A 57,671-nucleotide genomic window follows, 5' to 3' on the forward strand; every position below is an offset into this window, starting at 1 on the left:
TCACAGTTACAGGTAAAAATCCATGCAGAATCGCCTTTGGCGATGGGATTTTTGCTTGACCGTGGTACGCTTTCTTACGGTCAGCGCAGTGAATGCGCAGACCTACTGAATAGTTACAAAAAGCAATCATATTATTTTAACAGCTTTGCGCCCGGTATTTTCCGGGCGTTTTTTTTCGCTGCGATCCCACTGTAAAAAGAATATTGACAGACCCATTGAATTCTGCTAATCTAAGAACATATTCAAAAGCGTTCTGCTTTTTATATCTGCGCAGTTTCTGCGGTATTCCACATTTTAAGATCTATAACAGGAAGTTGGTGAGGCTTTTGTAAAGTGTTTTTATATTGTAATTCCCATTCTATAACGATATAATAAGAGGAGAAACACATGAGTGATATTGCATATCAAAACAAAGATATTACACTGAAATATTTTGCAGACACACTGATAGACAAAAGCCTTGCTGTGTATGGACTGCCGCATATACGGATCAAGGACTGCAGACCCACAAACCTCCCTGCTATAGAAGCCAATGAATTAAGGCTGGATAATCTATTTATCCTTGAGGATGGATCCCTTGCACTTATAGATTATGAGAGTACGTTTACCATTAAGGATGTGGTAAAATATGTGAACTACATAGCCAGGATCTTAAAGCGTTTCATCAGACAGGAAAGGATCCGGAATACAGATGAGCACAGGGCAAAACTGCCTATCCTTCACCTGATCATTATCTTTTCGGCAGATATCGGAGAGGTAGATCCTGATATTATGGATGTGGGATGTATGCAGCTTAAAATAGAGCCTGCATATCTTCTGGGGATTGAAACAGAAGAGGTGTTCCGAAAAATACAGGACAAAATAAAAAACAAGGAAGCCCTTGGCGATGATGAATTACTGGAGCTGATCATCCTGCCGCTGACCGTTAAAGGAAGAGAAGAAAAACAGGCCTTAGCTGAGAAAACAGTGGAGCTGGCAGGGGGGATACAGAACGAAGAACAGCGTATACAGGCGCTGTCCGGAATTTTGACCTTTGCGGATAAGATCATAGATAAAGAGTACGCAAAAAGGATCAAGGAGGCGATTGGAATGAATAAGGTGGCACAATTATTTTATGATGAGGGTATTGAGATGGGATTGGCCAAAGGCAAAGCGGATCTGATACGCTGCATAAGAAAAAAAATAAAAAAAGGTTACGCGGCAATAGAAATTGCAGAGGTACTGGAAATAGATGTCTTACATGTTAAGCAGATCGCGGTTCTTATGCAGAACTATCCTGAGGACACTGATGTGGAGATTGCAGCCAGACTTTTAAGGAGAGAAAAACAGGAGCAGGCTGTACGGTAAATGGATCATCCCGCACAAAAAGTAAAGATATGGTATAGGAAAGCCGAAGAAGGAAGATATTAAAAGCAGATATCTTTCTATCTTCGGTTTTTTTCTTTATCCATGATGACAGGAGAATACGCGTGACTGAATGTGATTGAATAAGGATGAAAATGTTTTATAAAGCATTAAAACGTTCAAAACTGTGCATATTGCACCAAAATAAACCGTGATTTTCGTGAATTAATTTGATTGAATTTGAACGATTATGGTTGTATAATACAGATAGTTAATAAAACAGAGATAACCGGAACAACCGGACAGGAGGGAAGCCATATGATTTATACGGTCACATTTAATCCGTCACTGGATTATATCGTTTCCGTTGAGGATTTTCAGCTTGGCATGACTAACAGGACAGATTCCGAATTGCTGCTGCCGGGCGGCAAAGGGATCAATGTATCCACAGTGCTGAAGAATCTGGGGATTGAAAACACCGCCCTGGGATTTATCGCTGGATTTACAGGCGATGAGATCCGCAGGAAAGTGGAGGAGATAGGGGTGAAGGCGGACTTCATCCAGATCCGGGAAGGGGTCTCCAGAATCAACCTGAAGCTGAAATCCATTGACGGTACAGAGATCAACGGACAGGGGCCGGACATAGGAAAAGAAAAAGTAGAGGAACTGCTGAGCAGACTAGACGGACTGCGTGAGGGGGATGTGCTGGTCCTGGCAGGCAGTATACCAGCATCCATGCCGGATGACATTTATAAGAACATCATGAAACGTCTTACAGGAAAAGGGATCATGATCGCGGTGGATGCCACCAGGGATTTGCTGGTCAATGTACTGGAATACCATCCGTTCCTGATAAAGCCCAATAATCATGAACTTGGAGAAATATTTGATACAGAGATCAGGACCAGGGAGGAAGTCATTCCCTATGCCAGAAAGCTGCAGGAGATGGGGGCATGTAATGTGCTGGTATCCATGGCAGGGGAAGGCGCGGTGCTGGCGGCCTCAGACGGAAGCTGTCATATAGCCCCGGCCCCCAAGGGAGATCTTGTGAACGCTGTGGGGGCGGGTGACTCCATGGTAGCCGGATTTCTGGCCGGGTGGATGGAGAAAAAGGATTATGTCCATGCATTTCATATGGGAATCGCAGCGGGAAGTGCCAGTGCATTTTCAGAATATCTGGCAAAACGTGAGGAAATAGAAGCGGTCTATCAAACCATATAAAGGAAGGAAACAAGTATGAGAATAACGGATTTACTGGACAAGAGAAGTATTTCCCTGAACGGTGCGCCTAAAAACAAAGAGGAGGCACTTGACCAGGTAGTTGCTCTGATGGCAAAGAGCGGTAAGATCAACGATGAGGAAGCCTACAGAAAGCAGGTTTACGCAAGGGAGGAGGAGAGCACTACAGGTATCGGTGAGGGAATTGCCATTCCCCACGGAAAATGTGATGCGGTTGACAGGCCGGGCCTTGCGGCCATGGTGGTAAAGGACGGCGTTGACTTTGATGCCCTGGACGGCGAGCCGGTGACCCTTATTTTTCTGATCGCTGCACCCAACACAAAAGACAATGTACATCTGGATGTACTCAGTAAGCTGTCGGTTCTAATGATGGATGAGGCATTTTCCGATTCCCTGAGAAACGCCCGGTCTGTGGATGAATTTCTGGAGATCATAGATAAAGCAGATGATGAAAAACCGGATATTGATGAGCGCCTGACAGAGCCGTCCACAGAGCAGAAAGGACAGGCAAAGATTCTGGCTGTCACCTCTTGCCCAACGGGTATTGCCCATACCTATATGGCGGCAGAAGGGATCGAGAAAGCGGCTAAGGCGAAGGGATGTTTCGTGAAAGTGGAGACCAGAGGTTCAGGCGGCGCCAAGAATGTGCTGACAGACCAAGAGATCCGGGAAGCAGATTGTATTATTGTGGCCGCGGACGCCCAGGTCCCCATGGACCGCTTTGACGGCAAAAAAGTGATCGAGTGCCAGGTTTCAGACGGAATCAGCAAGGCTGACGCTCTGCTTGAGAGAGCCATAAACGGAGATGCCCCGGTATATCACGCTTCCGGCGCAGTGCAGAAGAGTTCCCAGGCAAAGAGCAGCGGCAGCGTAGGCCACCAGATTTATACCCAGCTCATGAACGGTGTATCCCACATGCTCCCCTTTGTGGTGGGCGGCGGTATCCTGATCGCCATAGCGTTTCTGATCGACGGTTTCAGTGTGGATATGAATTCCCTTCCCATTGATCAGAGAGCGGATTTCGGTACCATTACCCCGGTGGCGGCTCTGTTTAAGAGTATCGGCGGTACAGCATTTGCATTTATGCTTCCGGTCCTGGCGGGATTCATTGCCATGGCAATCGGCGACAGGCCAGCCCTGGCGGTTGGTTTTGTGGGCGGTATGATCGCTTCCCAGGGCCAGTCCGGTTTCCTGGGAGCCTTGGCAGCAGGTTTTGCGGCGGGATATCTTATCAGACTGCTGCGCAAATTGTGCGATAAGCTTCCGCAGGCCATCGAGAAGATCGCTCCGGTCCTGATCTATCCGGTGGTGGGAATTCTGCTCATGGGGCTTCTCATGACCTTTGTGGTGGAGCCCATCATGGGCGGCATCAACACTGCGCTGAACAATGGTTTGACAAGCATGAGCGGGTCCAGTAAGATTATTTTAGGACTGATCCTGGGCGCTATGATGGCTATAGACATGGGAGGTCCGTTTAACAAGGCGGCATATGTGTTCGGAACAGCGTCCATTGCTGCCGGAAACTACGATATTATGGCAGCGGTCATGATCGGGGGTATGACACCGCCCTGTGCCATTGCCCTGGCAACCCTGTTGTTTAAGAATAAATTCACAAAAGAACAGAGGGAAGCAGGCCCTACCAACTTTATTATGGGCCTGGCCTTCATCACAGAGGGCGCGATCCCCTTTGCAGCATCCGACCCGCTTCATGTGATCCCGGCATGCATGATCGGCTCCGGTGTGGCCGGTGCGCTGAGTATGCTCTTTAACTGTACACTGATGGCTCCTCACGGCGGGATTTTCGTCTTCCCTGTGGTGGGCAATGCGGTCATGTACCTGGTGGCGCTGGTAGCAGGAACGGTTGTATCCGCAGGTCTGCTGGGAGCTTTTAAAAAGAAAGTAACGGAATAAAAAATCATATAAAAGGAGAGAAATGCCATGAAAGAATTTAATTACACCATCACAGACCCGGAAGGGATCCATGCACGTCCGGCAGGAGAATTAGTGAAAGTGGCAAAAGGATTTGCCAGCAGCATCAAGCTGGTGAAGGACCAAAAAGAGGGAGACTGCAAGCGGATTTTCGGTATCATGGGCCTTGGAGTGAAACAGGGACAGGAAGTGACCCTGACCTTTGAAGGGGAAGATGAAGAGGCTGCTTATGAGGCAGTGAGCAAATTTATGCAGGAAAATCTGTAATCAGGACAAAACACATTCAAGTAGGCAAAGAGCTGCTGCAGAGAATAGCTGCAGCAGCTCTTTTCAGGCTGAAGCGCGTTTAAAAATCTGTTTCAAACGCGCTTACGGGGAAAGGAGCACAGAGATGGAAGAATATAGAGGAAAGAGTGTATTTGGCGGTATTGCCATTGGAAAAATATGTGTTTACCGGAAAGGGGAGCAGCAGGTAAAACGTGTAAAGACAGAGGATACAGAGGGAGAAATGCAGCGCTACACACAGGCAAAAGAGGAAGCGGTGAGACAGTTAAAAACCCTGTATGAGAAGGCTGTAAAAGAGGTGGGCGAAGCAAACGCTGCTATTTTTGAGATCCATCAGATGATGCTGGAGGATGATGACTACAATGAATCTGTTGAGAACATTATCAGAACCCAGAAAGTGAATGCAGAGTATGCGGTTGCCGCAACCAGTGATAATTTCTCTCAGATGTTCGCCTCCATGGAGGATGATTACATGAGGGAGCGTGCTGCTGATGTAAAAGATATTTCCGAGCGTATCCTGGCGGTCCTGGGCGGCGGTGCAAAAAGTACGGTGAACACAGAGGAACCGGTCATTATTCTGGCAGATGACCTGGCACCCTCCGAGACCGTACAGCTTGATAAGGACAAAGTGCTCTCCTTTGTCACAGTACACGGCTCTGTAAACTCCCATACAGCCATTCTGGCCCGTACTATGGGAATCCCCGCCCTTATCGGTACACAGATCCCCCTGGATGCACAGGTGGACGGAAAGCTTGCCGTGGTGGACGGGTCGAGCGGTGCGGTTTATGTAGACCCGGACCCGGAGATCCTCTCTGAAATGCAGAGACGCCGGCAGGAGGAAGAGGAGAAAAAAGAACTTCTCCAGCAGTTAAAGGGAAAAGAAAATATAACGCTTGACGGTAAAAAAGTCATGCTATATGCTAATATTGGAAATATAAAAGACCTGGCTACTGTGATACAGAACGATGCCGGCGGAATCGGCCTTTTCAGAAGTGAATTTATCTATCTGGAGAAGGAGGAGTATCCCACGGAGGAGGAACAGTTTAAGATCTATAAGACAGTTGCAGAGACTATGGCCGGAAAACGTGTCATTATCCGTACCCTGGATATCGGCGCTGATAAAAAGTGCAGCTATTTTGAGATGGATGAGGAGGAAAACCCCGCTCTGGGCTACCGTGCCATCCGCATCTGCCTGACCCGTCCCGAGATATTCAAGACACAGCTTAGGGCTTTGTTCCGTGCTGCCGTATACGGAAATCTGGCAGTTATGTACCCCATGATAACAAGCCTGTGGGAAATAAAGCGGATAAAGGAAATTGCGGAGGAAGTCAAGGCAGAGCTTAAGGAGCAGAATATGGAATTTCGGGTGCCGGAACAGGGCATTATGATAGAGACGCCGGCAGCGGTCATGGTGAGCGCTGACCTTGCCAAAGAGGTGGACTTTTTCAGTATCGGAACCAATGACCTGACCCAGTATACCCTGGCCGTTGACCGTCAGAATCCCAAACTGGATGAGTTTTATGACCCCCATCACCCTGCTGTCCTTTCTATGATCCGTATGACTGTGGAGAATGCCCACAGGGCAGGCATCTGGGCTGGCATCTGCGGGGAGCTGGGAGCGGATCTGAGCCTTACCAAAGAGTTTCTGGCTATGGGAGTGGATGAACTCTCTGTTTCACCGGGGCGTATCCTCCCAATCCGCAAGATCGTTCTGGAGACAGATGTAGAAGAATACAAGAGGAAAAAAAATGCTGACTGAGAAACGTTTTGAAGAAATACTGAAACTTCTGGATGAAAAGAAGAGTATTACAGTCACGGAGATAAAGGAAATGCTGAACACCTCAGAGTCCACCATCCGCCGTGACCTGACTGCCCTGGACCGGGCGGGAAAGCTGGTGAAGGTTTTCGGCGGTGCGGTGGCAGTGGACGCGGCGTTCACGGCTGCTGAGCCTTCCGTTGCCCAGAAAGTGGGGGTAAATAAGGAGGAGAAGCAGGCCATTGCCCGCTATGCCGCCTCCCTGATCGTTCCGGATGATTTTATATATCTGGATGCCGGAACCACCACAGGATACATGATCGACTATGTCACAGAGAGATCCGTAACTTTTGTGACAAATGCCGTATCCCATGCACAACGCCTGGCAGCTCTTAATTTCCGTGTCCTTTTGATCGGCGGAGAGCTGAAAGGGACCACAGAGGCCGTGGTGGGCAACCAGGCAATCCTAAGCCTCCAGAGCTTTCATTTCACAAAAGGTTTCTTCGGCGCAAACGGCGTCAGCAGAAAATCAGGCTATACAACACCGGACTACAATGAGGCCCTGGTAAAAAAGACAGCCCTGGAACAGTCGGGAAGGCGGTATATCCTGGCGGACGCGGCAAAGTTCGGTAACATCAGCTCCGTCACCTTTGCGTCTTTTGATGCTGCGGAGGTTCTGACAGACCAGGCACCTCCCGAATCCTTCGGAGGATGCAGGAATATCCTTGTCATCAGATGAAAACCATAAAAGCACCGAGGAACAGAGTGCAGCGTGCCCTGTTCTGCGGTGCTTTTTCTGCGTATGGAATACGCCGTCATATTTTATTTACAAACCGTTTGACCAGGAACCATATCCATAAGGCCGACGTGGCCATCATGGGAAGTATATACAGCAATTCCCCGTGATAGGCCAGTTTTCCCATCCAGAAGGAGGGCAGCCAAGAGAAAACGTACTGCACATTTTTATGAAAAAAATACGGAACAGCCGCCCCCATAACAGTGAGGGACGAGAGCTTTGTCACAGCCATCCCTTCCAGCTTATTGGCAGACAGTGCTGCGATCAGCAGAGCAAGGATAAGACCCTGTAGGGCGCCGCCTGCCGCCAGGCATACAATAGATGAAATACCGGATTCATGCAGCCTGAAGAAAGGAAGAAGGATCACGGTAAACACAAATGCCGCTGCGGCAGGGATCCCCAGTCTTGCCAAAAGATATCCCTCTTTCCCCAGAACCGTCACAAACAGATACCCCGCAATATGGTCATCCACCTCCTCCAGTATGACCATTGCGGCAGCGTAGCAGAACATTATGGATGCCAGCATAGAAAAAAGCACATCAATAAGCCCATAATAAGGCCTCAAGATCAGAGTACCGGAAAACCATCCTGCCATTTTCCTGTCCAGTACGGGGACCAAGAAACGGAAAGCCGCACCGGCAAGCAGCGGAGCGAAACAGGCGGCAGACAGCATCCTATCCTTTTTGATAAACAGCAGCATTTGCAGAAAACACATTCGCACGGCTCTCATAAACTTACACCTCCCGCATGTTTCCACATAGCGCTCACACTCTTCCCGGAAAGGAAAAACAATACGCCCATGGTCAAACATAATATGAGTATTCCGCCCGGTTCCGGCCGGTTCCCGGCAATCATATCCAGGCACAGATTTACAGGGTAATATTGAAACCCTTTGGGCAGCACTCCAAACAAATACAGCACTGCCGGAGCAAATGCCGCGGCTTCAACGGGCACAGTCCAGAGAATAAACTGATTCAGGCTGTGGATCTTCGCCGCTGTGATAATGCCAATCAGCGTAAACATAACAGAGCAGAACGCCGTACCGGCTGCCACAAGCCCGAGATGCTCCATGCCCGCTGCAGCAGCCAGCACAAATGCCACAATAAGAGTTATAAAACAAAGGGAAGCTGCTTTGGCAGTAATATATTCCGCAGCCAAAACCGGTGAGACAGCAAAAGCGTAAGGTATCCTCTGACTTTTTTCCAGCAGTACAATAGCCCCCATAAAAAACAATCCCATAGCTCCCGGGTCTGACAAGATCAATAGAACAGCAGCCGGCTGCCGCCAGGACGCGGGCATGACATACAGTATCCCCAGATAAAGCACAGTCAAGACCCCATAGAGAAAATAAAACCCATATTTCATCTGTGAACGCACATCCCACAATATCATTGCCTTTAATCTCAAACCAGTGTCCTCCCTGTCACATCCATAAAAATATCATTCAGTGTCGGTTCACTGCTGTGGATGGACAGCAGCCTGTTCTCCAGGATCAACTGTCTCAGTTGTTCATCCTGGGATATGAGATGCAGCGGACAATCAGCCGTCTGTTCCTGCTCCTCCATCCAGGAGTAGGAAACCCGGGCCGCCCCTTTGGACATGATCAGATTATGAGGGCTGTCCAAAGCCATGATCCTGCCATTTACAATAAAAGCAACCCTGTCACAGAGCTCTGACGCGTCCTGCATATTATGCGTAGTGAGCAAAACGGTTTTCCCCCGCTCCCGTTCCTTCAGGATCAAATCCTTCATAACCCTGCTGTTGGCAGGGTCGAGTCCGCTGGTAGGTTCATCGAGACAAAGCAGATCCGGATCATGCAGCAAAGCCTTTATAAAATTAAGCCTGGCCTTCATCCCCTTGGAGTAGGCGGACACCTTTTTACTCCCATCCTTCTCCAGCCCCACCGATTCCAGCAGTTCCCCAATATCCCGCCCCTTTTTCTTGTACAGCGAAGCAAAAAAGCGGAGATTCTCTTCTGCCGTCATCTTCTCATACATAGTGGAAAACTCAAAATCAACACCGATCTGTTCATAAAATCCATTGTTATGTTCCCTGCATTCCACCCCATTCACCTTGACAGACCCCTGATAATCCCTGAGCAATCCAATCAAAATCTTCTGCAAGGTACTCTTCCCCGCCCCCGAAGGTCCCAAAAATCCGAAGATCTCCCCCTTCCCAACCGAAAAATCCATACCCTCTATAAACGCCTTCTTGGTATAACTAAAAGCCAGTTCCTTAACTTCGATCATATTCACTCCTCCATACTATATGACTATAACTAAATAAACAGTCAAAATAATAACAATATACAGTCCGGCAAACATTTCTGCCGGACCAACTCACAAGATCTGCATTACCAACCCGCGGACCAGATATCTAAGTGCCAGATCAGACTGTGCACTTCCAATCTCATCCTTATGTAAAGTAGCAAAATAAACAGCCCGAAACGCCGCAGTCAGCGCCTCTGTATCCATCCCCTTATCTGCCGCGATTCCATGCAGGATCCTTTCAGTCATGGACATATCTTCCGTCAAATGCTTCTCCAGCACATCCCCGGGCAGTTTCCGTGCCAGCATTTCAACCTCCTCCGAGGTTATCCCCTTCAACACAGGCATTTCATCCATCATCCTATAAAACCCCATCATAACATCTGTCACACCCTCAACATCCAATTCCCTCCCCTTCAAACTCTCAAACCCCCGAACCACTTCCCTCTCAACGATCTCATGTTGTTCCAGGATCACCTCAAACAACAGCATCTCCTTAGACTGATAAAAAAGATAAAACGTCCCCTTAGGAATCTTCACCCTCCTCACGATCTCATCCACCGTAGTTTTCCGAATCCCATACTGTGCCATACACTTAGCCGCCTCTTCCTTAAGCCGACTCACAATATAAGCCCTTTCCTCCTCAGAAAACCTCTTAGGCACCCATATCCCTCCTCTTTGACTAAAATTCTCAATATAGTCATAATACCCTCATCCTCTCCATATGTCAACCCCTTCTATTCATGCATACATTTCCCGTCAACATCTGATCAAGCGTCCATATATCCTACCATTACCATCTAACCAGACATTCACGCATCCTACCATTACCATCTAACCAAACATTCACGCATCCTACCATTACCATCTAACCAGACATTCACGCATCCTACCATTACCATCTAACCAGACATTCACGCATCCTACCATTACCATCTAACCAGGCATTCACGCATCCTATCATTAACATCTAATCACGCGTCCGCCGCAGGCGCAGCCCGTATGCCTTTCGCTTAGCCAGCCAGCAGGGAAGGGAGGGAGGGGAGGGGGGGAAGATTCAGTAGGTTTAGTGGAGCGGCGGGCAGATCCACCTGCGGCAGTCACTTAATGAGGAGGCCATTGCCGACGAATTTAGTGAATGCCAGCAGGTTAGCTGCCCACCAGCGGAACGTCGGATGAATCTTCCCCCACCTCCCCTCCCTCCGTTCCCTGCGCAACATCCTTTGATTATCAAAAATTTTGATTGTGTTATATAAATAAATCATATATAATAGAATCAACCAAACCAAAAGGAGTGATAAAGTGGAACCTTATGAAGTCTTCCATGACGTACTGGTCAATCTCTTCCAGGAGATCATGGACATAGAAGAGAAGGCCCTTATTACTTCTGAATTCAAAGATATTTCCGTAAACGACATGCACATTTTAGAAGCAATCGGAGTTAAAAGCGCCCGAAACATGTCATCCGTGGCAAAGACCCTGTCCGTGACCGTGGGAACCCTGACGATTGCCATAAACAGCCTGGTGAAAAAAGGATATGTAAACCGAGTCAGAAGTGAGGAGGACCGCCGGGTAGTGCTCATATCCCTGACGAAAAAGGGAGAAAAAGCAAACACCCACCATATGAAATTCCATGACGGAATGATTCAGGCTTTGATGAAGGACCTGGACGAAGAACAGCAGAAAATACTGGTAAAGTCATTGCTTAATCTAAGAAAGTTCTTTGATTCCTACAAGGATAAAAAAGAATAGAAATGCAAAAGCGCCGTAAGAACAAGCCTGTAAATATACAGCCTGTTTTTACGGTGCTTTTTAAATCCTTTATTTATATTCCATCAGCAGATATTTTTCCAAAACAGGAAACTGTGCCGGACCCAGTTCCAGGATATACTGGTGAAATTCCTTTAACTGGAAAGACTTGCCTGCAGCCTCCTGGGCTTCTTTTTTCAGATCAATAAAATTCAGATATCCAAGATAATACTTCAGATAATTACTTGGATTTTCCACAATATACTGGTAGATTTCCCCGCAGGTATCCTGAGAGGCAATGCCAAAAGAATTCAGCGTTTTTGTGACAGTTCCCAGATCCCATCCGTGGTCGTGGATGCCGATATCCAGCAGTGAATAGAGACACAGGCTCACAGAACGGTTCAGCCACAGAAGTTCCATGAGGGAGTCATCCAGCTTCAGATATTTTGCACCGTATCCATAGGACAGGGATTCCACATAAGTGGCCCAGCCCTCCACGTAACCTCCAAAGCTTAAAATATGACGTATATCATCCGGCTCTGTTTTGCTGAAATACAATGTCTGATACAAATGTCCCGGAAATCCCTCATGCGCCAGTGTGGTAAAAAGTTCCGCCTCCGTTACCTGGCTGCCTTTGTTGATATATATAACATTGGGGCTGAGTGTATCTGCAGGCGGTGTGAGGTAGAAGGCCGGACTGGAAAAGTCCTCCATGGATTCATGCACATATTTCACCTTATAGGAGGGTTTACCGCTGTCAGGAAAATCCTTGCTTATGGCCTTGTTCAGATAATCCAGCATCTGTGCCGGGGTACTGCTGCAAGTCTCCGGCAGGGAGGAAGCGTCTGTGAGCAGTTTTGGATCAGCCACGATCAGGCTCTGCATTTTTTTGTAATCAGTGAGAAGCTGTGTGTAGAGCCGCTCCTCGATCTCTTTGATAGTCCGGTAGTCCCCGGTCCCGCTGCGGATCAGGTAACGATAGTAGGCAGTCCCGCCGGGGAGATTTGACAATCCTCCGGAATTTGTTCCGTTTCCTTTTAAGTCCGCCAGGCCTTTAGCAAGGGATCGGTAAGCCGGGAAGACCCGTTTTTCCATGATCTTTTCATGCATTTTTATGTAAGAGTCTGCCTGCTTTTTAGTCATGGCTTTTCGGGAGACAAATTTGTTCATTTTATCTTTAAACATAGTGGAAAGGTAATTGGTGGATAGATCCTCTGTAAACGCATTGCACTGTTCTATGATCCGGTCCACACTGGTGTCACTCATGAACAGGCCTTCCTCTGCCTTTTTCTTCTCAAATTCCAGGATCTCATCAAAATAACCGGTCATGGAGGAGAGCAGGGTAAAATAATCCTTGATATCATCAGCGGTCCGAAAGGTGTATTCTGCCAGCAGTACAGGAAGCTGGGACTGAATGCCCAGATTGGGACTCAGGGGTTCCTGCAGCATATAATTATCTTTTATGGACAACTGGGTAGCAAAGTCCAGGTTTAGGATGTCGTAAGTAAGCCGGTTGTCTTTGGACAGCTCTTTGTATGTGAACTTTTCCAGTTTTTCCTTATACTTTTCAACAGAATCATAGCCTTCCTTCAGTTTATCCGGGTCCATACATCCCAGTTTGATGGAATAATCTTTGATCCCGTATTTTTCGGGATAAGCCAGGGTATAATGCAGGTTTAGGGTATTGGATTTCACCTCCTCGGTAAAAATCTGTTGTGTAAATTTCTCAAAACGGGCATCTTCTGTAAGAAAGCGGTCTTTTTGGGTAAAAATAAGAAGGAAGAGGAAAACAGCCAGGACAATAAATCCCGGTACCAGAAATTTCCTCCTGGAAGATAAGAATTTTTTCAAAAGATGCTCCTTGGATAATACTTGAAAACTCTTTAACAGTTTATGAAAAAATCAGGCATGTATGCGTATTTTCATTGTAAAAAGGCACGCGGATGTGATAAACTTTTGATAGTGGGAGTTAAGTTAAGGGAGGTGGCTTGTTTGAATAAGAAGATATGTATGGTATGCCTGTTGGCAGCCCTTTTGACTGCAGGATGCACACCGCAGGATTCTATGCCTGACGAGGAGGACGTGGTAAACCTGCCGGATGAAGAACAGCAGGAGGAAGAGACAGAGGATGTACAAAAAGAATACGATGTAGAGCTTTCCGATAAACTTTCGGATTTCCAGTTTTCCGTCAACGAGACCGTATACACCCTTCCTGCAAGGCTTCAGGCTTGGAAAAATGCAGGATGGACCTATGAGAAGGACAACGGCAAAAAAGCCCTGGACCCGGAATCTTTCCTGGAGGGAGAGATATTGGAGAGTGAGGGCGGTTCCCTTGCCGTGGATATTGTCAATCTGGATGGGGAGAAGAAACTGCTTGGGGAATGTTATGTGGGCGGTGTACAGCTGGAGAGCACCGAGGATGACAGCCGTGTGTACCAGCTTCCCGGAAAGATCAGAATGGGAACCTCCACTTTGGATGAAGTTACCGAAGCATACGGTATGCCTACAGACCAGTATGAAGAAAAAGACAATATCTACCTGACCTATGAATACGGAATATACAAGCAGGCAGATTTGGTATTTGACGTACAGGATGAAATACTATATAAAGCTGTGCTGAAAAACTACAGAGAACCGGAAGACGGCAGTGAGGAAGTGAGCAAGGAAACGCCGGCGGAGGTGGAGAACTATCAGGCGCCGGGGGCATTTCCGGATGACATTATGGCGTTTGTGGTGCGGTACGGAGGAGATTTCTATAAGCTTCCGGCACCGGTCTGTGAATTTACAAAAAACGGATGGAAAATATTAGAGGATGGTTCCGACAGCATTGTAAAGAGCGGACGTCACGGCTATGTGACACTTGAGCGTGACGGACAGACCCTCTATGCGGTGGTAAACAATTACGCCGATATGGCAGTGCCCATGGAAAACAGTTTTATCATCAGTGTGCACGGTGACTTTGATGTCACGAAAGTATCAGTGGAAATGTACAGAGGAATCACCCTGGGAATGAGTGAGGAGACCATGAAAGCCCTGCTTGGAGACAACGCATATGAGACCGAGGAGACGGACAGAGGTGTTTCCTATTTCATATATGCGGATGAGGAAAAGCAAAACTATACCAGGATATTTGTGGATAAAGATTTGAAGCTGGTCAGGGAAATAGAACTGTCCAACAGCCCGGATACACTTTCTGCCGCGTCAATGGGAACACCGCAGGAAGAACCGGACAGTGTGGAGGCCGCGGCAATGTACGGAGATGACGAATTTCCCGGTGAGGAAAAGGAAGAATAGAAGGTAACAAATGAATTATTTCATTGCTAAAGGCGGTTTCCCATAGATTTTTGGTTGCGGCCTGGAGTGTATGAGACAGTTACGAATAAAAAGACAGAGGTAAAACAAAATGGAGCAGAAAATATATGACATTATCATCATCGGTTCCGGACCGGCAGGTCTCTGTGCGGCGATCTATGCCAAACGGGCCCAGCTTGAAATGCTGGTCATTGAGAAAGATTTCTCCAGCGGAGGACAGATGGTGAAGACCTACGAGGTGGACAACTATCCGGGACTACCGGGAATGAGCGGTTATGATATGGCTGAGGCCTTCCGAAAACATGCGGACAAACTGGGTGCAGCATTTGTCAGGGAGAATGTGAAAGAGGTGCAGACAGAAGGGGACCTGAAAAAGATCACAACAAATAAAAACCAGTATCTTACAAGAACACTTGTCATTGCGGCCGGGGCCAGACACCGGACACTGGGCATCCCCGGTGAGGAGGCATTTTCCGGAATGGGCGTTTCTTACTGTGCCACCTGTGACGGTGCGTTTTTCAAAGGCGGGGTCACAGCGGTGATCGGCGGCGGTGATGTGGCGGTTGAGGATGCCATTTTCCTGTCCAGAATATGTAAAAAGGTATATCTGATACACCGCAGGGATGAACTGCGGGCGGCAGGTATTTTGCAGGAAAGTGTAAAGGCTATTGAAAACGTGGAGATTGTGTGGGATACTATTCCGAGGGAAATCAGGGGAGCAGAACAAGTGCAGAGTCTTGCGGTAGAAAATGTCAAGACAGGAGAAACAAAAGAGCTTGCCGTCGACGGTGTGTTTGTGGCAGTGGGCATTCTTCCGAATACAGAGGAATTCGGCAGTCTTGTAAAGCTGAATGAATCCGGTTATATAGAGGCAGGGGAAGACTGCGCGTCCAGTATTTCGGGTATCTTTGCAGCCGGTGACATACGGACAAAACAACTGCGCCAGATTGTGACAGCAGCGGCAGACGGGGCCAACGCGGTGGATTCTGCCCAGAAATACCTGATGGAACATGCATAACCCCAAGAGGAGAAGAACCAGCAGAATAAAAATCCATGCGCAACAGAAGGATAAAGGAGGAATTACAAATGAAAAACATGAAGGTTCTGGCAGAGGAGATCCGCCAGGGAAGACACGACGAGATCCTGAAAGATATTTATGTGGATGAAAGCGTTCTGGATTACCAGAGAAAGCGTTATATAAAGGCAATTGAAGAATTTGAAAATATTTTCGGTGAAAGTGACGTGGAGATTTACAGCGCGCCCGGCCGATGCGAGGTGGGGGGAAACCACACAGACCACCAGCACGGTATGGTACTTGCCACATCCATCAACCAGGATGCCCTGGCGGTAGTGGGCAGATCCGAGGACGGCATGATCCACGTGCTCTCAGACGGATATGATATGGTGGATGTGGATGTCAATGATCTGGAAGAGCGTTATGACGAGGAAGGCACAACAGCGGCTCTTGTACGCGGTGTGGCGGCTGAGCTGAAATCCAGGGGCTATGAGGTGCAGGGATACAATGCCTATATTGTCAGCGATGTTCTGATCGGTGCGGGCCTGTCATCCTCCGCCGCGTTTGAAGTAATCCTGGGAACCATTATCTCCGGTCTTTTTAATGAAGGCAGCATTGACCCTGTGGTGATCGCACAGACGGGGCAGTATGCGGAGAACGTGTATTTCGGAAAGCCCTGCGGTCTCATGGACCAGGTGGCATGTTCTGTGGGCGGTATGATCCACATTGACTTCAAGGAACCGGGCTGCCCTGTTGTGGAGAAGGTTCCCTCAGATTTTGAAGCTTACCAGTACAGCATGTGTATTGTGGACACAAAAGCATCCCATGCTGATATGGGAGATGACTATGCATCCATCCCGGAAGAGATGAAAAAGGTGGCAAAATTCTTCGGAAAAGCTTATCTGCGTGAAGTGGAAGAGGATGATTTCTACAAACAGATTTCGGGACTCAGAAGCGTGCTGGGTGACCGTCCTATCCTGCGTGCCCTTCATTTCTTTGAGGAGGAGAGAAGGGTTGAGGGGGAAGTGAAAGCCCTGAGAGATGGTGATTTCAAGGAGTTCCTGGAGCTTGTAAAGGATTCAGGCAATTCTTCCTTTAAGTATCTCCAGAATATCTACAACAGCACCAATGTACAGAAACAGGCCATGTCTATTGCCCTTGCTGTCAGCGATAAGATTCTGAGAAAGCATGGAGTGTCCCGTGTACACGGCGGCGGTTTTGCAGGTACGATTGAAATTTTTGTGGAGAACAGTTTTGTGGATGAGTACAAGACCAGAATGGACAGAGTCTTTGGAAAAGGTTCCTGCCAGATTCTGAAGGTACGTCAGTCCGGCGGAAGAAAAGTTTTATAAGAGGATGAAGGCTGCATCGGATAATCCCTTTTGGGATGTCCGGTGCAGTTTTTTTGAGGGGTTCATGTGACGGTTCAAGTAGGAGAACTTGAAGGTTGGTTTACACTGATTTACATAATTTCCCGAACAGGTTACATAACAGAATTTGGGACAAGGGGATGCCGTCGAAGAGGGAAAATTGGAGAAAACAGTAAGTTTTTTTGGGCTTAATTTTCAGAATATTCTTAATTGTAGAATATGCACAATGCTTGTCGAAAAAACCAACATTTACCACATTCCATCCTCAAAGTTATCCACATATGAAAATCCACAAAACCCCGTAAAAATAAAGTTATCCTCAAAGTTATCCACATTCTCCACAAAAATGTGTGTGGATTAATGTGATTTACATAATAATAGAAAGAACAAAGGTTTTGTACACTTGTGATAAAAAGAAGAATTTTGGGGAAAAGTGGGGAAAAGGGATTGACATTTTTGAAATCTATTTTTTGACGGGGTGCGACATAATATGCTAAAATCCGGGGAAAATTGATATTGTTTTCTGATAATTGTTGGTTTCCATAATGTTGTGGGGGAGTGAGATGGGGGGAGTTATGGGACGGTGACTCACGGACGGTGGCTCACGGACGGTGCGCAGGAGGTATCCGTGTGTGGGAAAAGTCAGGGGAGACAGGAGTTTCTAACAGGCAGCGGGCCGGAAAATGGGGGCACCGCATGGAACCGCAGCCGAATCTGATGATTCGGCTGCTCAGCCATGCTGAGAATTTGCTTTGGAGAGCAAATTCTCTCCCCCATTTTCCGGCCCGCTCCCTGTAAGAAACTCCTGCCTCCCCTTCCGATTTTCCCACACACGGATACCTCCTGCACACCTGGTTGTGGCAACGGAATGCTTCTTTTCCTGAACTGTATGTGCCGTTTTCATAGTTCTGCTGGCAGGGGAAATGCTATTTCATAATATAGAAAGAGCGTACTTGCCATTTTATAGATAGGTAGATAGATAAATAGATAGATAGATAGGACAAGATTATATTTTGTAATTGACAAGAACGGTGTCTTGCAATACAATATAGGTGACTATATTGTATTGCAAGATAGGGAGGTGGAGCGGTGATTTCTTCGCAGATGCTGAAAGGGACTTTAGAGGGGTGTGTGCTGGCTATTATTGGGAAGAAGGAGACGTATGGATATGAGATATCGGAACAGTTGAAGGGATATGGATTTGGGAAGGTAGCGGAGGGGACTATTTATCCGCTTTTGCTCAGGCTGGAGAAGAATGGGTTTATTGAGGCGGTCTTTCGGGAGTCTGAGGTCGGACCCCGGAGGAAGTATTATTTTATAACCCCGGAGGGGGAAGAAGAATTTGTAAGATTTACGGAGAGTTACCTGGAATTGACAGGTGCGGTTTCCAGGCTGTTAGATGACATGAAAGGGGATATGATCAATGAGCAGACAGACGAAGCAGCTAATGAAGGAAAATAATGATTTAGCTCTACAGCTTCATGAAGGTGATAACCGTATTCTGACGGATATAGTGGTTTATATCCGCGGTGCAGATATAAGCGCTTACCGGCAGGAACTGGTCAGGCGTGATATTACACAGATGATCTTAGACGGAGAGCAGCGTGGGGATACTGCTGAGGATATAATAGGCGGTGATTACAAAACCTTCTGCGATAATGTCTTAAAGGAAGTGCCACGTCTCACCTCCGCAGAAAAATCTATTTCTTTCCTGGGAACCATATGCGCCGCTTCCGCAGTCCTGCTGACAGTGCGGCTGCTATTCGCTCTCACGGATACACTCAAAGAAAACAACACCTGGCCTGATATTCCCATAACAACAGGAAATATCATAAGCACATTCTTAATTCTGTGTGCAGCTATCTTAATTTATAACTTCATTACAAAGAACTCCTTTAACTCAAGATTCCTAGGAAGCAAAAAAATTCCCGTACTATGCATCTTAATTTTAGTTATTTGCATATGTACAGACCTCTTCCTCAATACAGTGATCCTAACCATCCACGCAGTACCCCTCCTCCTCACAATCGTTGCCCTATACATACTATACAAAATAACAGACATTATAAACTAGTGTAATGTCCGGTTGATATTTATGGTAATATATGGTATACTCAAAAGAAACAGGAGCAATACCATGGCCAGACCTAAAAAGTACTTGATTGATCTTAATCAATCTGACATCAACAAGTTACAATCGCTAATCCATAATAAGAAAACATCAAAGTCAATCATTCGACGATGCCAAATTCTTTTGGAGTTAGCTGTCAATAATCCGAACCACCTAACACAGCAGCAGATCAGTAAAACTTTTGGTGTCAGTAAAGCAACTGTTTCCAATATCGTAAAAGATTATATGCAGCATGGTTTAGATTATACCATCACTTATCACAGAAATCCGAACTCCAATGCAAAGCGTAAGGTGGATGGGCGTTCAGAGGCTCATATTGTCGAGTTAGCATGTTCGGCCCCTCCAGAAGGTTTTTCACGCTGGACCGTGAGACTTTTGTCGGATCATGCACGTGTTGTATTAGATACACCGGTTAGTAAATCGACGATTCAGGAGGTTTAAAAAAAACACAGCTTAGACCTCACCTAAATGAATACTGGTGTATTCCACCAAAAGAAAACGCTGCTTTTGTTGCTTGTATGGAAGATGTCCTGGATATCTATGAAATGCCCTATAATCCGGATCTTCCGGTTATATGCATGGACGAAAAACCATATCAGTTACTTGATGATGCGCGGGAACCATTATCGATACATCCGGGCGACATCCTCAAAATAGACTCTGAGTACATCCGCAAAGGAACCAGTAGCATATTTGTCTTTACAGAGGTTCTGGCTGGCTGGCGCCATGTAAGCGCCAGAGAACATCGCACAGCGATTGACTGGGCTGAGGAGATGTGCTATCTTCTGGAAGAATGTTATCCTGACAAAGAAAAGATCATTCTTGTCATGGATAACTTGAATACACATGCGCTCAGTTCCTTATATAAAAGATACGCTCCTCAAAAAGCAAGAGCTCTGGCAAAGCGTTTGGAGATTCATTACACACCAAAACACGGAAGCTGGCTTAATATAGCAGAGATCGAATTAAACGCAATGACTCGGCAATGTCTGGCTCGGCGGATTGATACGCTTGAACACCTGCAACAACAATTAAGTATATGGGAGCACCAGCGCAACGAGAATCAAAGAACCGTAACTTGGCAATTTACAGCAGCTGATGCTAGAGTAAAATTAATTTCACTATATCCCCAGCTTGAATAGTCGGGATAATTATGCCTCAATATTACCATAGTTATCATTCGGACAATACACTAGTACTACAGCTTGTCGAAAGTAATTGCATAACCGCTCCGGCGCTCACCCGCCCGGAAATCAAACTGGCAGCATCGCCTATTTCTCCATCTGCCGTGCTGCTGCACACGATATTGGGCTTTTCGCCCTACAACTAAACACATTCACTCAGTCACCGGAGGAACCACACAGCTACATTTCCTACGCCTTTGTTTATGTGCGATAAAGAAATAAAAGAAGTGTAAAAAATTTTGCCGTTCCTATTCGGCTTTAGCTATTGCACCGGATAGGGCGGGCTTTATGTGTCGGGCAGTTCTACCTTGCAATATAAGTTAGAAGTTATAGCTTAAATTTATGATAGCAAAAAAGGCTATACTCTTTAACCGATATTTCCTTGTTATGTAAAACTCCAATTATAACAAATAAAACTTCTGCAACGGTAAGATAACAATCCTTTAAGTCGAAAATGAACAAGTCTAGTATCTGTATAAAATCCAAACTTCCGCCCCAAAGCAACTTATCTATCAGACTACATAAACAACCGGCCAATCCACAAACCATAATTACTTTTACTGAAAGTTTGGTCTGCTCTCTTTTGGCTTTATATAGCAAATATCCTGTCAGAAAAATAAAAATGGCGATAACATTTAGCAAAACTGTTACCAACGGGCTTGAAAAAATATCAATATAATTTCCAGCCCATGATAGTTCAGTATTTAGTTTTGGGTTAAACGTTATAAAATTCTTTATTATATCAAAATCATATTGCATAAATGCAAATGAAATAATAGTTTTAGTAATCTGGTCTATTAACAACAAACATAAGACAGGGATAATAAAAATATTAAACTTTTGCATAAAAACCTCCTGTTCAAATCACGATTTGTTATTTGGTTTCTGATTTTATTTTATCATATCTATATTAACCTTTCTTAGATTATGGGAAAGGGCGGCAGCACTTATTACATAGACAAGTGCAACAAACGATAAACCTTTAGATTTAATGCTGCTTCGGGTATTTCTTCAAAGAAGTGAAACTCTACGCAGTTCCATTTATCAGGATTGTAAATAAGCAATTTGCTTGTATCATTTTCAAAATTAGATAAAAACTTTAATGCTTTCATTTGCTTTGTTTCAGGAATATCATTTTCAATTTCTACAACAAATTTTGATGTGATAAAATTCTTTTTTAAGTCGTTTATCATGGTAATTCCAATATTTATATTCTGCCATCCAAATGAATTTAGAATATTGTCAAAAAATCCTCCAAAGATGAACTCATTCATTCCCTGTTCATCTTGCCATACATACAATGGCGCATATTCATTTTTACTGTTGCCAAATTCCCCCTTTTCAGAAATTAGATATGCTTTGAAAAGTAAGCCTTGGAAACCGTCTGTCTTATTTCCGTTATTTTTCACTCTTTCCCGGATAATTCCCATGTCATAACTATCTGGCAATAAAATTTTATACTGCATTGCTATCATGGATAGTGTCCTCCTTTAGCTGTAACAGTTCAGACAAGCGGAACCGTTACGCATCCAGCCATTAAAAATCGCTTCGCGATGGGCTGGATGCCTGCCGGCACTACTTTTTCATACGGTCAGCGCAGTAAATGCGCAGACCTGTCTGAACTGTTACCTTTAGCTATCTGCTACAGATCCTTCTTTATGATTTTTATTATACATTTTCACTGACCTGATGTATAATAGTTATTACTGATATTTGATATCATTTCAAATGATAGGTGGTGTTCCTATGGAAAGTTTAGAACTTAGGATTTTTAGAGAAGTTGCAATAGCAGGTTCTCTTTCCAAAGCTGCTGAAAATATGTGCTATGTACAGTCAAACATTACAGCCCATATTCAAAAACTAGAAAAAGAATTAGGTACTGTTCTATTTGTACGGCACAATAAAGGAATTACATTAACCCGTAATGGGGAAAAATTGCTATCCTATGCAAATTCAATATTGGATTTAATTGATAAAGCAAAATATGAATTTCAACAAGATACCCATGGCTTACATATTGGGGCTACACAGACTTTGGCAGCCTACAAACTTCCTTTATGGCTGTCCCATTATCAAAAGGACTTTCCAGATGTAAATGTATCTGTCCTTACAGAAAATCAAGAGCAGCTTGTAGAACTTGTGTCTCATCAAGTCGTTGATTGCGCTTTCGTAGAGAAAAAATATGTGTCTGAGCAGATACAATCTATTTTCTCATTTGATGAAGAATTATGCCTGATTGCACCTGTTCAAAGTGATGAAAAATTGTTAAGAAATAGTCCTATTATCACAAATAAAATACCTACTTGTCCTTATCGCAGAATTTTATTGGAGTGGGCTGCTTCGCAATCCTCTGAAATGCCGAAAATAATAGAGTTTGATACTATTGAAGCGATTGTTCACTCCGTTTCACTTGGAATGGGAATATCGCTGCTCCCATATTCGACTATCACAAACAGAGAAGAAATAGCTGTTTTTAAGCCACACAATATGAAAAGTCTAAATATCAATATGGTTATACAAAATGGTCGGCGAACTGAAAATGTTTATAATTTTCTAAAAATAATCTCTGACTATAACACTTCGGAATAATGAAAGCTGTTAATCAATTATAATGTTCCTTTACCATACATGAGCATTAAACCAACAGATACAGAGAAGCGGAACCTCAGGCGGAATATTGGAGGGACGTGAATAGAGTTTCTTAATGAAAAACGGCCTCCGGGTGCGTGATGAAATTTGATTTCCGAATCAAATTTCAAGGATAGTTGAGCAGACTAATCATCAGATTAGTTTGCGGTTCTATCCGGTTCACGTACCCGGAGGCCGTTTTTCATTTAGAAACTCTTCACGTTCCGACTATTCCGTCTGAGGTTCCGCTTCTCTGTATCGTCCGCATAAGCCAGTATTACCGTCAACATTCCAGCATCGTCCGCATAAGCCAGAAAATACTGTCAGCATTCCAACATCATTCGCATAAGCCAGTATTACCGTCAACATTCCAGTTACTTTATGCTCCCATTCTTCCCCCAAATAAGCCGAAACGTACTCCCCTCACCAACTACACTATCCAGTTCCACCTGCGCCCCCAAATAAGCCGCCCCATGCTTCACGATGGACAGTCCAAGCCCGGTTCCGCCGATTTCTTTAGAATGGCTCTTATCCACTCTGTAAAACCGTTCAAACACCCTGGCCTGATCTGCGATGGGGATTCCGATTCCGGTGTCTGCTACAGATATGCTGACCGTGTTTTTTCCGTTCAGCACAGTGATCGTCACTTTTCCGTCCGGATGGTTATACTTAATGGCATTGTCGCACAGATTGTACAACACTTCCTCCAAGATCGGCCTCGTTGTGGCGAGTGATGCATGTTCCCCTTCCAGAAAGAGGGAAACCTGCCTGCGTTTTGCCGGCTCCCGCAGACGTTCCAGGGTCTCTTTAGCCAGCGTATAAAAGTCTGTTTCCTCCTTTTGATACGGAAGACAGCCCTCATCGAGCTGGGAGATCTTGATGACATCTCCAACTAAAGCGATCAGCCTCTGGGCCTCATCGAAAATTTTTCCTGCAAATTTATTGATGTCCTCAGGCTTCACAAATCCGTCCTGAATGATTTCCGCAAAACCGGAGATGGAAGTAAGAGGTGTCTTTAATTCGTGTGACACATTGGCAGTAAATTCACGCCTTAGGTTTTCGCGCTGAATTTTCTCAGTTATGTCAACCAATAAGAGCACTGCGCCTGTGACTTCCTTGTCTCGCAGCACCGGGTTGGCGATGACCTGGCAGAAATTATCACCGATCTGCAGGTTGGATGAAGTGTGTTTTCCGGACAGGACCGCGTCCACGGTCTGCTGGAAGGGTTCGCTTCTGTTAAGTGCCAGAACACTGGCATGGGCCTGTGCTTCCGTGGCATCCAGCAGATGCAGGGCACTGGAATTGTAGGAGAGAAGGTCTGTCTGGGCGTCAATGACTAAGAGGCCCTCACTCATATTTTCAGTGATAATGGAAAACTCCTGCTGCTGTCTCCTGGCATCTGAGAGCTGTCTGCGGATGGTGCGCTGCTGTTTATTGATCTTGGTGAGCAGCGGGGAAATCTCATCATAGGCCTCTGTGCGCTCAGGTTCGTCCAGATCAAGGCTGTTGATAGGTGAGACGATTTTTTTGGAAATCCTGGCAGCAAAGAGAGCGGAGAGGACCACCATCATGAGCAGTACATACAGCATAGGTTGGACCAGCTCTCCGATCAGAGCCGCAACCGTATACTGGGTGCTGGAAACACGGAGGATTTGTCCGTTTTCCAGTTGTTTGGCATAATAGATAGTTTTTTCCGCAAGGGTGTCGGATTGGCGGGTGGCCTTTCCGGTTCCTTTTAATTTCGCTGCGATCACTTCCTGGCGGTCAGCGTGGTTTTCCATACCGGAGGCCTCTGCCTTGTTGTCAAAGAGAACGGTACCGTCCTCAGCGATCAAAGTGACTCTGGCGGATTCCGCGGGAAGTTTTTCCAGAGCAGAGAGGCCCATGTTTTCCACAGAGATAGCCAGATACGCAGTCTCAGACTTCAGTTCTTTTTCAATCTGGCTGCCGAAATAGTGATATAGGATGCCCATAATAAAACCCAGCCCAATGACCAGTACCAGGGCGGATACAAGCATTATGGAGCGGAAGATTCGTTTTGTCATGCGGTTTTTCCTCCAATTTTATAGCCTACGCCCCTTACGGTTTTGATACAGTCACCGGCGATCCCCAGTTTTTGGCGCAAGGTTCGGACGTGGACGTCAATAGTCCGGCTCTCCCCGTCAAATTCGTATCCCCAGATACGGTCCAGAAGCTGAGCTCTGGTAAATACGGTTTCCTGTTCGGACAGAAGCAGGCAGAGCAGTTCAAATTCTTTTAAAGTCAGGATGATCTCCTCACCATCCACCCGCACAATGTGGCGTGAGGGGCAGACGTAGAGGGAGCCGAGGCGGTATTCCGGAATCTTTTCCTGTTCCTGGCTGCGGCGCAGCAGGGCACGGATGCGGGAAATCAGTTCCATCATCCGGAAAGGTTTTGGAATATAGTCATCGGCTCCGTTGTCCAGGCCCAGCACCGTGTCATATTCGCTTCCTTTGGCAGTCAGCATGATGACAGGAAGCTTTTTGGTATCTCTGGATGTGCGGAGCTTTTTCAAAATGCTCAGTCCATCTTCCTCCGGAAGCATAATATCCAGAAGGACCAGAGAGGGGACAGCCATGGATATGGCATCCCAAAAATCAGAAGGCCGTGCAAATCCCTCAGCCTCCAATCCCTGGCTGTTCAGGGTGTAAGTGACCAATTCCCGGATATTTTCATCGTCCTCTACAAGATAGATCAATTTATTCACCTCATTCTTTTTCGGCATCCAGATGATGTTCGTCGCTCTGGTGAATGCCTGTTATGGAATACTGTACCCACTCTGCCACATTGACTGCGTGGTCACCAATGCGTTCAAAGTATTTGGCAGCCATGAGGATATCCAGGGCAGCTCTGGGGTCAGCATTGTTTTTTTGGATCAGATCCAGAAGCTCCCCTTTTATTTTGTTGAAGAGATCGTCCACAATATCATCGGAGATGACCACGGATTCTGCCAGCTCTAAATCATTTTTCACGAAGGCATCCACACTTAAGGTTACCATACGGATGGTTGCTGCTGCCATATCGTGGATCTGTACTTTGCTGCTGATGCTGCTTTTGACAATATAGGGGGCCAGGTCCGAGATGTCCGCTGCCTGGTCACCGATACGTTCCAGGTCTGATATCATTTTAAGGGCAGCCGATATGATCCTCAGATCACGGGCTACAGGCTGCTGCTGGAGAAGAAGGCGCATACAGATGTTTTCAATCTCCCGTTCTTTTTCGTCGATCTCTCCCTCCATGACAGCCACTTTCCTGACCACGTCCGGCTCCGGTTCATCCAGTGCCTGGGCGGCCAGGGTAATGGCCTGCTCACATAGGCTTCCCATTTTGATCAGTTCCACATGAAGCTGTTCCAGCTGTTTGTCAAATCTTGTGCGCATATTAACCAAACCTCCCTGTAATATAGTCCTCAGTCCGTTTATCCTGAGGCATTGAGAATATCTGTTCCGTTTCCCCGTACTCCACAATTTCTCCCAGCAGGAAAAATGCAGTTTTATCGGAAATACGGGCTGCCTGCTGCATGTTATGGGTCACCATGACAATGGTGTAATCCTTCTTCAGTTCCACTGCCAGGTCTTCAATCTTGGAAGTGGAAATGGGGTCAAGTGCGGATGTGGGTTCATCCATGAGAAGGACTTCCGGCTGTACTGCCAGTGCCCGGGCAATGCAGAGCCGCTGCTGCTGTCCTCCGGACATACCCAGGGCGTTCTGTTTCAGACGGTCTTTTGTTTCATCCCAGATGGCTGCATCCCGCAGGGATTTTTCCACAATATCATCCAGCTTTGCTTTGGAATGGACACCGTGGGTGCGGGGGCCGAAAGCAATGTTGTCGTAAATGCTCATAGGGAAGGGGTTGGGTTTCTGGAACACCATACCCACTCTTTTTCTGAGCAGGTTTACATCCATCTTACCGTAAATGTCTTCACCGTCCAGAAGGATACTGCCGTCAATGCGGCAGCCCTCAACCAGGTCATTCATGCGATTCAGGGATTTGAGAAGGGTAGATTTGCCGCAGCCTGAGGGGCCGATGAATGCGGTTATTTTATTTTCAGGTACTTTTAAGTTTATGTTTTTCAGGGCCTTAAAATCTGTATAGTATAAGTCAAGGCTGCTGATGGATATCTTTTCCGTATTATTCATTTTATATTTGATAACTGTTCAGTCCGGTAAATGTACAGATCGGATGAATAGTTATTATACTCCTTTCGTCAGTTTTTTTGCCAATGTACCGGATATCCAGTTGATGACCAGTACAAGCAGAAGCAGTATGACAGATACCGCGTAGGCCTGATCCATATACAGACCCTCCCTGGAGAGATTGTACATATGGACAGCCAGTGTGGAGCCTGATGACATGACGCCTGACGGCACCTCAGCCACAGCACCGGCTGTATAGATCAGTGCAGCGGTTTCCCCCACAATTCTGCCTATGGACAGAATAACGCCTGCCAGAATACCCGGGATGGCACTTGGCAGCACGATCTTAAATACTGTTCTTAACTTTCCGGCTCCAAGGCCGAAACTTCCCTCACGGAAAGAGTCAGGGACTGATTTCAGAGCCTCCTCCGTGGTACGCATGATCAGGGGGAGAATCATGATGGACAGGGTCAGAGCGCCGGCCAGCAGGGAATATCCCCACTTCAGGGTAGTCACAAAGAAAAGAGCGCCAAACAGTCCGTATACAATAGAAGGGATACCGGACAGGGTCTCGGTAGTAAGTCGGATGATCTCCACAAATTTGTTGCCGCGTTTGGCGTATTCCACCAGATATATGGCAGAGAAGATCCCAAGGGGGACGGCGATCAGGAGCGATAAAAATGTGATGATCAGGGTGTTGATAATGGAAGGCATCATGGATGCGTTTTCCGATGTATAGGTCCAGGAAAAAAGTCCGGGATTCAGATTGGGAACCCCGTTTATTAAAATATAGGCAATTAGGAAAAATAGGACAGCAAAGGTAATGGCAGTGCAGAGCATGACCAGCAGCATAAGGAGAAAGGAGCCGGGTGTGCGCTTGTATTCTTTTAGTTTCTGCCGCAGATTTTTTTTATTATGCATGGCGGTTCCTCCGATTGAGCAGGGCAACGCAGAAGTTGATCAGCAGGATAAAGACAAAGAGCACAACACCTGTGGCAATGAGAGCTTCCCTGTGCAGGTCTGCTGCATAGCCCATTTCCAGTACAATATTGGCAGTCATGGTCCGGACACCTCTTAAGATCCCTCTTGGCATCCTGGGCTGGTTGCCCGCGATCATGACAACTGCCATAGTCTCACCGATAGCACGTCCGATGCCCAGTACCACACCGGCTATAACACCGGATTTTGCCGCGGGAAGGACAATGGCGAAGATACTTCTCTCATGTGTGGCTCCCAGTGCCAAAGCCCCTTCATAATAGGTGCGGGGCACGGAACGCAGGGCAGATTCGCTGACACCGATGATGGTGGGCAGGATCATGATCCCAAGAAGGATGGAGGCAGTGAGCATACTGTTTCCGTTGCCCTCCTGAAAAAGACTGCGGATCAGGGGTACCAGTACCACAAGGCCGAAGAAACCGTATACAACGGATGGGATCCCGGCCAGCAGTTCCGTGGCGGATTTCAAAAACGGGTAAATTTTTTTCGGACAATATTCAGCCATAAAGACAGAGGTCAGGATGCCCACAGGCACGCCGATGACAATGGCTCCGGCTGTTACATAAATACTTCCCATAATCATGGGAAAAATACCAAAAATATTGTTGCCCGGTTTCCAGCGCTCACCGAGAAGAAAATCGAAAATGCCGATCTCTTTCATGGCCGGGATACCGTTTACAAAAAGAAAGAGACAAATTAATACAACTGCAAATATAGATGCGCAGGCAGCTATAAAAAAGACTGCCTGCATTACTTGTTCTTTAAGCTTATTTTGTTTGCGAGATACCATATTTTTTTTCATGCTTTTAACCTCGGTCATAAGTTATGATCACAACGCTTCATCCCAAGCCAGAGCATCTCCGGTAAAGATGGATTTTACCTGGTCGGAAGTCATTTCATCGGTAGGATTGTCATTGTTGACAATAACGGCAATACCATCCAGTGCAATGACTGTGGGGGTGAGGCCTGCGTCCAGTTCGGAATCTTTCAGTTCTCTGGAAGCCATTCCGATATCGCAGACACCGTCGATAGCGTTCTGCATACCTGTAGTGGAATCACTTGTCTGGATCTCAATCTCTACATTGCTGTTGGCATCCGCGTAAGCTTCTTTCAGTTTTTCCATAACAGGTGATACGGAGGAAGAACCTGCCACTACAACTTTGCCGGAAGCTCCGTTAGATGCGTAGGCTTCTGCGTTATCCAGCGGGATGTAATTGTTGTCAGCTACAATAGCCTGGCCTTCTTTACTCAGGATATAGTTTATGAAATCCTGTGCAGCTTCGCTTGCATCTTCTTTTACCGCAATGTTAAATGGTCTGGAAATCTTGTAAGTTCCGGCTTTGATGTTTTCTGCTGTGGCTTCCGTGCCGTCAATCTTTAAAGCTTTTACTGTATCATTTAAAGAGCCCAGAGAAATATAGCCAATGCTGTATTCATTCTGTGCCACGGATGACATCATAACAGACGTGCTGTTGGTGATGTTGGCTTCCTCTGTAGTCATATCCATTTTTTCTCCGTCTACTTCCTCCTCGATACCGAAGAGTTCCACAAAAGCACCGCGTGTACCGGAACCATCCTCTCTGGATACTACGGTAATGTCATTGCTGCTGTCCCAGTCGCTGCTTTTATCGTCTTTTGAACTGCTGTCTGTATCGGCTTTATCAGCAGTAGCTTCTGTACCGGAGTTTGTGTCTGTGCTGTTATCTGCATCTTCATTTCCACCGCATGCGGCAAGTCCGAATACCATCACACCGGCGAGTAAAATTGCTGCTAATCTTTTCATAGTTTTAATCTCCTTTTTTTTTCCTCACATTGTCTATTATTTGTCCTCGTTACGAATTTTAGTATATAATGGGAAAGTTAAATACAAAATCTTAGTTTTGTTAAATGTAAGTAAAGTTAAATGGGACTTATTTTCAATTGTTAAATGTTAAATAACCTATAAAGTTTATAATTACAGAAAATATGTGCTATAATCTCTTTAGGAAGCGGCTGATCGTAAATATTGCTGTAGGAGGTTTATATGGATAAATGTAAAAAAATTCTTCCGGTAGGAATCAGTGATTTTAGGAAGATCAGAGAAGAGCAATATTACTTTGTAGATAAGTCACTGCTCATAAGAGATATTATTAACTCAGGATCAGAAGTAACACTGCTGACAAGGCCCAGACGATTCGGTAAGACTCTGAATATGAGTATGATAAAATCGTTTTTTGAAAGAACGGAAGAGGCAGCAGCGGGATTGTTCAGTGAGTTGAAAATATGGAAATGTGAGCCTAGCGAGAAATATAGAGGGGAGCAGGGCAAATATCCGGTGGTGTATTTAACCTTGAAGGATATAAAGTGTGACAGTTGGGAAGAAACATATGAAAAACTGAAGAATGTAATACAATTAGAATTTAATCGTCACGTCGATTTACTGGAAAGTAAAAACCTTACCAGGTTTGACAAATTATATATGGAACGTATCCTGAATATGAGTGCTTCTGATGCAGATTGGCAGGATTCCTTAAACCGTCTGACAGGTTATTTAAAAATTCATCATAAGACACCGGCAATCCTTCTTATAGATGAATATGATGTCCCCATACAACAAGGGCATATGATGGATTTTTATTTTAAAATAATTAATTTTATGAGAAACTGGCTTTCCGGAGGGCTAAAAGACAACCAGAATTTAAAATTTGCTGTTTTGACAGGGATTCTTCATATCGCACAGGAGAGTATATTCAGCGGTTTAAATAATTTAGATGTGTATACCGTATTGGATGAACCTTACAGGGAATATTTTGGTTTCACACAGGAAGAGGTTGATGAGATTGCCGCCTATTATGACTGCGGGGATAAACGTGGGGAAATAAGAGCTTGGTTTAATGGTTATAATTTTGGCGGGCTGGATATTTATAATCCATGGTCAGTAGTAAAATATATTCGTTCCGGAAATAAACCTGCACCTTACTGGCTGTCCACAAGCAGTAATGATTTCATACACAAGATAATTGAAAAGAGTACCCCTGAGACAGAAGCGGCATTAAAGCAGGTGATGGATGGCGGGTATCTTATAACTTCGCTTAATACGCAGGTCGTGTATCCGACTATTTATGATAATCCGGATAATATCTTCAGTTTTTTGGTTATGACGGGATACCTGAAGGCGGATGCCCTTGAGGAACCGGAATATGGCGGAGATTTTGTTTTATGCATTCCTAATCAGGAATTAGCCAGTGTTTATAAAAAAGAGATAAGTAGGACTATTATAAAATATGGAATAGGGTTTTATAAAAAAGAGTTGTCAATTGTAAAGGGATAGCTTTTCGTCTGAGAGGAAGGAAAAGGCTGCCGGAAAATGTATATTTACATTTCCTGCAGCCTTTACTTATGATAATACAAACCCGCCACGTGTGCTTTCTATTATTTTACCCTTTGTTCTGCATCCGTTTAATAACTTTTAGCCGGGTGAATTCTTCCCTCTCTTTTTCCTCCAGTGCGTTGGAAATAGATTTTGTCAGATCCTCAAATTTGGGGATCGTGATATTTTTCAGCGCGTTGGCGCGCTTCTGGGTTTTCTTAATATTGATAGCCAGCCTGTAAGCGGAATTCTCCACCATGGACAGGCGGATGGTGAGCTGCTTTACCTTCTCAAAGGCCGCTTTCGCTTCATCCAGGGAGGCTTTGGTGCCGTAGTAAGCATAGGTAGGTGCCCCTGACGGCGGGTCTGACTGCACCAGGGGGATCTCGGTCCCCATGACGCTTCTGGTCTTGATGCGGATGGAATCCTCCACCGGCACAGTGCGGGATATCTCCTGCACATAGTTGATACCGATCTCCATGTTGGCCTTCTGGAGTGCTGCATAGGCGGTGCGGAAGGTGATATCAATCTGGTCCTGGATATCCTTGGCCTGGTCGATCAGGTCCATCAGCTCACGGATCAGGATATTCCTCTTCTTATCCATCAGATCAAATCCCTGCCTGGACAGTGTAAGGGAATTTTTTGCTAATATAAGGTTACCTTTGGTTGGAAAGGTATTTGGATCCATAACATCACCCTTTCTATAAAGACTTTGCTGTTAAGCCTTTCAGACTCACAGCGGCGGCTGCCTGACTGCGGCCTGATTTTCATTAACTATGCTTCCTCATCAAGAGGATGATAATACTGATCCAGAATCTTGGTGTCGATACGGTCTAGTTCATCTCTTGGAATCATGCCTAACAGTTTCCAGCCTAAATCAAGGGTTTCCTCAATGCTCCGGTTCTCATCCGGCCTCTGTCCTACAAAGTCATGTTCAAAGGCGTCACCGAATTTCAGGTATTTTTTATCCAGCGGTGAAAGTTCATCCTCACCGATTACAGATGCCAGTGCTCTTGCGTCGCCTACCTTGGCGTAGCAGGAGAAAAGCTGATTGGCTACATCCTGATGGTCGCCCCTTGTGTACCCCTCACCGATACCGTCCTTCATAAGCCTGGACAGGGAAGGCAGAACATTGATAGGCGGATAGATAGCCTGCCCGTGAAGCTGCCGCTCCAGTACGATCTGGCCTTCCGTAATGTAGCCTGTAAGGTCAGGGATCGGATGTGTGATATCATCATTGGGCATGGTCAGGATGGGGATCTGTGTGACAGAGCCGGTTCCGCCTCTTACAATGCCGGCCCGCTCGTACAGGGTTGCCAGTTCACTGTACAGATATCCGGGATAACCCTTTCTGGAAGGAATCTCTCCTTTTGAGGAGGAAACTTCACGCATGGCCTCCGCAAAGGATGTGATATCGGTCAGGATCACAAGAATATGCATACCCTTTTCAAATGCCAGATACTCCGCAGCGGTCAGGGCCACTTTGGGGGTGATCAGTCGTTCCACAACCGGGTCATTTGCCAGGTTCAGGTACATGACCACATGGTCCGCAACACCGCTCTCCTCAAAAGTACGGCGGAAAAATTCAGCCACGTCATATTTGACACCCATGGCGGCAAATACAATAGCGAATTTTTCATTGCTGTCCCCCCCAAGGGAAGCCTGCTGTACGATCTGGGCTGCTAACTGGTCATGGGGAAGGCCGTTTCCGGAGAAAATAGGCAGCTTCTGTCCCCTGATCAAGGTAGTCAGACCGTCAATGGCTGAGATACCGGTCTGGATATAGTTACGTGGATACTCCCTGGTTACAGGGTTAAGGGGAAGTCCGTTAATGTTGGAGCGGACTTCCGGCATGACAGGGCCAAGGCCGTCAATGGGTTTACCGATACCATTGAAGGTCCTTCCCAGGATATCGGAGGAAAGCTCCACCTCCATGGGATGGCCTGTGAGTTTTGTGTGGGTGTTCAAAAGGGACATGTTTTCCGTACCCTCAAACACCTGGATGACTGCTTTGTCTTCATATATTTCAACAATTCGGCCCAGCTTTTTGGAACCGTCGTCCACCTTGAACTCTACAATTTCATCAAAGGAGGCATCGCGCACGCCCTCCAGCACAACCAGAGGTCCATTGATTTCGCTCAAGCCGAGATATTCAATTGCCATAATCGTTCCTCCTTATGCATTTTTTTCCATGACGGTGTTGTAGAAGTCGTCAACGGCCTTCATGTAATCGTCGATCAGTTCCAGCTTGTCATTGGGAACATCATATTTGATGGAGATGATCTTCTCAAATATATTCTCCCTGCGAAGCACTGACATGGGCATACCCATGGCGATCAGGCTTCTGCAGCGTTTATACAGATAGAGGATGACCTCCATCATCTTAAACTGTTTGTCCAGGGACACACAGGTATCGTCGGGATGAAAAGCATTCTGCTGCAGGAAGCCCAGACGAATGACTCTCGCGATCTCCAGAGTCAGTTTCTGGTCATCCGGCAGTACATCGCTTCCGATCAGCTTTACGATCTCCATCAGGCTGCTCTCCTGGTTTAAGATAGCCATCAGGCGGTTTCTGTCGTCCACAAATTTGGGTGATACATTTTCACTGTACCAGTGGGACAGGTCGCCCAGATATTCGCTGTAGCTGGTAAGCCAGTGGATCGCCGGGAAATGTCTGGCATAAGCCAGGGATTTATCAAGACCCCAGAAACAGCGCACAAAACGCTTGGTGTTCTGGGTGACAGGTTCGGAGAAGTCACCGCCCTGGGGGGACACGGCCCCAATGATGGATACAGAACCCTCCGTGCCGTTTAAGTTCTGCATCATGCCTGCCCTCTCGTAGAATGCGGAGAGGCGGGATGCCAGATAAGCCGGGAAACCTTCCTCGGCGGGCATTTCCTCCAGACGTCCGGACAGCTCTCGCAGAGCCTCAGCCCACCTGGATGTGGAGTCAGCCATGATCGCAACATCGTATCCCATATCCCGGTAATATTCCGCTAGGGAGATACCTGTGTAGATGGAAGCCTCACGGGCTGCCACCGGCATGTTGGAAGTGTTGGCGATGAGTGTGGTGCGGGCCATGAGGGCATTGCCCGTCTTGGGATCGTGGAGCTTTGAGAAATCTTCCAGAACCTGCGTCATCTCATTGCCGCGCTCGCCGCAGCCGATGTAGACAATGATATCCGCGTCAGACCATTTGGCGATCTGATGCTGGGTCATGGTCTTACCTGTTCCGAAACCGCCGGGAACGGCTGCTGTGCCGCCCTTGGCAATGGGAAACAGGGTGTCCAGGATACGCTGCCCCGTAACCAAAGGGATGGTGGCCGGGTAACGTTTGTTTGTGGGGCGCGGGATACGGATAGGCCATTTCTGCGCCAGTTTCAGGGGATATTCGCTGCCGTCGGCAAGCTGGACCACTGCCAGAACGTCAGTCACGGTGTATGCGCCGTCCTTTACCACTTGGGATACAATACCTTCCACCTGAGGCGGAACCATGGATTTATGCACAATGGACGGGGTTTCCTGCAGCTCCGCGATGATGGTGCCGCCGTGAACTTCCATGCCGTCCTTTATAGTCATATGCACGTCCCATTTTTTCTCTGTGTCCAGGGAATCTACCTGCATACCGCGGGAGATGTATTTGCCGGACTGCTCAGCAATGACAGAGAGGGGACGCTGGATGCCGTCGAATATATTGTCCAGGATTCCCGGGCCCAGCATAACGGAGATGGCATCACCTGTGGCAGTGACCGTCTCCCCTGGTCTTAAACCGCTGGTTTCTTCGAAAACCTGAACAGTGGTGGTATCCTTTTTCAGGGAAATGACCTCGCCTACCAGGTTTTCCTTTCCCACGTATACCATTTCCGACATCTTGAATCCTGTATTACCTTTCAGATAAATGACGGGACCGTTGATGCCGTAGATAATTCCTGTTCTATTCATGTAGCAGTCCTCCGTCAAAATTGAATTCTTCTTTTTCGTTCTCGTATAAAGTTTTGAATGTGTGGTCAATTAAAATATTCTTTGCCGGGATCACCGCGCGGACACCGCCCATGAAGGGAGTTTCCGACAGGCAGAGAGGGGTCCCGCATCTGGCTGCAAGGGTTTCCAGCAGGTTGGCGTCCGCAGGGGTCAGATAAATCTGAACTTCGTCCTCACCGGCAATAGTCAGAGCCTCCCGGATCTTTTCTTCCAGCCAGCTAAGGTATTCAGCGCTGCCCATAAAAGCCTCCAGTTTGTTCCTGACTTCCACAAACAATTCCTCACGCAGTTCCTGCTGTTTCTTGGACAGACGTCTTTTAATGTGAAGCTGCTCCGCAGACAATGCCTTGTTTATCTCACGTTTTGCGTTCTCCGTCTCCAGTTTTAACTGGTTGGCGGCATTTTTCTGTTTATCTTCTTTATGTTCAGCCAGCATCTGGGAGAGGGCGGCCCGGTATTCTTCCAGGGCTTTTTCAGACTCCTCCCGTGCGCTTTCCATAGATACTTCGTAGAAATGCTGCAGTTTTTCTTCGGTTGTCATGTCGTTCACCTTCTTTATCTATAATTTCAAACCGATCGCCTCATTGACATAAGAGAGAATAAAATCGGGTGCACGGCCGGTACCATGTCTGTCGGGAATTTCTATAATGAGCGGCAGACGATGGTTCAGCCGCATGTCGTCAATGATATCGGGAAACTCCCTGCCGAATTTTTCCGTCAGTAGGATGATGCCGTTTTCCTTGTTGGCAATGGCGTCCTCCAGAGCTTTTCTCAGCTCTTCGCGTTCATGCACCACAACACCTTCCACGCCTGCTAGCCGCATTCCTGTGTAGGTGTCAATATTATCGCTGATCAAAAACATTTTCATAATGCATCAGTCTCTTTCTATTCAAAATATAAGGCAGCCCTTATCCCAGTTTACCTAAGATCATGAAGGAAATGATAAGTCCGTACAGAGCAATACCTTCTGCCATGGCTACGAAGATCATGGATTTACCAAACAGGGAACCGTCCTCGCTGATGGCACCCAGTGCAGCGCTTGCGGAGGAGGCAACAGCGATACCGGAACCGATGCCGGAAAGGCCGGTAACCAGTGCGGCGCCGATGTAGCCAAGGCCTGTTGCAAGTCCGGCGGAAGCTGTGTCAGTGGCAGCGCTTACGGAAGCGGTCCCGCCGATCATCACAACAGAAGCCACCAGAAGGGTTCCGAAGAAGAAGAAGCAGTTCACGCCCAGTGATTTTTTGTAGCGTTTTTTATTTTTCTCGCCCAGGAAAAAGTATCCGAAGGGAACAATGATGCTTAAAATTAATGCGGCTGCTATAGTAAATTGAATTAATGTTGTCATAATAATGAATCCTCCTTAGGTTTATGCATTTTTGTGTAACTGTTCAGTACCCTCACAGTTACAGGCAAAAATCCATGCAGAATCGCCTTTGGCGATGGGATTTTTGCTTGGCTGCGGAATGCTTTTTTACGGTCAGCGCAGTGAATGCGCAGACCTACTGAATCGTTGCATTTTTGTTATCTCTTTTTACGCGCTTTAAGAAAGGGTGGAATTCCCTGCCGCTGCCTTTATAGAAGCGGCTGAACATCTCATAATATTCCAGACGGAGTACCTGGATACCTACGATCAGGCCCTCCATAGCGCATACAAAGGCATTGCCCAGCACGATGACCAGCCAGTTGATACTGCCTCCGCTCTCAGCGCCTCCCAGCATGAGTACAACGCCCATCATGGCTGCATGGCTGACCGCAAATGCGCCGATACGGACGAAGGAAAGGGTGTTGGAGAGATAACTCAGCATTACCTCAAACAGTTCAAAGAAGCTCTGAACAAAGAACATGACCTTTCCGCCTTCCACAACAGGCTGTTTTTTCTTAATGATACGTGTCAGCGGCTCCTTCAGCATGATCAGGATAAGCGGTACACCGAACATGATGACCAGGATCGCCGTTGCCGGAAGAGAATGTCCTGTCAGGTACAACAAGATCATAACGGTCAACGCCCCGTAGAAGACCAGTCCGCAGACGGCATTCTGGTCAAACAGGATATTTTCCGTATCGCGGCTCCTCACTGCATTGATGATATGGAAGACCATGGTCAGCAGTATGAGGAACATACCGAAGACGATCGCCACAATAAACACAGTGTTCATATTGCCGAGGCCGGGTACATTGGTCATGGCGTCCACAGGCCGCAGCCATATGGGTTCCAGCACATCCTCAAACCCGAAGATACTGCCGAACATGAAGCCAAAGAAAGTGGAGAAGATACCGGCAGTGCCGATGATGGCCGCCAGATCCATTTTTTTGAATCTATAAAGCAAAAATCCGCCGATGGCAAGCAAAAGTCCCTGTCCCACATCGCCGAACATGGCGCCGAAGATGAAGGAATAGGTGATCGCCACGAACATGGTGGGGTCCATCTCATTGTAGGCGGGAAGGCCGTACATTTTAACATACATCTCAAAAGGCTTGAAAACTTTTGGATTTTTCAGTTTTGTAGGCGGCTGTGTGCGTATGTTGTTCTGGTCATCCTCAATGATACAGAACAGTTTGGCATCATTTTCAATGTCTTTCTGGAAAGCGAGGGCATCCCTCTCTGTCATCCATCCGCAGAGGATATAGAAGGTCTCCTGATGTTCCTTGACGCAGGCCGCTACTTTACGCACATCAAAATTGGTGGAGAGAGCACTCAGGGCTTCTTTTGCGGAGAGTATGGCGGAAGCGTCACCGCGGAGCAGCAGCCGTATCTCTTCCTGGCAGGAGGCCATGTGCTTGTCAATGGTTTCCAGTTTCTCCTTCAGCTCCCTGTGAATGGCCTGGGGGGTACCGTGGTAATAATCCTTTTTCAGATAAATCCTTTCAAAGTGCATGGAAGAGAAGATCGCGTCAACCTCCTCCATCTTGGTCCAGGGTACAAAATAGACGCCCCATACATATTCATCTTCATGGCATGGATAGAACCAGGTGTCCATGCCGTCATAGACATACTCTTTAAATTTGTTGTAATATTCTTTCGCGATCCGGCCGAAACGAACCTGGACAAAACGGTAGTGTACCAGTTTATCCACATCTTCCGGCAGATTCAGGAAGGGGGTGATACGGTTTAAGTCTTCCACAACTGCCGTCCGCTGTGCCTTCAGGTCATCGCATTCTGCATTGATGTCTGAGAGCTTCTGGCTGAGGGAGTCAATAAGATCCGTGGCTTCATCCAGGGAAATATCCCGGACCGGCACATCCTCTGTATTCTGCAGCAGCCCTGCAAATTCCGTGGCTTTGTTCAGAAGTTCCTTGTAGGGGTTGATCTGAATATAAGGGGACAGGTGCTGCACCTGCGTTAGCTGTGCCATGGCATTTTCCAGATGGATCTCATACTTAGCCAGGTATTCGTTGACAACTCTGTCAATGTCAGACTTCGGACCGGTAATGCTCAAGAATTTCATTTTCTCAATCATGTCAATTACCTCCGAGGTTAGTTTTTGTGAATATAATCCAGCGTCTCAGCCGGGGACAGTCCGTAGCGGATACACTCTATGGCAGTGGTGAGCCGGTCTACTTCGTGTTCCTTGTGATAAAAATAGGAATAGATCATAATGACTGAGTGCGGGTATTTTCTTGCCTCCGATTCCAGGACATTCCTGAGATTCAGAGTATAGTATTCTTCCAGGTTCTCCGGCGCAAGTTCCGGGTAACGTTTTTTATAGGCAGTGGTATCCAGCACGCGGCGGAACTCCTCATTGTCCGCTGCTTCCACCAGCGCGGTGATCTCTTTGTGGGAGAGCTTATAGTGCACAGGTATGAGCAGTGCGTAGATATCAGCCGGGGCCATATGGTAATACCTGCGGGAACGGTAGATCCACTGCAGGTTAAGCATATCGAATTTGTTGCCGTAGGCCTTTATGATTTCTTGCAGATCTCTTTTTTTGAACAGCTTATCTTTTACAGACCAGATATTTGCAAAATAATACTGGTCCAGCGCCATGCCGTAATCAAAAAGGAGCGGTGTATATTCTTCCCCGATCTTAGACAGTGGGGAGTAATATTCCGTACCTTTCAGACTGTTTACAAATTCTTCAATTGTAGCTGCTTGGGTCAGCTTATCCAAATCCAGTTTGGAATGCCGGTCAAAGAAATCTTTGAACAGCGATAGATCCAGCCCTTCCCGGGTCTTGTCAAATACCCTTCTTAGACATTCCTTCATAATGGCGATCTCGTACCGCTTAAAGTACAGGGCCATAAAAGTACGCTGGGAGGGATTGGCGAATTTGTAAATCTTAGCAAAGTTCTGATGGATCGTGTGGGTAAGCAGCTTCTCGATATCCCCCCTGTGGAGGGAGTTTTCATCCAGGTCAGTCCACAGCTCTTTGAATCCGGGCTGCTTTTTTAAATATGCAACCACCTGGGGAACAGATTCTAACTGTGCGATTTCCTGATACTGCCTTTCCGTCATGAGCTTGCTCTGCATGGCACGGATCTTTGTTGAAAGACCGCTGTAAGATAACAGGGTTCCCATAACATCACATCCTTAATATTTTGTCATACAGTTTCTGAGCCATCTCTTCGTGATGGGCTTCATAATACTTTTCCATTTTATGCAGGATTTCATCCGTTTCCGCTTTCTGGTTATCCAGTTCTTTTTCCATGTTGACTTCCAGGTCTCTGCGGATGGACTCCAGTTCTTTGGCAGTTTTCCGGTCGGCTTCCTCGTCGAAGGCTTTGATCTGGGCATCATTCTCTTCGGAAAGCTTTTTTTTCTGGACAGCAACGTCCTCCATGATCCGGGAAGCGGCGGCTTCAATCTCTGCCAGTTTGCTGATTACATCTTCCATAGATTTTCCTCCTTGTGTCTTCTATATATCATACACCTTTTTCAGAAAAAATCCATAGAAATCTTCATAATATTTAAGCTAATTTATACAAAAGATATAATTGTGACGGGCGTTTTTCTTATGTTTTTTGGCGAATTTTGCGGTAATCTTTGACAAAGCAAAAAGTTTTCAGTTATACTGAAAGAAGGCGGAAAATGCCGGCTGTGTATGCCGGCCGGCTTCGTCTGCAAGAAAGATGCGAAGAAAGGCTGGATATGAAATGCGTTTGAGAAATATACCCGGAGCAAAGGATGCCATTGCCGGGAGCACTTATGTGATACAGGATCCTCAGGAAAACCGTGGAAAGTGGCATGAGGTGTTCCGAAATGAAAATCCTATCCATATAGAGGTGGGAATGGGAAAGGGCCGTTTTATTATGGACATGGCTGCTCGCAGTCCGCATATTAATTATGTAGGGATCGAAATGTATGACAGCGTTCTGCTGCGGGCACTCCAGAAGATGGAGGAGCGGGAAAACGGTATAGAGGCACCTCACAATTTATTTTTCATGAGAATGGATGCCAGGGAGCTGCCGCTTGTATTTAATCCCGAAGAAGTGGACAGAATATATTTAAACTTTTCCGACCCGTGGCCCAAGGAGCGCCATGCAAAGAGAAGGCTCACATCAAGGCAGTTCTTGGAGCGCTATGACGCCATACTGGCTAAAGACGGCACTGTGGAGTTCAAGACAGACAACAGGGAGCTTTTTGACTTTTCTGTGGAGGAAGTTAAGGAGGCCGGGTGGAAGCTGCTGGCCTGCACCTATGACCTGCATCACGACAAGGAACTGAACCGGGGGAATGTGATGACGGAATATGAGGAGAAGTTTTCCTCCGTAGGGAATCCTATCCACAAGCTGATCGCAGCCAGATAGGGAAGCAGAAACCGGGTTTCGGTCCGGGATTTTTGTCATATGATATAGAGAAGCAGTTTTACCTGAAAGGAAGTATCCTATGGCAAAGAAGAAAAATATGCAGAACTCCCTCTTTGAATGGGCATATACAAACAGGAAAATGGGCAGCAAAACTGCTGATATCTTGAAATCAGTCGGAGAAGTGAATAAGCTTTTAAGTTCAGCTGGAAAAAAGAAAAAGTAAGAAAACGGGGAAAACAGTAAAAACTACTATAAGAAAGCGTGTAACGCTTAACCGGAAAGGAGAAAATCATGGTTGAAGTGATTACGGAACAGAATTTTGACAAGGTTGTGATGGGGGCGGATCTGCCTGTACTGGTGGATTTTTATGCAACCTGGTGTGGCCCGTGCAAACAGATGGCACCGGTGATCGAGGAGCTGTCTGAGGATTTGGAGGGCAAGGCCCTGTTCGGCAAGGTCAATGTGGATGAAAATATCAATCTGGCCCAGAGATATAAGATCCTGCAGGTTCCCACCTTCCTGTTCGTAAAAGACGGCAAGGTAATGAGCCGGGAGACCGGCGGGATCAGCAAGGAAGAGCTGGCAGAGGAACTTGGGGTGTGGCTGTAAAGCCGCCCCCGGCCTGCGGCCGGATGTGGAAAAACAGCGGAAATTGCGTTATTTAGGTGCAGTGTTAAATGTATATGATAAAAAACATAAAAAAATGTAAAAAAGATACTTGCATTTTTCTGGAATATCGCTTATAATATGTCTTGCGTTACAAAATATGCGCCTTTAGCTCAGTTGGTAGAGCAGTAGACTCTTAATCTATTTGTCCAGGGTTCGAGTCCCTGAAGGCGCACTAAAAAGCACTGTTTTTGCAGAGTTGGAGCTGCGGGGACGGTGCTTTTCTTTTTGTGTCCGCCCGGCTGTGTAAGATCCGGGCGGTTTTTTTATATTTTCATTTTCATCAGCCCATGCCGGTTGCAGTATGCGTACAAAATACCATGCCCCTTTTTGGGGAACCTGGCTTCCGGGCTTTGTTCGGGATAAAGCTTGACAAGCTCAAAGCGTCCGGAGGTCACATAGGCAAAGAAGGAAATAAAATGTGTCTTTGTCATTTCATGTTCCATGGTGATGTAATATTCATCATCTACAATCTCTGTGACAAGGGTGTGTCCTGTATCTATGGTTTCGGCTTCCAGGGCCGGAAGGGTGATGCCGCAGCAGCTCACAACGCTTTCCCCCATGGTGTGTATCACATTTCCGCATACAGGGCAGACATAGAGCTTTGAGCGGAGCATATTGCTGGAAATGTTGCTGTTGGAGATACAGTCCCCGGTCAGCAGCTCCACCACGGATATGCCCAGCACTTTGGCCAGAGGCTCGATCAGGCTGATGTCAGGAAGGCCTTTGGAGGTTTCCCATTTAGATATGGTTTTGTCGCTTACGTCCAGCCTGCCTGCAAGCTCTGCCTGGGTCATTTTCTTTTTTTCTCGCAGCTCCCGTATGGTGCTGCCGGTGATATAGTGATTCATGATCAAACTCCTTTGTTTTTTCTTTATAGGTAACTGTTCAGTGCCCTCACAGTTACAGGCAAAAATCCATGCAAAATCGCCTTTGGCGATGGGATTTTTCCTTGGCCGTGGTACACTTTCTTACGGTCAGCGCAGTGAATGCGCAGACCTACGGAATAGTTACCTTTATAGTACGTTACCGGGAGCAAAAACACAACCTACGCTGCGTAGAGTACGGGCCGGGAAGCGGATTGTACTAATATGAGGATTTTGTTATAATAAAAGGCAAAACGGACAGGGAGGAAAAGGGTATGAATGATGAGACGAAATATAAGATCATGCAGAACCGGGAACTGTTAAAGGCCTATAATGTCTCCGATGCCGGGGCCGAGGCCACGGACCAGGAGCAGAAGCTTCCGGAAGCGCCTTATGTGAAGGCGAAAAAGGGAGAGCACATCATATCTCTGACAACGGATTTTGATGGGATTGCGGGAAATGCGGATCTGTTGTGTCTTCTGCAAGGCAGGGTGAGCAGGAGGAAATACAGCGGTGAGGCAGTTACTTTAAGAGAGTTGTCGTTTCTTTTGTGGGCGGCCCAGGGAATCAGGAGGGTGATTGGAAAGAACCATTTTGCCACGCTCAGGAATGTTCCCTCAGCCGGCTGCCGGCACCCCTTTGAGACATATCTGTTTGTGAACCATGTGGACGGACTTGAGAAGGGGATCTACCATTATCTTCCCATGGAACATGCCCTTGAGATATGGGATGGAAGGCAGGATTTTGAGGGGGAATTGACCGAGGCGCTCTGCGGACAGTATTTTGCGGCCTCAGCACCTGTGACATTTGTGTGGAGCGTGGTTCCCTACCGGACAGAATGGCGGTACGGCATGAAGGCACATAAGTACATCCTTTTGGATGCAGGACATGTGTGTGAAAATCTGTATCTGGCATGTGAGGCCATTGGCTGCGGAACCTGTGCCATTGGTGCCTATGACCAGGACTGCCTTGACGAGCTTCTGGGATTTGCGCCGGGACCGTCTGCCGGGGCGGAGTATGAATGCGCAGTGTACGCGGCAAGTGTGGGCAGGGCGGTGGACAGGTAGCAGCAGGGCAGTGGACAGGTAGCAGCGGGGCAGTGGATAAGTAGCAGCAGGGCAGTGGACAGGTAGCAGTAGGGCGGTGGACAGGTAGCAGCAGGGCAGTGGACAGGTAGCAGCAGGGCGGTGTATAAGCAGCAGCAGGGCAGTGGACAGGTAACAGCAGGGCGGTGCATAAGTAGCAGCAGGGCAGTGGGCAGGTAGCAGTAGGACAGGAGTGTGGGACCCGTGCGAAAAGAGATAAGATAGCAAAAGTAAATGCTTGTGTGCTGCCGTTCTCCGGGATATAATAATAGGTACAGGCCGGGCAAAGTATGAGCCGGTAATTTTACGATTCCAGGGAGGACAAAAACAGATGAGAGTGCTATTTATTGGGGGCACCGGGACGATCAGCATGGCAATTACCAAAAGACTGCTGGCAGAGGGACATAAAGTGTATCTGCTGAACCGGGGAACACGAAACAAAGAGCTGCCCACGGGAGCTATCGGGCTTACCGGGGATATAGAGGATGAGGAGCAGGTGTGCAGACTCACGGAAGGCATGAAGTTTGACGTGGTTGCGGACTTTATCGCATTTGTGCCGGAACATGTGGAGCGTGACTACAGGATGTTTAAAGGCAGAACCGGACAGTATATTTTTATCAGTTCCGCATCCGCATACCAGAAGCCCCCTTCCGATTACAGAATGACAGAGGGAACACCCCTCTCCAATCCAAAATGGCAGTATTCCAGGGACAAGATCGCCTGTGAGGAGTTTCTTATGAAAAAGTACAGGGAAGAGGGATTTCCTGTGACTATTGTGCGTCCAAGCCATACTTATGACGAAAGGAATGTACCCATAGGATTACACGGGGACAACGGAAGCTATCAGGTGGTCAAGCGGATCAAAGAGGGAAGGCCTGTGCTGATACCGGGGGACGGGACATCCCTTTGGACTGTGACCCATAACTCTGATTTTGCAAAGGGATTTGTGGGCCTTATGGGAAATATCCATGCCATCGGGGAGGCTGTGCAGATCACCTCAGATGAGACGCTGACCTGGAACCAGATATACCAAGCAGTTGCGGACGCGCTTGGGGTGCAGCTTCATCCTGTACGGGTATCCAGTGATTTTCTGGATAGCTGCAGTGACTATGATTTTAATGGAAGCATGATGGGGGATAAATCAAACTCTGTGGTGTTCTTAAATGACAAGCTGAAACGGCTGGTGCCTGGATTTTCTGCTGAAAAGCGTTTTGACCAGGGGGTCAGGGAAAGTCTGGAGTACATTGAAAGCCATCCGGAATGCCAGAACCCGGACCCGGCGTTCGACGCATTTTGTGACAGGGTAGTGGAAGCGCTGGAACAGGCAAAAGAATATGTGAGAGCAGGAAGATAAGGAACAGGGAAGTGGTAAAGTTATGGCCGAAGGATAGACAGTATCCTTCGGCCATTGCTGACTGTGGAAAACAGGGACTATTAAGACCGCGTTTCTAAAGCCAGTCCGCAGAATTGTTGCTATATGTCATTTCATCATATTTCCGAGAACTTGGTTGACCAGTTTGCCGTCTGCAATACCTTTTACTTTCGGCATCAGTACCTTCATGATCTTTCCTTTATCTTTACCTGTAGGGGCTTCAATTTCCAGTTCTTTCAGTACGCCCTCAATAACTTCCTTGATTTCCTCTTCACTGAGCATCTTGGGAGCAAATTCCTCATAGACGGCAATTCGTTTTGTGCATTCATCAATAATGTCGCTTCTATCTGCAGGAGTCAGTTCCAGAGTTTCTTTGGTCTGTTTGATCTCTTTTAATACCACTTCATTCTCTTCCGCTTCAGTCAGGTCTTCTCTCTTGTCAATGGCTTTGTTCTTCAGGGCTGACAGCAGCATGGACAGGGACTCTTTTCTTTCTTTTTCGCCCGCTTTCATGGCAGTGACCATGGCTTTTCTCACTTCATCAATTTTACTCATTGTCGGAATCTCCTTTTCTTTTTTTCATGGCAGCAGGCATCTGGGAGGATGCGGTCTGCGTTCTAGCTTATTAGTATACCACTATAATCGGGAGGGTGCCACATTTTATTTTTTGATAATTCACCATGACAGACTGAGCTGCATATAGAAAAGCAGCGGATTACAGCACAGAGACAACTCCCCGTGAGAGGAGTGAGAGTACAGTAAAATGGGTGTGTAACATATCTTTACATTTGTACAGGACCATGGAATCAGGGGTTTGTTAACAGGCGTTGACAAATTGACAAGACCTGTTGCTTGCGGATCATTGACGGGTATTATATACTCAAGCCATCAAATCAATAGGAGGACTGTTAAATGAAATTTAATGAAAAGTTGTTAGCGATCAGAAAAAAACAGGGATTATCACAAGAGGAGTTGGGAATGGAACTGCAGGTCTCACGGCAGACTATCTCAAAATGGGAGGCAGGGCAATCCTATCCCGATTTTCAGAGATTGGTTATGCTGAGTGATTATTTTAATATGACATTAGATGAACTTGTGAAGGATATAGATGTTCAGGACGTCAGGGAAAAAAACCTGATGGACGAAAAAGTTTCCTCCATTTACTCGGATGTAGAGAAAGGGAAAGACTTATTACAAAAATGTTGGAAGGTAATGTGCTGTTTAGGGATTTTTATCCTGGTATTAACTGTTTTAGCCTTGATCCTGCATTTTATATTCCCTGATGTAAAATGGCTGTGGAGTATAAAATAAAACAAGTATATCAGGCGCAGCAGCAGATGAGAATATGGGAAACAGCGAGGGTGGAGGCGTTTCATCCCGTCCACCCTTCCAACCTATTCGCCCTTCTGCCAGATTCACCGCACTCTCAGCAAATTCCACCTGAAATAAGAAGCCAGCAACCGGATGACCACCGTAACGATCAACCCCAGTATAACGCCCGCCGGTTCCCCCATAGAGTCCCTGCACACAACGCAGACAATTCCCCCGGCAATGGAAGCGCAGGCATAAATCTCACGTAGCAGAATATAAGGCGTCTCCCCTGCCAGAATATCCCGAAGCACACCTCCGCCAACTCCGGTCAGAACACCGACGAAAACAAAAAAGAAAGTATTATTTTCCGTCACAACGCTTGCGGCGGCCTGAATGCCGACCACAGTGAAAATACCCAGGCCCAAGGTGTCGCAGAGCATCATGACATTGTCATAATATTTGTTCTTAGCCCTGGACTTTAAGATCTCCGGATTCGTGTAGGTTATGGCAAAGAGCAGGGTGGAGGTCAGGACAGCAAAGAGCACGTAGACCGGTTTGGCAAAAGCAGTGGGAGGTGTGATGCCCAGGATGATATCACGCATCATACCGCCGCCTACCGCCGTGGTAGCCCCCAGAATATTGACTCCGAAAATATCCATTTTCTTCTCAATGGCGATCATTGCCCCTGACGAGGCAAAGGCCACTGTCCCGATTATTTCCAATATAAAGATAAAGGTATCCATATTTTCCCCTTTGAAATAGATTTTATTATTTATTATACGGTATACATGTAAAAAAATCGTCAGAAATGGAGAGAATAAAACTGGATTTGACTTTTTTTGCCTGGTTTGATACATTAAAGCTACATACTTTAAAAAGCTAACGCATCAACCGGTCAGGGGACGAAAGCTGGCTGTCCCTGCAGCCGGATCACACGGAGGAGAGAAAATGCAGAAACACAAAAATGGAAGCTTCACCAATTCCCTGGGCTTTGTACTGGCCTGTGTGGGGTCTGCGGTGGGGCTTGGGAACATCTGGATGTTCCCATACAGACTGGGAGAATACGGGGGTGCGGCTTTTTTGATCCCCTATCTTATCTTTATCTGCCTGTTTGGCTTTGTAGGCCTGTCGGCTGAATTTGCCATAGGACGAAGGGCCGGAACAGGAACACTGGGGTCTTATGAATACTGCTGGGCATCCAGAAAGAAGGGAACAGTTGGAAAGGTGCTGGGCTGGATCCCTCTTTTGGGATCTATGGGCATCGCTATCGGTTATTCCATCATTATCGGCTGGGTGCTCCGTTTCCTGGCCGGCTCTGTGACCAATGTGGTGCTCACAGAGGATTCCGCTGAATTTTTCGGTCAGGTCACTGCCAATATGAAGAATCTGCCCTGGCATATGATCGTGATCGCAATTACAGTGATCATTCTGATCACCGGCGCGGCAAGCCAGATCGAGAAGGCGAACAAAATACTGATGCCTTTGTTTTTTATCCTCTTTGCCATTCTGGCCGTGAGGGTGTTCTTTCTGCCCGGGTCCCATGAGGGATACCGCTTCCTGTTTGTGCCAAAGTGGGAAGCACTGGCAAAGGTGGATACCTGGGTCATGGCAATGGGGCAGGCATTCTTTTCCCTGTCCATTACCGGTTCGGGTATGATCGTTTATGGCTCTTACCTGAGCAAAAAGGAGGATATCCCCAAGTCCTCCATACAGACAGCGGTTTTTGATACCATTGCGGCTATGCTGGCAGCGCTGGCTATTATGCCGGCTGTGTTTGCGTTTGGGATCGAACCATCCGCAGGGCCGTCCCTGATGTTCATCACGATCCCGAATATCTTCAAGCAGATGCCGATGGGACGCCTGTTTGCTGTTATCTTCTTCCTTTCCGTATGCTTTGCGGGAATTACATCCCTCATCAATATGTTTGAGGCGGTGATCGAGAGCTGGCAGCATAAGTTCAACCTCCAGAGGACAAAAGCAGTTGCCCTCTGCGGCGGGGTTGCGCTGGTGGTGGGGCTGTTTCTGGAAGAGGAGTCAAAAGTAGGGCGCTGGATGGATTTTATCACCATTATCATTGTGCCGTTCGGTGCCGTGCTGGGTGCCGTCTCCATTTACTATATCCTTGGATTTGACAAGATAAAGGAGGAACTGGAGGAGGGCAGGAAGAAACCCCTGCCAAAAGCGTTCCAGGTGGCGGCAAAGTATCTGTACGTGCCCCTTGCGGTGATCGTATTTATCCTGGGTCTTATCTACAAAGGGATTGGTTAAAGCTTTTAACTATTGTTTTTTATATATCGGAATGCTGCTCTCTGTATGCGGAGGGTGACATTCCGATTTTCTTTTTAAAGCTGTTGCTGAAATAATACTGGTTGGCGTACCCGCAGCGGATACTGATCTCTTTCAGGGACAGGTTGGAGCTTTTCAGATACTGGCAGGCAGCTTCTGTCCGCTGGGCGGCTATGGTGTCGCTGATACTCTGCCCGTATACTTTTTTAAAAAGTGCGCTGAGATACGCCGGGCTTACACCTGCATGTCCTGCAATATCGTTTAGACAGAGGGTGTTGTCCTCAAAGTTTTCCCTGATATAGCTAAGTACCAGCTCGCAGATTTGGTCATGGTAAGTCTGGAGTGAGGTGTCCAGCTTTTGGCAGACCTGAAGACAGAGGTGATTCATCCATTTATAGAATTCCTCATAGGTATTGAAAAGTTCAAAATGGTTGTAAACAGAGATGATATCATGTTCCAGATCCCCGGTGTCAATGTTCAGCTCATATAAGAATTTCAGGATCCGTCCCAGAAGAGAGTATATCCTTACGAATACAATGTTCTTGGTCTGGTATTTCAGGGAGATTTCCTGAAAAAATCCACGGAGCCATTCCTCAATGGCAGGCGCGTTTTTCTGGCACAGGAGACGGATAAGCTCCTCCTCTTTCGATTCGGAGAAGGAGAAAAGGCTGAATTCCCGGCCGAGAGCCTCCCGTGCGTCGAAGATATTTTTGTGAGGAAAGAAAAAGCGGTATTTCAGCGCGTGGGAGGCATTTTCATAGGAGATATGCAGATCCCAGAAATCCTCCACCACAGTGCCGATACCTACATTCAGAGAGAAAAGTCCTTCCCGGTACTTTTCCATCAGCCCCAGGACTGCTTTGTGGGCAGCCTGGAGAAAATGATTGGGACTGCTTGTGTTCTGTGCCAGTATGGCGATCACGCCGTTGAATTCTTTTACGAAGTAAACCTGTCCGAAAACGGCGCACTGTTCCGCTAACAAGTCACACACGTTCAAAAGTTCGATCTGGTATTGGGTGATACCCAGTTCATCTTCCGCGGAGGAGGCATTTTCCACCTCCAGCTTCAGTACATTAAAGCAGGAGAAGTCAAGGTTTAAGTTCAGGTATCCGGGATAGCGCCCCAGATGGGCGGCGGCGTCCTTGCCGGAATAATGCAGCAGGTCTGTGAAGAATTTTTCTGTCATCAGGGGGCGGCTCTGTTCCACAAGTTCCCGGTTGTGCCGTTCCCTGTCAATGATGCTGAAGGCATTGCGTATTTTTTCCGTGAGATAACGGTAGTCAAGAGGCTTTTCAATATAGTCGCAGACACCCAGACGGATGGCGCGTTTGGCGTACTCGAACTTATCATAGGCACTGATCAGGATGATCTTTACCAGGGGATTCACGGACAGGGCAAGGCTGCTCATGGAGATCCCGTCCAGGTTGGGCATTTCAATATCAGAGATGATCAGATCCACAGGGGCACGCCGCATGGATTCTATGGCAGAATCCCCATTGTTTTCCACGTGGATGACTTCCGCGTCCAGAAGCTCCCAATCAATATTTTGGACAATACCCTCAGAGGAGAGGGTATTGTCATCCACGATCATTACTTTCTTCATCGCTGTCCTCCATCTGTTCAAATGTAATTATTATCTTCGTTCCCTCATTCAGCCTGCTTTCCACGCGAACGGTTCCGTTTCCAAAGGAAGGGCTGGAGAGTCTTTTGTTTACGTTTCCAATGCCGAAGTGTTTCTGATGATCAACGGTTTTGTTTTTCAGAGTAGTCCGCAGTTCTTCCAGCTGTCTGGGCGCAATACCGGCTCCGCTGTCGGTTATGGTAATGATGACCGTATCATCACCGTAAGAGACATCCAGGGATATGTGTACACAGGGAGTCTGCCGGGAGATACCGTGCTGAATGCTGTTTTCCAGAAACGGCTGCAGGGTAAAGCGGCATATGAGGAAGTTCTGGATGCCGTCCTCCGCATGGATTTCCCAGGTCAGGCTGTCTTTGTGGCACAGCTTTTCCATTTCCAGATACAGACGGGCGATCTCAAGCTCGTCCTCAATGCGGATCAGGTCTCCGGATTTGCGCAGGGTAAGGCGGTAAAACTGTGTGAGGTCTGAGATCATCTGCTCCGCGGTTTCAAGTCGTCCCAGGCTGATACAGGTCTTCACAGATCCCAGGATGTTGTAGAGAAAATGCGGGTTGATCTGGGACTGGAGAAGCTGGTATTTCAGACGTTCCTCTGAGAGGGAGAGTTCCAGGATGGAATCCATATTTTGATTCAGGGATTCCTGCATGTTCCGGAACGTGACTCCAAGGCGGTCAATCTCGTCATAAGAGGAGGGGGACTTTGCAGGGGGTGCCAGCTCCGGCACGGTGTGGTGTGTGCTTTTTCCCAGATGGAAGGTTTCCATGGCCAGGGAAAGCTTTTTTAACCTTTTTGTCAGGTTGCCCGAGATCATGATGATGACAAGGACCGTAAGCGGCAGGGACACCAGCAGGGTGAATACAAGGGTCTTCAGAAGGATTTGGGTGTTTTGCCTTATGTAGCTGCCGGGAATCTCCGTGACATGATACCAGCCGTTGTCCAGCCTTGCTGTGTGATAATTGATATCTCCTTCCTTTAAGGTGCCGATCTCTTCTTCGGTGATCAGGTTCAGGGTATCTGCATCCAGGGAAGTACCACAGAGGGCCTCATTGCTGTGCGCCATGATAGTGCCGTCCTCTGCCGCAAGATAGCTTGTTATGTCCGTATCGCTGAAGGTATCAGCAAGGGCGCCGGAGAATTCAGAGGGGTCTATGAGGATGGTATAAGCATACTCTGTGGCACCGGTACCCTGGTTGCGCAGAAGCCGGCAGCACACGATCACGTCCCTGGAGGTATAACCTTCAGACAGGATGAAGGGGAGCTGCATATCAGGATGGTAGAACCAGATGGAGTCTGTGCCGGGATTGAGCCTCTTTTCTTCGGGAATGCGGAAGCTCTCCAGTTCCTCCAGGGGATAAAAGTAAAGACCTTCGTCTGCCCCCGTCTGATCACGGGGCAGAAATATGGAAATATGATAATAGCCGAAGGTTGTCTTAAACATGGAGATATCGTTTCTCACACTGCCGAATACAGACAGGGACTGTGTGGAGGAACTGTCTGTCTGTGACAGGGTGTACATATCATACTGAATGGAATCGGCCACATTTTCCGTCTGTCGTATGCGGTCATTCATCTGCACATTCAACTGGTCATCTGCCAGGAGCGCAGAGGTCATGATCTTATCCTCCGCAATCTGATAAGTTACATGATAGAAGATAAAACCAATGATACCCAGGGGCAGCAGCGTGCAGATGAGAAAGGCCAGCAGCAGCTTTGCCTGGAAATGGGAAAAGACGGACCTTATCCGGTCAGCGCATTTTTTCATAACGGACTCCTTTTTCCTGTGTTTTAGTGATTTTCATTATAGAACACAGGAAACCCCTATTTCAACAGAGATAAAAATAATATAAACGAATCAAAAAATATTGTATTTAGAAAAAGGGTTATCTCTGGTATTTTTATGCTATCAATAAACAATGCAGACGGCACGAAAGAGAATGCCGGAAATGGAGGAAGTATGAAGAAAAAGATAGTAAGTGTATTACTCACAGCAACAATGGCAGCCGGATTGCTGGCAGGCTGCGGCGGAAACTCCGGTGATGCCCAGGGGGAAGGCGGCAGTGGAAAGAAGGGGGATTATGACTTGACCCTCTACAGCATCAATACCACGGACCCTGACTTTGATGAATGGCAGAAAAATGTGGAGGATGCCACAGGGCTGAAGCTGAATGTCATTGCAGCACCCACGGATTCCGATACCCGTCAGCAGAAGATCACCACCATCCTCTCCACAGGCGACAGCAGTGTGGATATCATTGAGATCAATGATGAGATGAGCGCTTCCTTTAAAAACTCCGGCTGGCTGGAGGGGCTGAATGATACGGTCATGACAGAGGATATCCGAAGTGAATTCCCGCAGGGTTATCTGGAAGACATGATCACAGACAAAGACGGAAACATTGTGGGCGTGCCCGGATATTCCGGATATCTGGCTTTCTGGGTCAACCAGGAGATCATGGACGAGGTGGGGATCACATCCATTGACACCAAGGAAGATTTCATGAAATATATGGAAGCTGTTTCTAAGGACGGCAGATACGGATACGGCGGTTCCTGGGAGAAAACCTATGTATTTAATGAGGTTGCCCAGTTTGTCAACATGTTCGGCGGTGACTATTTTGACTGGACAAACCCGGCAAACAAAGAGGCCATCCAGTTCCTGCATGACATGGTACAGAACGGACAGACACCCATTGACCAGATCGCTGATAAATATGAGCAGATGAATCCAAAGGCCAATGACGGAAAATACGGAAGCTGGTTCATGTGGGGTCTGGGAACAGACTACGAGAAGGCGGATATGCTTGGCCAGGATAAGATACATATGGCAATGGTTCCTGATTTCAGCGGCAAGGGTGAGCGCGCCATCTTTACGGATTCCTGGAGTTATGTGCTGAACAAGGCTTCCAAGAACAAGGAAGCAGCAGAGAAATTTTTGAAATATATGGCCGAGGAGGGCGGTATGGAAGCATCTTACAAGGCATTTGACCGCTATCCGGCCAGGGCTGATGTGGCTGCGAAGGTGGTCCCGGACACGGACCCCGCAAAGGAGATGTACAGCAGATATGCTGAGGAATGCAATGTACAGGGACGTCCCATGCTTCCCCAGACCATGGAATTCATTACCGATATGGGAACTATTTACCAGTCCTGTATGAAAGATGAGATCACTGTGGATGATTTCTGCAAAAAGGCACAGGAGCTTGTGGATAAGTACAGTAAATAAAGTCAGGTACAGGCACCGCAGCGGATTCTTGTCCCGCGGTGCCTTTTAGAGAGGAGGAGGCCAATTGACGATCAGTAAAAAATCAATGAAATGGATACCGTGGATCCTGATCCTGCCGGTTATTTTGATCCGGGGATTTACAACTCTGTATCCCATCGGTGCGACCCTGAAAAACAGTCTGTTTGACATTAAGGTGCTTTCAGGGGTCAATGAGTTTGTGGGACTCAGCAATTATGTCAATGTGTTTAAGGACCCCAAGATTATTTCATCCATGAGCTTTACCGTGATTTTTGTGGTGGTATCCATGGTTTTCCATATTATCCTGGGTGTGGCCCTGGCCCTTATTCTGAACATGAAGTTTAAGGGGCGCAGGTTTTTAAGGACAATCGTGCTGATTCCCTGGGCCATGCCCGCAGTTGTTATCGGTATGGCGGCAAAATGGGGGTTCAACAATGATTATGGTATGATCAATGATTTTATCCGTCGGTTTGTGTCGGATTTTCAGTTTAACTGGCTGATCAATACCGGGTCTGCCAGGGCAGCGGTGATCGCCATGGACCTGTGGAAAGACCTGCCGTTTTTTGCCATATTGATACTGTCAGGCCTGCAGTTCATATCCGGGGATATCTATGAGGCTGCCAAAGTGGATGGGGCAAACGGCATACAGAGCTTTTTCAGGATCACACTTCCTCTGATCACGCGCAATGTGATCACCCTGTGTATTCCATTTACGCTTTGGAGACTGACCACCTTTGACCTGGTATACGCCATGACATCCGGGGGACCGGGGGAGGATACGTCCCTGATCGCTTACAGGATCACCATGGAGGCATTTACCAACCTGAATGTGGGGTACGCAGCCACGCTTGCGGTGATGCTGTTTATTGTGATGGCGCTGTTTTCCTGGTTCAATATAAAGGTTATGAACAAGATGTCTGATTAGGAGGGTGAACATGAGAGATACCAAGAAATACAGAATTTACAGGGGCTGTGTGACAGCCGGCAGATGGCTGCTGTTTGCAGTTGTGGCTTTTCTCATACTTTTTCCGGTGTACTGGATCTTTATTTCCTCCATCACACCGCCGGGTGAACTGTTTCAGACACCCATCCAGTATCTGCCAAAACATCCCACACTGGAAAGCTATAAATTTTTGATTGAAAATGTAGGATTACTTGCTAAAATAGGAAATACAGTATTAATTGTAGGCGTGACCCTGGTTGTCAGCACTGTGCTGTGTGCCATGGCTGCCTATGGATTTTCAAGGTTTCAGTCAAAGGCTGTCAGTATTGCGTTTGCGTTTATTATCGCTACCATGCTGATCCCTGAGGTGGTGACTGCCAGGCCTTTATATGAGTTCATGCGCAAGGTGGGGCTGTATGATACCTATCCGGGACTGATCATCCTCTATATCAGTGCGGTGATCCCCTTTACTGTGCTGATACTCAGGAATTTTGTGTCGGAGATACCGGTATCTCTGGAGGAAGCGGCTGCCATAGACGGTGCCAGCTTTTCCCAGAGACTGTTTCTGGTGGTCCTGCCCCTGATGAAACCGGCTATTGCAACTGTGTGCATTATCAACTTTATCACATGCCTGAACAACTTTTTTACACCATTATATTATTCCAACGGCATTCAGGTGTTGTCCGTGGCTATTGTGCAGCTTCCGCTTCGGGACAATATGTACGGCGTGCCGTGGGATCTGGTAAGTTCAATGGGATGGATCATCCTTCTGCCGATCATTCTGTTTGTGGCAGTGTTTGAGAAGCAGATCATGGATGGTATTATGGCAGGCGGAGTGAAAGCGTAAACAGGGAGGAAAAGAATATGTTTGATTTTACAGGTGGAAGTCTGGGAACACTGGCGTATGCCAAGCATGGAAAGAGCAGAGCCATTAATGCGGAGAACCCCACAGGGGAAAAGGGAAAGGGCGGAATGGCGGCAAGCCATCTGGGTGCTTCCAGAAAGGGCAGCCCCTGCCTTCATGACATAAAAAGCGGGGAAACGGTAACGCTTGCCGAGATGGAGGGTCCGGGTGTGATCAACCATATCTGGGTCACAGTGACGGACAAGACTACAGAGGCGGACTGCTTTGTGCTCCGTGACCTGGTGCTGCGCATGTACTGGGATGATGAGACAGAGCCGTCTGTGGAAAGTCCTCTGGGCGATTTCTTTTGCTGCGGATTCGGCAGGGAATGCATTGTCAATTCCCTTCCCATGGCAGTGGTGCCGAGCCGGGGGATGAACTGCTATTTTCAAATGCCTTTCCGCAAAAAGGCCAGGATCACGCTGGAGAACCAGCATGCAAACCCCATTCCCGCATTTTTCTATCAGGTGGATTACTGCCTGTATGATACACTGCCGGATGATATTTCCTATTTTCATGCGCAGTGGAGACGGGAGAAGATCACCAAACTCCGGGAGGATTATGTGATCCTTGACAAGGTAAAAGGAAAGGGCCACTATGTGGGAACGTATATGGCGCTGACCACACTGGAACGTTACTGGTGGGGGGAAGGGGAAATCAAGTTCTATCTGGACGGGGATGAGGCCTATCCCACCATCTGCGGTACGGGGACAGAGGACTATTTCGGCGGCTCCTGGAGCTTCGCCAGACAGGTGGACGGCAGGACTGTGGAGCAGAATTACTGCACTCCGTATCTGGGCTATCCTTATTATTCCGCCCACGATACGGCGGTCCATAACTTTTACCACAATGATGACTGTCCGCCCATGAGAGGTTTTTACAGGTGGCATATCCAGGACCCTGTCTGCTTTGAGGAGGATCTGCGTGTGACCATACAGCAGATCGGTGTGGGCCACAGAGGATTGTTTGAACGGCAGGATGATGTTGCCAGTGTGGCGTATTGGTATCAGGCAGAACCGCACAATACCTTTCCGGTCCTGATGGATAAAGAGGAGCGCTGGCCAAGATAAGGTGTAAAAGGTGAAAAAATATATTTTGGGGATTTTATTGGGAGTGAGTATTTTATGTGCCGGATGCGGCGGGAAGGACAGCAAAAGGCAGGAAACACCCGGGAATCAGGAGGAAGGCAGGGAGGAGATAACCCTCATGCACCCGGATGCGGAAAAGGCGGAATTCCGGCAGTATATAGAGGAAGCGGAAAAAGAACTGGATCTGGACATCCATCTGCTTGCCAGCCCGGTCAATGCGGACAACCGCCATGCCCGCATATCCACCATTCTCTCTTCCGGGGACACTTCTGTTGATGTGATCGCGGTGAATGATGAGATGATCCAGGAATTTAAGTATCAGGGATATCTGGAGCCGCTGGGGGAAGATGTGATGTCCAAGGAGATACGTTCCTGCTATCCCGGAGACTATATGGAGAAAACCGTCATGGCGGAGGGAAAAGTATATTCCGTCCCCTATGTGATGGACCTTATGGTTTTCTGGGTAAATGAAAAATTTCTGGATAAAGCCGGCCTTAATGCTGTGAACGATCAGGAAGATTTTGAAACGCTTTTGGACGGCAGATACGGATATGGGTATTACGGATACGGCAGTGCCTGGGAGACCACCTATGTGTACAACGAATTATCCCAGTTCATCCACATGTTCGGAGGAACATACGGGGATTGGGAGGATGAAGATACAAGACAGGCCCTTGCCTTCCTGCACAACATGGCAGAGAAGGATCTGACACCCAGGGAACAGCTTGTGGACCAGTATGAACAGATGGAACAAAAATTCATACAGGGAAAATACGGCGCCATTTTCATGTACAGCGGCGCCATGGATACCTTTCTTCGGGCAGGGGTGTACGGGGATGATAAAATCCACGCGGCCCCCATGCCCCTGTTCAAGACCAACGCTACGAACGTGGCTACATGGCAGTATGTGCTCAATAAGGCGTCTGTCCACAAAGAAGCCGCAAAAAAATTCCTGTCCTATGCAGCGGGCCGGGAAGGGAGCACTGCCTATGCGGATCATATGAAGAAACTGCCGGCCCGGCTTGACATTAT

At 47.1% G+C, this 57,671-nt stretch carries 57 protein-coding genes and 1 tRNA gene (1 of these 58 only partly in view); 29 read left to right on the forward strand and 29 right to left on the reverse strand.

The features are described 5' to 3' along the window. The first annotated feature begins 387 nt into the window (after window positions 1-387). From CI595_RS16230 to CI595_RS16255, 6 genes are all read left to right on the forward strand, one after another. Window positions 388-1,347: a hypothetical protein gene (locus tag CI595_RS16230; protein WP_095174671.1), complete on the forward strand. Its 960-nt coding sequence runs from the start codon at window positions 388-390 to the stop codon at window positions 1,345-1,347. Between the two features lie 315 nt (window positions 1,348-1,662). Beyond that, the gene (gene pfkB, locus CI595_RS16235; RefSeq protein WP_095174672.1) at window positions 1,663-2,565 is read left to right on the forward strand and encodes a 1-phosphofructokinase; all 903 of its coding nucleotides are present in this window, start codon (window positions 1,663-1,665) and stop codon (window positions 2,563-2,565) included. A 15-nt stretch (window positions 2,566-2,580) separates the two neighbouring features. Further along, complete coding sequence (locus CI595_RS16240) at window positions 2,581-4,494, forward strand: PTS fructose transporter subunit IIABC (protein WP_095174673.1); 1,914 nt, start codon at window positions 2,581-2,583, stop codon at window positions 4,492-4,494. Window positions 4,495-4,521: 27 nt separating this feature from the next. Further along, window positions 4,522-4,779, forward strand: a complete 258-nt coding sequence (locus CI595_RS16245) for an HPr family phosphocarrier protein (RefSeq protein WP_095174674.1) — start codon at window positions 4,522-4,524, stop codon at window positions 4,777-4,779. A 124-nt stretch (window positions 4,780-4,903) separates the two neighbouring features. Further along, the gene (gene ptsP, locus CI595_RS16250; protein ID WP_095174675.1) at window positions 4,904-6,556 is read left to right on the forward strand and encodes a phosphoenolpyruvate--protein phosphotransferase; all 1,653 of its coding nucleotides are present in this window, start codon (window positions 4,904-4,906) and stop codon (window positions 6,554-6,556) included. Beyond that, window positions 6,546-7,292 (forward strand): DeoR/GlpR family DNA-binding transcription regulator, encoded by a 747-nt coding sequence (locus tag CI595_RS16255; RefSeq protein ID WP_095174676.1) that lies wholly within the window; start codon window positions 6,546-6,548, stop codon window positions 7,290-7,292. The genes ptsP and CI595_RS16255 overlap by 11 nt, the downstream gene beginning before the upstream one ends. A gap of 76 nt (window positions 7,293-7,368) precedes the next feature. Here the strand turns inward: CI595_RS16255 and CI595_RS16260 are convergent, their stop codons facing one another. The 4 genes from CI595_RS16260 to CI595_RS16275 form a co-directional block, all read right to left on the reverse strand. Continuing rightward, on the reverse strand, window positions 7,369-8,079 hold the full coding sequence (locus CI595_RS16260; RefSeq protein WP_095174677.1) for an Rv2686c family ABC transporter permease subunit: 711 nt from the start codon (window positions 8,077-8,079) through the stop codon (window positions 7,369-7,371). Next, window positions 8,076-8,756, reverse strand: a complete 681-nt coding sequence (locus CI595_RS16265; RefSeq protein ID WP_095174678.1) for a fluoroquinolone export ABC transporter permease subunit — start codon at window positions 8,754-8,756, stop codon at window positions 8,076-8,078. Before CI595_RS16265 ends, CI595_RS16260 begins: the two co-directional genes overlap by 4 nt. Continuing rightward, a complete protein-coding gene (locus CI595_RS16270) occupies window positions 8,753-9,598 on the reverse strand; it encodes an ABC transporter ATP-binding protein (protein WP_095174679.1) in 846 nt (281 codons plus the stop codon). The genes CI595_RS16265 and CI595_RS16270 overlap by 4 nt, the downstream gene beginning before the upstream one ends. Before the next feature lie 90 nt (window positions 9,599-9,688). Then, entirely contained in the window at window positions 9,689-10,279 is a 591-nt protein-coding gene (locus CI595_RS16275) for a TetR/AcrR family transcriptional regulator (RefSeq protein WP_095174680.1), read from the reverse strand. Window positions 10,280-10,918: 639 nt separating this feature from the next. On the opposite strand from CI595_RS16275, the gene CI595_RS16280 reads away from it, so the two are divergent. Beyond that, complete coding sequence (locus CI595_RS16280) at window positions 10,919-11,368, forward strand: MarR family winged helix-turn-helix transcriptional regulator (RefSeq protein WP_095174681.1); 450 nt, start codon at window positions 10,919-10,921, stop codon at window positions 11,366-11,368. Window positions 11,369-11,437: 69 nt separating this feature from the next. Here CI595_RS16280 and CI595_RS16285 read toward each other — a convergent pair whose 3' ends face one another. Beyond that, on the reverse strand, window positions 11,438-13,216 hold the full coding sequence (locus CI595_RS16285) for a DUF885 domain-containing protein (RefSeq protein ID WP_095174682.1): 1,779 nt from the start codon (window positions 13,214-13,216) through the stop codon (window positions 11,438-11,440). Window positions 13,217-13,348: 132 nt separating this feature from the next. Between CI595_RS16285 and CI595_RS16290 the strand changes: the two genes are divergently transcribed. The 3 genes from CI595_RS16290 (at window position 13,349) to CI595_RS16300 (ending at window position 17,044) form a co-directional block, all read left to right on the forward strand. Next, window positions 13,349-14,659, forward strand: coding sequence for a hypothetical protein (locus tag CI595_RS16290; RefSeq protein WP_243135192.1), 1,311 nt, complete (start codon window positions 13,349-13,351; stop codon window positions 14,657-14,659). 109 nt (window positions 14,660-14,768) lie between these two features. After that, window positions 14,769-15,695 (forward strand): thioredoxin-disulfide reductase, encoded by a 927-nt coding sequence (trxB, locus tag CI595_RS16295; protein ID WP_095174683.1) that lies wholly within the window; start codon window positions 14,769-14,771, stop codon window positions 15,693-15,695. A 68-nt stretch (window positions 15,696-15,763) separates the two neighbouring features. After that, window positions 15,764-17,044 (forward strand): galactokinase, encoded by a 1,281-nt coding sequence (locus CI595_RS16300; RefSeq protein ID WP_095174684.1) that lies wholly within the window; start codon window positions 15,764-15,766, stop codon window positions 17,042-17,044. Between the two features lie 620 nt (window positions 17,045-17,664). On the opposite strand, the gene CI595_RS26115 is transcribed toward CI595_RS16300, so the two are convergent. After that, window positions 17,665-17,892, reverse strand: coding sequence for a hypothetical protein (locus CI595_RS26115; protein ID WP_147737732.1), 228 nt, complete (start codon window positions 17,890-17,892; stop codon window positions 17,665-17,667). 259 nt (window positions 17,893-18,151) lie between these two features. On the opposite strand from CI595_RS26115, the gene CI595_RS16305 reads away from it, so the two are divergent. From CI595_RS16305 to CI595_RS16320, 4 genes are all read left to right on the forward strand, one after another. Continuing rightward, complete coding sequence (locus CI595_RS16305) at window positions 18,152-18,523, forward strand: PadR family transcriptional regulator (protein WP_095174685.1); 372 nt, start codon at window positions 18,152-18,154, stop codon at window positions 18,521-18,523. Continuing rightward, on the forward strand, window positions 18,510-19,136 hold the full coding sequence (locus tag CI595_RS16310; RefSeq protein ID WP_147737733.1) for a hypothetical protein: 627 nt from the start codon (window positions 18,510-18,512) through the stop codon (window positions 19,134-19,136). The genes CI595_RS16305 and CI595_RS16310 overlap by 14 nt, the downstream gene beginning before the upstream one ends. Window positions 19,137-19,199: 63 nt before the next feature. Next, window positions 19,200-19,634, forward strand: coding sequence for a helix-turn-helix domain-containing protein (locus tag CI595_RS16315; RefSeq protein WP_147737734.1), 435 nt, complete (start codon window positions 19,200-19,202; stop codon window positions 19,632-19,634). 41 nt (window positions 19,635-19,675) lie between these two features. After that, a complete protein-coding gene (locus CI595_RS16320; RefSeq protein ID WP_243135193.1) occupies window positions 19,676-20,335 on the forward strand; it encodes an IS630 family transposase in 660 nt (219 codons plus the stop codon). Between the two features lie 369 nt (window positions 20,336-20,704). Here the strand turns inward: CI595_RS16320 and CI595_RS16325 are convergent, their stop codons facing one another. Then, window positions 20,705-21,223, reverse strand: a complete 519-nt coding sequence (locus CI595_RS16325; RefSeq protein ID WP_095174689.1) for a signal peptidase II — start codon at window positions 21,221-21,223, stop codon at window positions 20,705-20,707. A 104-nt stretch (window positions 21,224-21,327) separates the two neighbouring features. Continuing rightward, window positions 21,328-21,852, reverse strand: coding sequence for a DUF4865 family protein (locus tag CI595_RS16330; RefSeq protein ID WP_095174690.1), 525 nt, complete (start codon window positions 21,850-21,852; stop codon window positions 21,328-21,330). Window positions 21,853-22,123: 271 nt separating this feature from the next. Between CI595_RS16330 and CI595_RS16335 the strand changes: the two genes are divergently transcribed. Then, window positions 22,124-22,966: a LysR family transcriptional regulator gene (locus CI595_RS16335; RefSeq protein WP_162291902.1), complete on the forward strand. Its 843-nt coding sequence runs from the start codon at window positions 22,124-22,126 to the stop codon at window positions 22,964-22,966. 413 nt (window positions 22,967-23,379) lie between these two features. Here the strand turns inward: CI595_RS16335 and CI595_RS16340 are convergent, their stop codons facing one another. The 7 genes from CI595_RS16340 to CI595_RS16370 are packed head-to-tail and all read right to left on the reverse strand — an operon-like array spanning window position 23,380 to window position 29,942. Beyond that, window positions 23,380-25,050: a sensor histidine kinase gene (locus CI595_RS16340; RefSeq protein WP_095174692.1), complete on the reverse strand. Its 1,671-nt coding sequence runs from the start codon at window positions 25,048-25,050 to the stop codon at window positions 23,380-23,382. Further along, on the reverse strand, window positions 25,047-25,724 hold the full coding sequence (locus CI595_RS16345; protein ID WP_095174751.1) for a response regulator transcription factor: 678 nt from the start codon (window positions 25,722-25,724) through the stop codon (window positions 25,047-25,049). The genes CI595_RS16340 and CI595_RS16345 overlap by 4 nt, the downstream gene beginning before the upstream one ends. A gap of 10 nt (window positions 25,725-25,734) precedes the next feature. Beyond that, window positions 25,735-26,406 (reverse strand): phosphate signaling complex protein PhoU, encoded by a 672-nt coding sequence (gene phoU / locus CI595_RS16350; protein ID WP_095174693.1) that lies wholly within the window; start codon window positions 26,404-26,406, stop codon window positions 25,735-25,737. A 1-nt stretch (window position 26,407) separates the two neighbouring features. Then, entirely contained in the window at window positions 26,408-27,166 is a 759-nt protein-coding gene (gene pstB / locus CI595_RS16355) for a phosphate ABC transporter ATP-binding protein PstB (protein ID WP_095174694.1), read from the reverse strand. Between the two features lie 54 nt (window positions 27,167-27,220). Beyond that, window positions 27,221-28,084, reverse strand: a complete 864-nt coding sequence (gene pstA, locus CI595_RS16360; protein ID WP_095174695.1) for a phosphate ABC transporter permease PstA — start codon at window positions 28,082-28,084, stop codon at window positions 27,221-27,223. Continuing rightward, window positions 28,077-28,961, reverse strand: coding sequence for a phosphate ABC transporter permease subunit PstC (gene pstC, locus CI595_RS16365; RefSeq protein WP_242986986.1), 885 nt, complete (start codon window positions 28,959-28,961; stop codon window positions 28,077-28,079). Before pstC ends, pstA begins: the two co-directional genes overlap by 8 nt. Window positions 28,962-28,988: 27 nt before the next feature. Further along, window positions 28,989-29,942, reverse strand: coding sequence for a substrate-binding domain-containing protein (locus tag CI595_RS16370; RefSeq protein WP_095174696.1), 954 nt, complete (start codon window positions 29,940-29,942; stop codon window positions 28,989-28,991). A 240-nt stretch (window positions 29,943-30,182) separates the two neighbouring features. Between CI595_RS16370 and CI595_RS16375 the strand changes: the two genes are divergently transcribed. Beyond that, window positions 30,183-31,469, forward strand: a complete 1,287-nt coding sequence (locus CI595_RS16375; protein ID WP_095174697.1) for an AAA family ATPase — start codon at window positions 30,183-30,185, stop codon at window positions 31,467-31,469. Between the two features lie 106 nt (window positions 31,470-31,575). On the opposite strand, the gene CI595_RS16380 is transcribed toward CI595_RS16375, so the two are convergent. The 9 genes from CI595_RS16380 to CI595_RS16420 all read right to left on the reverse strand — a co-directional run bounded on the left by CI595_RS16380 (window position 31,576) and on the right by CI595_RS16420 (window position 40,322). Next, window positions 31,576-32,196, reverse strand: coding sequence for a V-type ATP synthase subunit D (locus tag CI595_RS16380; RefSeq protein ID WP_095174698.1), 621 nt, complete (start codon window positions 32,194-32,196; stop codon window positions 31,576-31,578). 86 nt (window positions 32,197-32,282) lie between these two features. Further along, the gene (locus CI595_RS16385) at window positions 32,283-33,671 is read right to left on the reverse strand and encodes a V-type ATP synthase subunit B (RefSeq protein WP_095174699.1); all 1,389 of its coding nucleotides are present in this window, start codon (window positions 33,669-33,671) and stop codon (window positions 32,283-32,285) included. A 12-nt stretch (window positions 33,672-33,683) separates the two neighbouring features. Then, entirely contained in the window at window positions 33,684-35,450 is a 1,767-nt protein-coding gene (locus CI595_RS16390; protein WP_095174700.1) for a V-type ATP synthase subunit A, read from the reverse strand. After that, window positions 35,443-36,030: a V-type ATP synthase subunit E gene (locus tag CI595_RS16395; protein WP_095174701.1), complete on the reverse strand. Its 588-nt coding sequence runs from the start codon at window positions 36,028-36,030 to the stop codon at window positions 35,443-35,445. Before CI595_RS16395 ends, CI595_RS16390 begins: the two co-directional genes overlap by 8 nt. Before the next feature lie 18 nt (window positions 36,031-36,048). Continuing rightward, the gene (locus CI595_RS16400; protein WP_018595531.1) at window positions 36,049-36,357 is read right to left on the reverse strand and encodes a V-type ATP synthase subunit F; all 309 of its coding nucleotides are present in this window, start codon (window positions 36,355-36,357) and stop codon (window positions 36,049-36,051) included. Window positions 36,358-36,397: 40 nt separating this feature from the next. After that, window positions 36,398-36,835, reverse strand: coding sequence for an ATP synthase subunit C (locus CI595_RS16405; RefSeq protein ID WP_065544142.1), 438 nt, complete (start codon window positions 36,833-36,835; stop codon window positions 36,398-36,400). Between the two features lie 154 nt (window positions 36,836-36,989). After that, window positions 36,990-38,948, reverse strand: a complete 1,959-nt coding sequence (locus CI595_RS16410; protein ID WP_095174702.1) for a V-type ATP synthase subunit I — start codon at window positions 38,946-38,948, stop codon at window positions 36,990-36,992. 17 nt (window positions 38,949-38,965) lie between these two features. After that, window positions 38,966-40,006 carry a V0D/AC39 family V-type ATPase subunit gene (locus CI595_RS16415; protein ID WP_095174703.1) on the reverse strand — a complete coding sequence of 347 codons (1,041 nt, stop codon included), beginning with the start codon at window positions 40,004-40,006 and terminating at the stop codon, window positions 38,966-38,968. A gap of 4 nt (window positions 40,007-40,010) precedes the next feature. Next, window positions 40,011-40,322, reverse strand: coding sequence for a hypothetical protein (locus tag CI595_RS16420; RefSeq protein ID WP_095174704.1), 312 nt, complete (start codon window positions 40,320-40,322; stop codon window positions 40,011-40,013). 259 nt (window positions 40,323-40,581) lie between these two features. Between CI595_RS16420 and trmB the strand changes: the two genes are divergently transcribed. The 4 genes from trmB (at window position 40,582) to CI595_RS16435 (ending at window position 42,076) form a co-directional block, all read left to right on the forward strand. Then, the gene (trmB, locus tag CI595_RS16425) at window positions 40,582-41,235 is read left to right on the forward strand and encodes a tRNA (guanosine(46)-N7)-methyltransferase TrmB (RefSeq protein ID WP_095174705.1); all 654 of its coding nucleotides are present in this window, start codon (window positions 40,582-40,584) and stop codon (window positions 41,233-41,235) included. Window positions 41,236-41,314: 79 nt separating this feature from the next. Beyond that, window positions 41,315-41,458 carry a hypothetical protein gene (locus CI595_RS26120; RefSeq protein ID WP_156087474.1) on the forward strand — a complete coding sequence of 48 codons (144 nt, stop codon included), beginning with the start codon at window positions 41,315-41,317 and terminating at the stop codon, window positions 41,456-41,458. 68 nt (window positions 41,459-41,526) lie between these two features. Beyond that, on the forward strand, window positions 41,527-41,844 hold the full coding sequence (gene trxA / locus CI595_RS16430) for a thioredoxin (protein ID WP_065544147.1): 318 nt from the start codon (window positions 41,527-41,529) through the stop codon (window positions 41,842-41,844). 159 nt (window positions 41,845-42,003) lie between these two features. Next, window positions 42,004-42,076: transfer RNA gene (locus CI595_RS16435), tRNA-Lys, on the forward strand. Window positions 42,077-42,167: 91 nt separating this feature from the next. Here CI595_RS16435 and CI595_RS16440 read toward each other — a convergent pair. Continuing rightward, window positions 42,168-42,752, reverse strand: a complete 585-nt coding sequence (locus tag CI595_RS16440) for a helix-turn-helix domain-containing protein (RefSeq protein ID WP_095174706.1) — start codon at window positions 42,750-42,752, stop codon at window positions 42,168-42,170. A gap of 290 nt (window positions 42,753-43,042) precedes the next feature. Here CI595_RS16440 and CI595_RS16445 point away from each other — a divergent pair, with 290 nt between their 5' ends. Further along, window positions 43,043-43,834 carry a SagB/ThcOx family dehydrogenase gene (locus CI595_RS16445; RefSeq protein ID WP_095174707.1) on the forward strand — a complete coding sequence of 264 codons (792 nt, stop codon included), beginning with the start codon at window positions 43,043-43,045 and terminating at the stop codon, window positions 43,832-43,834. Window positions 43,835-44,183: 349 nt separating this feature from the next. Continuing rightward, a complete protein-coding gene (locus tag CI595_RS16450) occupies window positions 44,184-45,206 on the forward strand; it encodes an SDR family oxidoreductase (protein WP_095174708.1) in 1,023 nt (340 codons plus the stop codon). Between the two features lie 126 nt (window positions 45,207-45,332). Here CI595_RS16450 and CI595_RS16455 read toward each other — a convergent pair whose 3' ends face one another. After that, complete coding sequence (locus CI595_RS16455; protein WP_095174709.1) at window positions 45,333-45,779, reverse strand: GatB/YqeY domain-containing protein; 447 nt, start codon at window positions 45,777-45,779, stop codon at window positions 45,333-45,335. Window positions 45,780-46,136: 357 nt separating this feature from the next. Here CI595_RS16455 and CI595_RS16460 point away from each other — a divergent pair, with 357 nt between their 5' ends. Then, window positions 46,137-46,535 (forward strand): helix-turn-helix domain-containing protein, encoded by a 399-nt coding sequence (locus CI595_RS16460; RefSeq protein WP_095174710.1) that lies wholly within the window; start codon window positions 46,137-46,139, stop codon window positions 46,533-46,535. A gap of 104 nt (window positions 46,536-46,639) precedes the next feature. Here the strand turns inward: CI595_RS16460 and CI595_RS16465 are convergent, their stop codons facing one another. Further along, a complete protein-coding gene (locus tag CI595_RS16465) occupies window positions 46,640-47,278 on the reverse strand; it encodes a trimeric intracellular cation channel family protein (RefSeq protein WP_095174711.1) in 639 nt (212 codons plus the stop codon). 205 nt (window positions 47,279-47,483) lie between these two features. On the opposite strand from CI595_RS16465, the gene CI595_RS16470 reads away from it, so the two are divergent. Further along, window positions 47,484-48,803, forward strand: a complete 1,320-nt coding sequence (locus tag CI595_RS16470) for a sodium-dependent transporter (RefSeq protein WP_095174712.1) — start codon at window positions 47,484-47,486, stop codon at window positions 48,801-48,803. 19 nt (window positions 48,804-48,822) lie between these two features. Here CI595_RS16470 and CI595_RS16475 read toward each other — a convergent pair whose 3' ends face one another. Next, a complete protein-coding gene (locus tag CI595_RS16475; RefSeq protein WP_095174713.1) occupies window positions 48,823-50,424 on the reverse strand; it encodes an AraC family transcriptional regulator in 1,602 nt (533 codons plus the stop codon). Continuing rightward, a complete protein-coding gene (locus CI595_RS16480; protein ID WP_095174714.1) occupies window positions 50,399-52,225 on the reverse strand; it encodes a sensor histidine kinase in 1,827 nt (608 codons plus the stop codon). Before CI595_RS16480 ends, CI595_RS16475 begins: the two co-directional genes overlap by 26 nt. 192 nt (window positions 52,226-52,417) lie before the next feature. On the opposite strand from CI595_RS16480, the gene CI595_RS16485 reads away from it, so the two are divergent. The 5 genes from CI595_RS16485 to CI595_RS16505 form a co-directional block, all read left to right on the forward strand. Next, window positions 52,418-53,686, forward strand: a complete 1,269-nt coding sequence (locus CI595_RS16485) for an ABC transporter substrate-binding protein (protein WP_095174715.1) — start codon at window positions 52,418-52,420, stop codon at window positions 53,684-53,686. Window positions 53,687-53,771: 85 nt separating this feature from the next. After that, window positions 53,772-54,629 (forward strand): carbohydrate ABC transporter permease, encoded by an 858-nt coding sequence (locus tag CI595_RS16490; RefSeq protein WP_095174753.1) that lies wholly within the window; start codon window positions 53,772-53,774, stop codon window positions 54,627-54,629. A gap of 10 nt (window positions 54,630-54,639) precedes the next feature. Then, complete coding sequence (locus CI595_RS16495) at window positions 54,640-55,494, forward strand: carbohydrate ABC transporter permease (protein WP_095174716.1); 855 nt, start codon at window positions 54,640-54,642, stop codon at window positions 55,492-55,494. Window positions 55,495-55,511: 17 nt separating this feature from the next. After that, window positions 55,512-56,621 (forward strand): glycoside hydrolase family 172 protein, encoded by a 1,110-nt coding sequence (locus tag CI595_RS16500; RefSeq protein ID WP_095174717.1) that lies wholly within the window; start codon window positions 55,512-55,514, stop codon window positions 56,619-56,621. Between the two features lie 10 nt (window positions 56,622-56,631). After that, window positions 56,632-57,671, forward strand: the 5' portion of a protein-coding gene (locus CI595_RS16505; protein WP_095174718.1) for an ABC transporter substrate-binding protein. The gene runs 190 nt beyond the window's last position; only the first 1,040 of its 1,230 coding nucleotides appear in the window; the start codon lies at window positions 56,632-56,634; the stop codon falls past the right edge of the window.

This window comes from Blautia hominis, assembly GCA_002270465.1.
Taxonomy (GTDB): domain Bacteria; phylum Bacillota; class Clostridia; order Lachnospirales; family Lachnospiraceae; genus Blautia; species Blautia hominis.

Excerpts from the sequence above, each read along its gene's own strand:
- pstA (WP_095174695.1), bottom strand. The coding sequence starts at position 28,084 with ATGCATAATAAAAAAAATCTGCGGCAGAAACTAAAAGAATACAAGCGC.
- CI595_RS16255 (WP_095174676.1), top strand. The coding sequence starts at position 6,546 with ATGCTGACTGAGAAACGTTTTGAAGAAATACTGAAACTTCTGGATGAA.
- CI595_RS16240 (WP_095174673.1), top strand. The coding sequence starts at position 2,581 with ATGAGAATAACGGATTTACTGGACAAGAGAAGTATTTCCCTGAACGGT.
- CI595_RS16400 (WP_018595531.1), bottom strand. The coding sequence starts at position 36,357 with ATGAAAATGTTTTTGATCAGCGATAATATTGACACCTACACAGGAATG.
- CI595_RS16410 (WP_095174702.1), bottom strand. The coding sequence starts at position 38,948 with ATGATTGAGAAAATGAAATTCTTGAGCATTACCGGTCCGAAGTCTGAC.
- CI595_RS16370 (WP_095174696.1), bottom strand. The coding sequence starts at position 29,942 with ATGAAAAGATTAGCAGCAATTTTACTCGCCGGTGTGATGGTATTCGGA.
- ptsP (WP_095174675.1), top strand. The coding sequence starts at position 4,904 with ATGGAAGAATATAGAGGAAAGAGTGTATTTGGCGGTATTGCCATTGGA.
- CI595_RS16490 (WP_095174753.1), top strand. The coding sequence starts at position 53,772 with ATGAAATGGATACCGTGGATCCTGATCCTGCCGGTTATTTTGATCCGG.
- CI595_RS16375 (WP_095174697.1), top strand. The coding sequence starts at position 30,183 with ATGGATAAATGTAAAAAAATTCTTCCGGTAGGAATCAGTGATTTTAGG.
- CI595_RS16335 (WP_162291902.1), top strand. The coding sequence starts at position 22,124 with ATGGAAAGTTTAGAACTTAGGATTTTTAGAGAAGTTGCAATAGCAGGT.
- trxB (WP_095174683.1), top strand. The coding sequence starts at position 14,769 with ATGGAGCAGAAAATATATGACATTATCATCATCGGTTCCGGACCGGCA.
- CI595_RS16415 (WP_095174703.1), bottom strand. The coding sequence starts at position 40,006 with ATGGGAACCCTGTTATCTTACAGCGGTCTTTCAACAAAGATCCGTGCC.
- CI595_RS16340 (WP_095174692.1), bottom strand. The coding sequence starts at position 25,050 with ATGACAAAACGAATCTTCCGCTCCATAATGCTTGTATCCGCCCTGGTA.
- pfkB (WP_095174672.1), top strand. The coding sequence starts at position 1,663 with ATGATTTATACGGTCACATTTAATCCGTCACTGGATTATATCGTTTCC.
- CI595_RS16380 (WP_095174698.1), bottom strand. The coding sequence starts at position 32,196 with ATGGATCCAAATACCTTTCCAACCAAAGGTAACCTTATATTAGCAAAA.
- CI595_RS16495 (WP_095174716.1), top strand. The coding sequence starts at position 54,640 with ATGAGAGATACCAAGAAATACAGAATTTACAGGGGCTGTGTGACAGCC.
- CI595_RS16230 (WP_095174671.1), top strand. The coding sequence starts at position 388 with ATGAGTGATATTGCATATCAAAACAAAGATATTACACTGAAATATTTT.
- CI595_RS16300 (WP_095174684.1), top strand. The coding sequence starts at position 15,764 with ATGAAAAACATGAAGGTTCTGGCAGAGGAGATCCGCCAGGGAAGACAC.
- CI595_RS16385 (WP_095174699.1), bottom strand. The coding sequence starts at position 33,671 with ATGGCAATTGAATATCTCGGCTTGAGCGAAATCAATGGACCTCTGGTT.
- CI595_RS16270 (WP_095174679.1), bottom strand. The coding sequence starts at position 9,598 with ATGATCGAAGTTAAGGAACTGGCTTTTAGTTATACCAAGAAGGCGTTT.
- CI595_RS16485 (WP_095174715.1), top strand. The coding sequence starts at position 52,418 with ATGAAGAAAAAGATAGTAAGTGTATTACTCACAGCAACAATGGCAGCC.
- CI595_RS16405 (WP_065544142.1), bottom strand. The coding sequence starts at position 36,835 with ATGACAACATTAATTCAATTTACTATAGCAGCCGCATTAATTTTAAGC.
- CI595_RS16325 (WP_095174689.1), bottom strand. The coding sequence starts at position 21,223 with ATGCAAAAGTTTAATATTTTTATTATCCCTGTCTTATGTTTGTTGTTA.
- CI595_RS16260 (WP_095174677.1), bottom strand. The coding sequence starts at position 8,079 with ATGAGAGCCGTGCGAATGTGTTTTCTGCAAATGCTGCTGTTTATCAAA.
- CI595_RS26120 (WP_156087474.1), top strand. The coding sequence starts at position 41,315 with ATGGCAAAGAAGAAAAATATGCAGAACTCCCTCTTTGAATGGGCATAT.
- pstC (WP_242986986.1), bottom strand. The coding sequence starts at position 28,961 with ATGAAAAAAAATATGGTATCTCGCAAACAAAATAAGCTTAAAGAACAA.
- CI595_RS16480 (WP_095174714.1), bottom strand. The coding sequence starts at position 52,225 with ATGAAAAAATGCGCTGACCGGATAAGGTCCGTCTTTTCCCATTTCCAG.
- CI595_RS16315 (WP_147737734.1), top strand. The coding sequence starts at position 19,200 with ATGGCCAGACCTAAAAAGTACTTGATTGATCTTAATCAATCTGACATC.
- CI595_RS16390 (WP_095174700.1), bottom strand. The coding sequence starts at position 35,450 with ATGAATAGAACAGGAATTATCTACGGCATCAACGGTCCCGTCATTTAT.
- CI595_RS16310 (WP_147737733.1), top strand. The coding sequence starts at position 18,510 with ATGAAGGAAAATAATGATTTAGCTCTACAGCTTCATGAAGGTGATAAC.
- CI595_RS16460 (WP_095174710.1), top strand. The coding sequence starts at position 46,137 with ATGAAATTTAATGAAAAGTTGTTAGCGATCAGAAAAAAACAGGGATTA.
- CI595_RS16470 (WP_095174712.1), top strand. The coding sequence starts at position 47,484 with ATGCAGAAACACAAAAATGGAAGCTTCACCAATTCCCTGGGCTTTGTA.
- CI595_RS16450 (WP_095174708.1), top strand. The coding sequence starts at position 44,184 with ATGAGAGTGCTATTTATTGGGGGCACCGGGACGATCAGCATGGCAATT.
- CI595_RS16245 (WP_095174674.1), top strand. The coding sequence starts at position 4,522 with ATGAAAGAATTTAATTACACCATCACAGACCCGGAAGGGATCCATGCA.
- CI595_RS16475 (WP_095174713.1), bottom strand. The coding sequence starts at position 50,424 with ATGAAGAAAGTAATGATCGTGGATGACAATACCCTCTCCTCTGAGGGT.
- CI595_RS16465 (WP_095174711.1), bottom strand. The coding sequence starts at position 47,278 with ATGGATACCTTTATCTTTATATTGGAAATAATCGGGACAGTGGCCTTT.
- CI595_RS16500 (WP_095174717.1), top strand. The coding sequence starts at position 55,512 with ATGTTTGATTTTACAGGTGGAAGTCTGGGAACACTGGCGTATGCCAAG.
- CI595_RS16445 (WP_095174707.1), top strand. The coding sequence starts at position 43,043 with ATGAATGATGAGACGAAATATAAGATCATGCAGAACCGGGAACTGTTA.
- pstB (WP_095174694.1), bottom strand. The coding sequence starts at position 27,166 with ATGAATAATACGGAAAAGATATCCATCAGCAGCCTTGACTTATACTAT.
- CI595_RS16420 (WP_095174704.1), bottom strand. The coding sequence starts at position 40,322 with ATGGAAGATGTAATCAGCAAACTGGCAGAGATTGAAGCCGCCGCTTCC.
- CI595_RS16395 (WP_095174701.1), bottom strand. The coding sequence starts at position 36,030 with ATGACAACCGAAGAAAAACTGCAGCATTTCTACGAAGTATCTATGGAA.
- CI595_RS16440 (WP_095174706.1), bottom strand. The coding sequence starts at position 42,752 with ATGAATCACTATATCACCGGCAGCACCATACGGGAGCTGCGAGAAAAA.
- trxA (WP_065544147.1), top strand. The coding sequence starts at position 41,527 with ATGGTTGAAGTGATTACGGAACAGAATTTTGACAAGGTTGTGATGGGG.
- CI595_RS16330 (WP_095174690.1), bottom strand. The coding sequence starts at position 21,852 with ATGATAGCAATGCAGTATAAAATTTTATTGCCAGATAGTTATGACATG.
- phoU (WP_095174693.1), bottom strand. The coding sequence starts at position 26,406 with ATGCGCACAAGATTTGACAAACAGCTGGAACAGCTTCATGTGGAACTG.
- CI595_RS16455 (WP_095174709.1), bottom strand. The coding sequence starts at position 45,779 with ATGAGTAAAATTGATGAAGTGAGAAAAGCCATGGTCACTGCCATGAAA.
- trmB (WP_095174705.1), top strand. The coding sequence starts at position 40,582 with ATGCGTTTGAGAAATATACCCGGAGCAAAGGATGCCATTGCCGGGAGC.